The 52962-nt window shown below is 68.7% G+C and carries 63 protein-coding genes (2 of these 63 running past the window's edge); 21 read left to right on the top strand and 42 right to left on the bottom strand.

The window, feature by feature from the left end:
• Positions 1–866 carry the 5' portion of a chaperonin GroEL gene (groL, locus tag ASD59_RS00590; protein ID WP_055826759.1) on the bottom strand. It extends 787 nt beyond the left edge of the window, so the window shows 866 of its 1653 coding nt (coding positions 1–866); its start codon is at positions 864–866; the stop codon falls past the left edge of the window.
• A 51-nt stretch (positions 867–917) separates the two neighbouring features.
• Positions 918–1205 carry a co-chaperone GroES gene (groES, locus tag ASD59_RS00585; RefSeq protein WP_055826756.1) on the bottom strand — a complete coding sequence of 96 codons (288 nt, stop codon included), beginning with the start codon at positions 1203–1205 and terminating at the stop codon, positions 918–920.
• 254 nt (positions 1206–1459) lie between these two features.
• Here groES and ASD59_RS00580 point away from each other — a divergent pair, with 254 nt between their 5' ends.
• Entirely contained in the window at positions 1460–1897 is a 438-nt protein-coding gene (locus tag ASD59_RS00580; protein ID WP_055826754.1) for a hypothetical protein, read from the top strand.
• 78 nt (positions 1898–1975) lie between these two features.
• Here ASD59_RS00580 and pgi read toward each other — a convergent pair whose 3' ends face one another.
• A complete protein-coding gene (gene pgi, locus ASD59_RS00575) occupies positions 1976–3601 on the bottom strand; it encodes a glucose-6-phosphate isomerase (RefSeq protein WP_082559985.1) in 1626 nt (541 codons plus the stop codon).
• A 103-nt stretch (positions 3602–3704) separates the two neighbouring features.
• Between pgi and ASD59_RS00570 the strand changes: the two genes are divergently transcribed.
• Positions 3705–4181, top strand: a complete 477-nt coding sequence (locus ASD59_RS00570) for a hypothetical protein (protein WP_055826751.1) — start codon at positions 3705–3707, stop codon at positions 4179–4181.
• Between the two features lie 31 nt (positions 4182–4212).
• Here the strand turns inward: ASD59_RS00570 and typA are convergent, their stop codons facing one another.
• Both typA and ASD59_RS00560 read right to left on the bottom strand, forming a co-directional pair.
• A complete protein-coding gene (gene typA, locus ASD59_RS00565) occupies positions 4213–6042 on the bottom strand; it encodes a translational GTPase TypA (RefSeq protein WP_055826748.1) in 1830 nt (609 codons plus the stop codon).
• A gap of 183 nt (positions 6043–6225) precedes the next feature.
• A complete protein-coding gene (locus ASD59_RS00560; RefSeq protein WP_055826745.1) occupies positions 6226–8283 on the bottom strand; it encodes an OPT family oligopeptide transporter in 2058 nt (685 codons plus the stop codon).
• Positions 8284–8405: 122 nt separating this feature from the next.
• Here ASD59_RS00560 and ASD59_RS00555 point away from each other — a divergent pair, with 122 nt between their 5' ends.
• On the top strand, positions 8406–8858 hold the full coding sequence (locus ASD59_RS00555; protein WP_055826742.1) for a c-type cytochrome: 453 nt from the start codon (positions 8406–8408) through the stop codon (positions 8856–8858).
• Between the two features lie 7 nt (positions 8859–8865).
• On the opposite strand, the gene ASD59_RS00550 is transcribed toward ASD59_RS00555, so the two are convergent.
• Together ASD59_RS00550 and ASD59_RS00545 are read right to left on the bottom strand one after the other, a co-directional pair.
• Positions 8866–9657 carry an SDR family oxidoreductase gene (locus ASD59_RS00550; protein WP_055826740.1) on the bottom strand — a complete coding sequence of 264 codons (792 nt, stop codon included), beginning with the start codon at positions 9655–9657 and terminating at the stop codon, positions 8866–8868.
• Positions 9657–9956: a 4a-hydroxytetrahydrobiopterin dehydratase gene (locus ASD59_RS00545; RefSeq protein WP_055826737.1), complete on the bottom strand. Its 300-nt coding sequence runs from the start codon at positions 9954–9956 to the stop codon at positions 9657–9659. Before ASD59_RS00545 ends, ASD59_RS00550 begins: the two co-directional genes overlap by 1 nt.
• A 116-nt stretch (positions 9957–10072) precedes the next feature.
• On the opposite strand from ASD59_RS00545, the gene ASD59_RS00540 reads away from it, so the two are divergent.
• The 4 genes from ASD59_RS00540 to ASD59_RS00525 all read left to right on the top strand — a co-directional run bounded on the left by ASD59_RS00540 (position 10073) and on the right by ASD59_RS00525 (position 13716).
• Complete coding sequence (locus ASD59_RS00540; RefSeq protein WP_055826734.1) at positions 10073–10783, top strand: Crp/Fnr family transcriptional regulator; 711 nt, start codon at positions 10073–10075, stop codon at positions 10781–10783.
• Between the two features lie 67 nt (positions 10784–10850).
• Positions 10851–11642, top strand: a complete 792-nt coding sequence (locus ASD59_RS00535) for a class I SAM-dependent methyltransferase (RefSeq protein WP_055826732.1) — start codon at positions 10851–10853, stop codon at positions 11640–11642.
• Complete coding sequence (gene ubiB, locus ASD59_RS00530; RefSeq protein ID WP_055826729.1) at positions 11630–13228, top strand: 2-polyprenylphenol 6-hydroxylase; 1599 nt, start codon at positions 11630–11632, stop codon at positions 13226–13228. Before ASD59_RS00535 ends, ubiB begins: the two co-directional genes overlap by 13 nt.
• A 23-nt stretch (positions 13229–13251) precedes the next feature.
• On the top strand, positions 13252–13716 hold the full coding sequence (locus tag ASD59_RS00525) for a hypothetical protein (RefSeq protein ID WP_055826726.1): 465 nt from the start codon (positions 13252–13254) through the stop codon (positions 13714–13716).
• On the opposite strand, the gene arfB is transcribed toward ASD59_RS00525, so the two are convergent.
• The 8 genes from arfB to ASD59_RS00485 all read right to left on the bottom strand — a co-directional run bounded on the left by arfB (position 13717) and on the right by ASD59_RS00485 (position 20136).
• Entirely contained in the window at positions 13717–14121 is a 405-nt protein-coding gene (gene arfB, locus ASD59_RS00520; RefSeq protein ID WP_156376866.1) for an alternative ribosome rescue aminoacyl-tRNA hydrolase ArfB, read from the bottom strand. It lies immediately after the preceding gene.
• The gene (locus ASD59_RS00515) at positions 14118–14576 is read right to left on the bottom strand and encodes a YaiI/YqxD family protein (RefSeq protein ID WP_055826720.1); all 459 of its coding nucleotides are present in this window, start codon (positions 14574–14576) and stop codon (positions 14118–14120) included. The genes arfB and ASD59_RS00515 overlap by 4 nt, the downstream gene beginning before the upstream one ends.
• A gap of 96 nt (positions 14577–14672) precedes the next feature.
• Positions 14673–16028, bottom strand: coding sequence for an amidohydrolase family protein (locus tag ASD59_RS00510; RefSeq protein ID WP_055826717.1), 1356 nt, complete (start codon positions 16026–16028; stop codon positions 14673–14675).
• Positions 16028–17524, bottom strand: a complete 1497-nt coding sequence (locus ASD59_RS00505; RefSeq protein ID WP_055826709.1) for an amidohydrolase — start codon at positions 17522–17524, stop codon at positions 16028–16030. Before ASD59_RS00505 ends, ASD59_RS00510 begins: the two co-directional genes overlap by 1 nt.
• 83 nt (positions 17525–17607) lie before the next feature.
• A complete protein-coding gene (locus ASD59_RS00500) occupies positions 17608–17886 on the bottom strand; it encodes a DUF167 family protein (RefSeq protein WP_055826706.1) in 279 nt (92 codons plus the stop codon).
• A 33-nt stretch (positions 17887–17919) separates the two neighbouring features.
• Positions 17920–18435: a DUF1993 domain-containing protein gene (locus tag ASD59_RS00495; protein ID WP_055826704.1), complete on the bottom strand. Its 516-nt coding sequence runs from the start codon at positions 18433–18435 to the stop codon at positions 17920–17922.
• Positions 18436–18442: 7 nt separating this feature from the next.
• Complete coding sequence (locus tag ASD59_RS00490) at positions 18443–19372, bottom strand: electron transfer flavoprotein subunit alpha/FixB family protein (protein WP_055826700.1); 930 nt, start codon at positions 19370–19372, stop codon at positions 18443–18445.
• Positions 19372–20136 (bottom strand): electron transfer flavoprotein subunit beta/FixA family protein, encoded by a 765-nt coding sequence (locus tag ASD59_RS00485; RefSeq protein ID WP_055826694.1) that lies wholly within the window; start codon positions 20134–20136, stop codon positions 19372–19374. Before ASD59_RS00485 ends, ASD59_RS00490 begins: the two co-directional genes overlap by 1 nt.
• A gap of 122 nt (positions 20137–20258) precedes the next feature.
• Between ASD59_RS00485 and ASD59_RS00480 the strand changes: the two genes are divergently transcribed.
• A complete protein-coding gene (locus ASD59_RS00480; protein ID WP_055826690.1) occupies positions 20259–20591 on the top strand; it encodes a hypothetical protein in 333 nt (110 codons plus the stop codon).
• Positions 20592–20736: 145 nt separating this feature from the next.
• Here ASD59_RS00480 and ASD59_RS00475 read toward each other — a convergent pair whose 3' ends face one another.
• From ASD59_RS00475 to ahcY, 3 genes are all read right to left on the bottom strand, one after another.
• Positions 20737–21309 carry a cob(I)yrinic acid a,c-diamide adenosyltransferase gene (locus ASD59_RS00475; protein ID WP_055826687.1) on the bottom strand — a complete coding sequence of 191 codons (573 nt, stop codon included), beginning with the start codon at positions 21307–21309 and terminating at the stop codon, positions 20737–20739.
• A 5-nt stretch (positions 21310–21314) separates the two neighbouring features.
• Entirely contained in the window at positions 21315–21521 is a 207-nt protein-coding gene (locus ASD59_RS00470; RefSeq protein ID WP_055826683.1) for a twin transmembrane helix small protein, read from the bottom strand.
• Positions 21522–21632: 111 nt separating this feature from the next.
• A complete protein-coding gene (gene ahcY / locus ASD59_RS00465; protein ID WP_055826678.1) occupies positions 21633–23024 on the bottom strand; it encodes an adenosylhomocysteinase in 1392 nt (463 codons plus the stop codon).
• Positions 23025–23186: 162 nt separating this feature from the next.
• Here ahcY and ASD59_RS00460 point away from each other — a divergent pair, with 162 nt between their 5' ends.
• From ASD59_RS00460 to ASD59_RS00450, 3 genes are read left to right on the top strand one after another with little or no spacing between them, the layout of a single operon-like run.
• On the top strand, positions 23187–24524 hold the full coding sequence (locus ASD59_RS00460) for an amidohydrolase family protein (RefSeq protein ID WP_235561685.1): 1338 nt from the start codon (positions 23187–23189) through the stop codon (positions 24522–24524).
• 42 nt (positions 24525–24566) lie between these two features.
• Complete coding sequence (gene bioB / locus ASD59_RS00455; RefSeq protein WP_055826671.1) at positions 24567–25562, top strand: biotin synthase BioB; 996 nt, start codon at positions 24567–24569, stop codon at positions 25560–25562.
• Positions 25563–25596: 34 nt separating this feature from the next.
• Positions 25597–25971 carry a hypothetical protein gene (locus ASD59_RS00450; RefSeq protein ID WP_055826668.1) on the top strand — a complete coding sequence of 125 codons (375 nt, stop codon included), beginning with the start codon at positions 25597–25599 and terminating at the stop codon, positions 25969–25971.
• Between the two features lie 48 nt (positions 25972–26019).
• On the opposite strand, the gene ASD59_RS00445 is transcribed toward ASD59_RS00450, so the two are convergent.
• A complete protein-coding gene (locus ASD59_RS00445) occupies positions 26020–26994 on the bottom strand; it encodes an ABC transporter ATP-binding protein (RefSeq protein WP_055826665.1) in 975 nt (324 codons plus the stop codon).
• Between the two features lie 101 nt (positions 26995–27095).
• Here ASD59_RS00445 and ASD59_RS00440 point away from each other — a divergent pair, with 101 nt between their 5' ends.
• On the top strand, positions 27096–27335 hold the full coding sequence (locus ASD59_RS00440; RefSeq protein ID WP_055826662.1) for a zinc-finger domain-containing protein: 240 nt from the start codon (positions 27096–27098) through the stop codon (positions 27333–27335).
• Between the two features lie 4 nt (positions 27336–27339).
• On the opposite strand, the gene ASD59_RS00435 is transcribed toward ASD59_RS00440, so the two are convergent.
• The 5 genes from ASD59_RS00435 to ASD59_RS00415 are packed head-to-tail and all read right to left on the bottom strand — an operon-like array spanning position 27340 to position 29951.
• The gene (locus tag ASD59_RS00435) at positions 27340–27993 is read right to left on the bottom strand and encodes a glutathione S-transferase family protein (protein ID WP_055826660.1); all 654 of its coding nucleotides are present in this window, start codon (positions 27991–27993) and stop codon (positions 27340–27342) included.
• A gap of 2 nt (positions 27994–27995) precedes the next feature.
• A complete protein-coding gene (locus ASD59_RS00430) occupies positions 27996–28460 on the bottom strand; it encodes an SRPBCC family protein (protein ID WP_055826656.1) in 465 nt (154 codons plus the stop codon).
• On the bottom strand, positions 28457–29119 hold the full coding sequence (locus ASD59_RS00425; protein WP_055826653.1) for a dihydrofolate reductase family protein: 663 nt from the start codon (positions 29117–29119) through the stop codon (positions 28457–28459). The genes ASD59_RS00430 and ASD59_RS00425 overlap by 4 nt, the downstream gene beginning before the upstream one ends.
• The gene (locus ASD59_RS00420) at positions 29116–29607 is read right to left on the bottom strand and encodes an SRPBCC family protein (protein WP_055826650.1); all 492 of its coding nucleotides are present in this window, start codon (positions 29605–29607) and stop codon (positions 29116–29118) included. Before ASD59_RS00420 ends, ASD59_RS00425 begins: the two co-directional genes overlap by 4 nt.
• A complete protein-coding gene (locus ASD59_RS00415; protein ID WP_055826647.1) occupies positions 29604–29951 on the bottom strand; it encodes an ArsR/SmtB family transcription factor in 348 nt (115 codons plus the stop codon). The genes ASD59_RS00420 and ASD59_RS00415 overlap by 4 nt, the downstream gene beginning before the upstream one ends.
• Before the next feature lie 109 nt (positions 29952–30060).
• Here ASD59_RS00415 and ASD59_RS00410 point away from each other — a divergent pair, with 109 nt between their 5' ends.
• Positions 30061–30438 (top strand): hypothetical protein, encoded by a 378-nt coding sequence (locus ASD59_RS00410; RefSeq protein ID WP_055826644.1) that lies wholly within the window; start codon positions 30061–30063, stop codon positions 30436–30438.
• A gap of 158 nt (positions 30439–30596) precedes the next feature.
• On the opposite strand, the gene ASD59_RS00405 is transcribed toward ASD59_RS00410, so the two are convergent.
• The 3 genes from ASD59_RS00405 to ASD59_RS00395 all read right to left on the bottom strand — a co-directional run bounded on the left by ASD59_RS00405 (position 30597) and on the right by ASD59_RS00395 (position 33420).
• On the bottom strand, positions 30597–31586 hold the full coding sequence (locus ASD59_RS00405; protein WP_055826642.1) for a hypothetical protein: 990 nt from the start codon (positions 31584–31586) through the stop codon (positions 30597–30599).
• A gap of 101 nt (positions 31587–31687) precedes the next feature.
• On the bottom strand, positions 31688–32479 hold the full coding sequence (locus tag ASD59_RS00400; protein WP_055826639.1) for an ABC transporter permease: 792 nt from the start codon (positions 32477–32479) through the stop codon (positions 31688–31690).
• Entirely contained in the window at positions 32476–33420 is a 945-nt protein-coding gene (locus ASD59_RS00395; protein WP_055826630.1) for an ABC transporter ATP-binding protein, read from the bottom strand. The genes ASD59_RS00400 and ASD59_RS00395 overlap by 4 nt, the downstream gene beginning before the upstream one ends.
• A 102-nt stretch (positions 33421–33522) precedes the next feature.
• Between ASD59_RS00395 and ASD59_RS00390 the strand changes: the two genes are divergently transcribed.
• From ASD59_RS00390 to ASD59_RS00380, 3 genes are all read left to right on the top strand, one after another.
• A complete protein-coding gene (locus tag ASD59_RS00390; RefSeq protein WP_200943682.1) occupies positions 33523–34428 on the top strand; it encodes a DUF1206 domain-containing protein in 906 nt (301 codons plus the stop codon).
• Between the two features lie 72 nt (positions 34429–34500).
• Positions 34501–35028 (top strand): lipocalin family protein, encoded by a 528-nt coding sequence (locus ASD59_RS00385; RefSeq protein ID WP_055826626.1) that lies wholly within the window; start codon positions 34501–34503, stop codon positions 35026–35028.
• Positions 35029–35052: 24 nt separating this feature from the next.
• Positions 35053–36405 carry a PQQ-dependent sugar dehydrogenase gene (locus tag ASD59_RS00380; RefSeq protein WP_055826621.1) on the top strand — a complete coding sequence of 451 codons (1353 nt, stop codon included), beginning with the start codon at positions 35053–35055 and terminating at the stop codon, positions 36403–36405.
• Between the two features lie 56 nt (positions 36406–36461).
• Here ASD59_RS00380 and ASD59_RS00375 read toward each other — a convergent pair whose 3' ends face one another.
• Positions 36462–37097, bottom strand: coding sequence for a hypothetical protein (locus ASD59_RS00375; protein WP_156376865.1), 636 nt, complete (start codon positions 37095–37097; stop codon positions 36462–36464).
• Between the two features lie 149 nt (positions 37098–37246).
• Entirely contained in the window at positions 37247–37708 is a 462-nt protein-coding gene (locus ASD59_RS00370) for a hypothetical protein (protein ID WP_055826617.1), read from the bottom strand.
• A gap of 262 nt (positions 37709–37970) precedes the next feature.
• Here ASD59_RS00370 and ASD59_RS00365 point away from each other — a divergent pair, with 262 nt between their 5' ends.
• Positions 37971–39770 carry a long-chain-acyl-CoA synthetase gene (locus ASD59_RS00365; protein WP_055826614.1) on the top strand — a complete coding sequence of 600 codons (1800 nt, stop codon included), beginning with the start codon at positions 37971–37973 and terminating at the stop codon, positions 39768–39770.
• Between the two features lie 78 nt (positions 39771–39848).
• Positions 39849–40718 carry a flagellar motor stator protein MotA gene (motA, locus tag ASD59_RS00360; RefSeq protein WP_055829570.1) on the top strand — a complete coding sequence of 290 codons (870 nt, stop codon included), beginning with the start codon at positions 39849–39851 and terminating at the stop codon, positions 40716–40718.
• A 13-nt stretch (positions 40719–40731) separates the two neighbouring features.
• Here motA and ASD59_RS00355 read toward each other — a convergent pair whose 3' ends face one another.
• From ASD59_RS00355 to ASD59_RS00315, 9 genes are all read right to left on the bottom strand, one after another.
• Positions 40732–41055, bottom strand: a complete 324-nt coding sequence (locus ASD59_RS00355; RefSeq protein WP_156376864.1) for a PilZ domain-containing protein — start codon at positions 41053–41055, stop codon at positions 40732–40734.
• Positions 41052–41837: a kinase gene (locus tag ASD59_RS00350; RefSeq protein WP_055826611.1), complete on the bottom strand. Its 786-nt coding sequence runs from the start codon at positions 41835–41837 to the stop codon at positions 41052–41054. The genes ASD59_RS00355 and ASD59_RS00350 overlap by 4 nt, the downstream gene beginning before the upstream one ends.
• A gap of 29 nt (positions 41838–41866) precedes the next feature.
• Positions 41867–42187 (bottom strand): 2Fe-2S iron-sulfur cluster-binding protein, encoded by a 321-nt coding sequence (locus ASD59_RS00345; RefSeq protein WP_055826608.1) that lies wholly within the window; start codon positions 42185–42187, stop codon positions 41867–41869.
• 41 nt (positions 42188–42228) lie between these two features.
• Positions 42229–43029: a succinate dehydrogenase iron-sulfur subunit gene (locus tag ASD59_RS00340; protein ID WP_055826604.1), complete on the bottom strand. Its 801-nt coding sequence runs from the start codon at positions 43027–43029 to the stop codon at positions 42229–42231.
• Between the two features lie 2 nt (positions 43030–43031).
• The gene (gene sdhA, locus ASD59_RS00335; protein ID WP_055826601.1) at positions 43032–44816 is read right to left on the bottom strand and encodes a succinate dehydrogenase flavoprotein subunit; all 1785 of its coding nucleotides are present in this window, start codon (positions 44814–44816) and stop codon (positions 43032–43034) included.
• A 6-nt stretch (positions 44817–44822) separates the two neighbouring features.
• Positions 44823–45230, bottom strand: coding sequence for a succinate dehydrogenase, hydrophobic membrane anchor protein (sdhD, locus tag ASD59_RS00330; protein WP_082559980.1), 408 nt, complete (start codon positions 45228–45230; stop codon positions 44823–44825).
• A complete protein-coding gene (sdhC, locus tag ASD59_RS00325; protein ID WP_082559979.1) occupies positions 45227–45700 on the bottom strand; it encodes a succinate dehydrogenase, cytochrome b556 subunit in 474 nt (157 codons plus the stop codon). Before sdhC ends, sdhD begins: the two co-directional genes overlap by 4 nt.
• A 118-nt stretch (positions 45701–45818) precedes the next feature.
• On the bottom strand, positions 45819–46256 hold the full coding sequence (locus ASD59_RS00320; protein ID WP_055826598.1) for an HIT domain-containing protein: 438 nt from the start codon (positions 46254–46256) through the stop codon (positions 45819–45821).
• 7 nt (positions 46257–46263) lie between these two features.
• On the bottom strand, positions 46264–47175 hold the full coding sequence (locus ASD59_RS00315) for an SIMPL domain-containing protein (protein WP_055826595.1): 912 nt from the start codon (positions 47173–47175) through the stop codon (positions 46264–46266).
• Between the two features lie 223 nt (positions 47176–47398).
• On the opposite strand from ASD59_RS00315, the gene ASD59_RS00310 reads away from it, so the two are divergent.
• On the top strand, positions 47399–47953 hold the full coding sequence (locus ASD59_RS00310; protein WP_055826588.1) for a peroxiredoxin: 555 nt from the start codon (positions 47399–47401) through the stop codon (positions 47951–47953).
• 97 nt (positions 47954–48050) lie between these two features.
• Entirely contained in the window at positions 48051–48584 is a 534-nt protein-coding gene (locus ASD59_RS00305) for a carboxymuconolactone decarboxylase family protein (protein ID WP_055826585.1), read from the top strand.
• Here ASD59_RS00305 and ASD59_RS00300 read toward each other — a convergent pair.
• Both ASD59_RS00300 and ASD59_RS00295 read right to left on the bottom strand, forming a co-directional pair.
• Positions 48581–49117, bottom strand: a complete 537-nt coding sequence (locus ASD59_RS00300; RefSeq protein ID WP_055826582.1) for a hypothetical protein — start codon at positions 49115–49117, stop codon at positions 48581–48583. The genes ASD59_RS00305 and ASD59_RS00300 overlap by 4 nt on opposite strands.
• A gap of 49 nt (positions 49118–49166) precedes the next feature.
• A complete protein-coding gene (locus tag ASD59_RS00295; RefSeq protein ID WP_055826579.1) occupies positions 49167–50018 on the bottom strand; it encodes a glutamate racemase in 852 nt (283 codons plus the stop codon).
• 123 nt (positions 50019–50141) lie between these two features.
• On the opposite strand from ASD59_RS00295, the gene ASD59_RS00290 reads away from it, so the two are divergent.
• The gene (locus ASD59_RS00290; RefSeq protein ID WP_055826576.1) at positions 50142–52310 is read left to right on the top strand and encodes a M3 family metallopeptidase; all 2169 of its coding nucleotides are present in this window, start codon (positions 50142–50144) and stop codon (positions 52308–52310) included.
• 94 nt (positions 52311–52404) lie between these two features.
• On the opposite strand, the gene ASD59_RS00285 is transcribed toward ASD59_RS00290, so the two are convergent.
• On the bottom strand, positions 52405–52722 hold the full coding sequence (locus tag ASD59_RS00285; RefSeq protein ID WP_055826573.1) for a UrcA family protein: 318 nt from the start codon (positions 52720–52722) through the stop codon (positions 52405–52407).
• A 173-nt stretch (positions 52723–52895) separates the two neighbouring features.
• Positions 52896–52962 carry the final stretch of a UrcA family protein gene (locus ASD59_RS00280; RefSeq protein WP_055826570.1) on the bottom strand. The gene runs 233 nt beyond the window's last position, so the window shows 67 of its 300 coding nt (coding positions 234–300); its start codon lies beyond the right edge, outside the window — the gene reads right to left on this strand; its stop codon occupies positions 52896–52898.

Raw genomic sequence — 52962 nt, 5'->3', positions numbered from 1 at the left:
AGCATGGCCTTGCGGCGGTCGCCGAAGCCCGGGGCCTTGACGGCGGCGACGCGCAGGCCGCCGCGCAGCTTGTTGACCACCAGGGTGGCCAGGGCCTCGCCCTCGATGTCCTCGGCGATGATCAGCAGCGGGCGGCCCGACTGGACCACGGCTTCCAGGATCGGCAGCATCGACTGCAGCGAAGAGAGCTTCTTCTCGTGCAGCATGATGAGGGGTTCTTCAAGTTGAACCTCCATCTTGTCAGCATTCGTGATGAAGTAGGGGCTCAGGTAACCCCGATCAAATTGCATGCCTTCAACAACGTCAAGTTCAGTCTCGGCGGTTTTCGCCTCCTCAACTGTAATGACTCCTTCGTTGCCGACCTTTTCCATGGCCTTGGCGATCATGTCGCCGACTTCCTGGTCGCCGTTGGCCGAAATGGTGCCGACCTGGGCGATTTCGGAGTTGGCGCTGACCTTGCGGCTCGAGGCCTTGATGTCGGCCAGGACAACGGTCACGGCCTTGTCGATGCCGCGCTTCAGATCCATCGGGTTCATGCCGGCGGCCACGGCCTTGAGGCCTTCCTGGACGATCGACTGGGCCAGGACGGTGGCGGTGGTGGTGCCGTCACCCGCCTTGTCATTGGTCTTGGAGGCGACCTCGCGGATCATCTGGGCGCCCATGTTCTCGAAGGCGTCCTCCAGCTCGATCTCCTTGGCCACCGAGACGCCGTCCTTGGTCGAGCGCGGGGCGCCGAAGGACTTCTGGATCACGACATTGCGGCCCTTGGGCCCCAGGGTCACCTTGACCGCATTGGCCAGGACGTTGACGCCGCGCAGCATCTTTTCGCGCGCATCGGTGGAGAACATGACTTGTTTGGCGGCCATCTGGCAGCTCCTTAAAGAGTGTGTGGGAAACAGAAATTCAGACGCGGGTGCTTACGACAGCACGCCCAGCACGTCCGATTCCTTCATAATAATCAAATCGTTACCGTCGATCTTGACTTCCGTGCCCGACCATTTGCCGAACAGGATGCGGTCGCCGGCCTTCAGGTCCATGGGGACATGCTTGCCGTCTTCATCGCGGGCGCCGGGGCCGACGGAGACGACTTCGCCTTCCTGGGGCTTTTCCTTGGCCGAGTCAGGGATGATGATCCCGCCCTTGGTCTTGGATTCTTCTTCCACGCGCTTCACGAGCACGCGGTCGCCGAGCGGACGAAACGCCATCTGATTGTCTCCAACATCTTCGATTGAACCCCGGACGCGGCGCTTTTTGGCAGCCACGACGCCCGAGTGCTAACGCGAGCGGCAAGTAGGAGGGCGGGGCGTCCGCGTCAAGCGCAGCCGCCCTCGAATTCTGGCGGTCTCCTGACCTTCAGATGACTGGAGCCTGAACAACCCGCTCTGACGCGGTACAGGCTCGGACGGTTAGATTGCCCCTCATGCCGATCGATATCGGCGCCTCAGCAAGGAGCAATCCGATGCGCAATCTCATCAACCTGAAGACCGTCGGAGCAGGCGCAGCCGCCGCCCTGGCGATGGGCCTGGCGACGGCGAGCCCTGCCAGCGCCCAATCCTATGGCGATCCCCTGATCGACACCATCGTTCGAGGCGTTCTGGCCGCTTCCGGTCAGGACAGCCGATACGGCTATGGCCAGGGGACCTACCGCGGCCCGGACTGCCAATACTATCGCGACGGCCGCTGCTACCGGAACCTCGGCCATTGGGAACGGGAACACGGCATCAACAGCCGTGATCGTTCCTCCGCCTACGGGGATGGCTACGGCGCCTATGTTGAAGGCCGAACCTATTCGGGCCGGGGCTACTACCGGGACGGCCGCTTCTGGCGGAACCACGGGCAGTGGCGCAGCTATCAGAATCATCGCGATCGCGACTACCGCTACGATCGCCGCTGGTGATACCGGGTTTCGTTCGGCCGCGTGAGTAGGGTCGGACGAGGGCGAGGAAGGCGGGCGCTTCGGCGCCCGCCTTTTTCGTCAGACCATCAGTCGTTTCATCAACTCGGCCGTCGAGGGATCCAGGTCAGGCGACGGCTCGCCGTCGGCGACGTCCTTCAGGATGGCGCTGGCCAGCAGCTTGCCCAGTTCCACGCCCCATTGGTCGAAGCTGTTGATGTCCCAGATCACGCCCTCGACAAAGGTCTTGTGCTCATAGAGGGCCAGCAGGGCGCCGACCGCCTCGGGCGTCAGGGCGTCGAGCAGTATGGTGGTCGACGGGCGATCACCCGGGAAGGTCTTGTGCGGGGCCAGCCGGTCCGCCTCTTCGGCGCTCATCCCTGAAACGATCAGTTCCTCACGGACCTGCGCCTCGGTCTTGCCGACCATCAACGCCTGGGCCTGGGCCAGGGCGTTCGACCATAGCGGCGCATCGCCCTCGCGGGCGTCCACCGCCGCCCGGGACGTATGGCCGACCACGATGAATTCCGCCGGAACGACCTGCGGCCCCTGATGGATCTGCTGGAAGAAGGCGTGCTGGCCGTTGGTCCCCGGTTCGCCGAACACGACGGGGCCCGTCGCGGTGTCCACGGGCGAACCGTCGCGCTTCACGCGCTTGCCGTTCGACTCCATTTCCAGCTGCTGCAGGAAGGCCGGTAGCCGGCGCAGCCCATGGGCATAGGGGGCTACGGTGCGGGCATGGCGGTCAAGACCCTCGACATTGAAGATCTGCGCCAGCGCCAGCAGCACCGGGGCGTTCTTCTCCAGATCGGCCTCGCGGAAATGCTCGTCCATGGCTCGCGCGCCGTCCAGCACCCGCTCGAACACGTCCCAGCCCAGGGCCACCGCCACCGACAAACTGACCGCCGACCACAGTGAATACCGTCCGCCGACCCAGTCGCGGAAACCGAAGGTCCGGCCGCAGCCCCAGGCCTCGGCCTTCTCCGGCGCCGCCGTGACTCCGATCAGGTGCTTGACCATCCGCCGCGGCGACAGGCTCTCGGCCAGCCAGGCCTTGGCGAGGTCGGCGTTGGCCAATGTTTCCTGGGTGGTGAAGGTCTTGGACACCACCACCACCAGTGTGGTTTCGGGGTCCAGGCCGGACAGGGCCTCGCCCATGTCGCGCGGATCGATATTGGCCACGAAGCGCAGGTCGATGGTCGGCTCCAGCGGGCGCAGGGCGTCCCACAGCAGGCGCGGGCCCAGGTCCGAGCCGCCGATGCCGATATGAACGATCGCGTTGAAGGGTTGCTTGGATCCTCCGGCCTCGGCGCCGGTGCCGACATCGACGGCGAACTCGGCCATCGCCCGGCGCGTCTCATCGACCTCGGCGGAGACCGGCTCGCCCAGGGCGTGGAAATCGGCCACCGCGGGGGCGCGCAGGGCCGGGTGCAGCACGGCCCGCCCCTCGGTGTTGTTCACCGGTTCGCCGGCGAACAGGGCGTCGCGACGGCCTTCGACATCGCAGGTCCGGGCCAGATCCAGCGCGGCCTCGAACCCCTCGGCGCTCCACGACTGTTTCGACAGGTCCAGATACAGGCCCGCCGCCTCGACCCCCATGCGCTGCATGCGGCCGGGGTCTGTCGCGAACTGATGCACGATCCGTCCCCCGGCGTCCTTGCGCGCCACGGCGCGAAGCATGTTGAGAGCCTGGGAACGGGCGGTCATCGGCGGGACTCGCGGAGCAGCGGGGTAAACCCTCGTTTACGGGTGTGGCGTAAGCCGGTTCAACGCTGAATCCGTGATTCGGCCCATATTAAAGAGGTTCGCCATGTCCTGCGGCGTCGCCCTAACGGTTTCCCTGCTGCTCGCCGATCCCAATGTGGCGCTGGCCGCGGCCCAGCCGCCCGCGCCGGTTGCGGCCCCTGTTTCCGTAGCCGCCGAGCCCCTGTTCGCCGACATCGTGGCCCGTTCGGGCGCGCTCAAGGGCGTGGTCCAGGGCTGGATCGAGGCCGGCGTGATGGATCAGGCTGATTTCGTCGCCGGCCCGGCCTTCACCGGCTTCAAGGCCCAGGCCGAGGCGCTGGCGGCCAGCGACATGCAGGGTCACCTGATCCTCAAGGAGCGCGGCACCGACGGCGACCTGAAATGCATCCTGCGCGGCATCTCGGAAGACATGCCGAAGAAGATCGCGGCGGTCGAAGCCGCCGCCACGCCCGCCGAACGCCGGGTGGCGCTGGACGAGCTGGCCTATCTTCTGAACGACAACGTCGAGGTCATCACGGCCCCGCCGCAGCCCGAAGTCTGACGCGGCGGCGAGCGAGCGAAAGCCCCGCAGCCTACTCCTCGCGGACGCGTTTCTTGCGGAAGGAGGGGTTCAGCACGGCCTTGCGCAGGCGGATCGACTTGGGCGTGACCTCGACCAGTTCGTCCTCCTCGATATAGGCGATGGCCTGTTCCAGCGAGGGACGGCGCGGCGGGGTCAGGCGCACGGCCTCATCCTTGCCGGCGGCGCGGATGTTGTTCAGCTGCTTGGCCTTCATCGGATTGACGTCGAGGTCGTCCCAGCGGGCGTTCTCGCCGATGATCATGCCCTGGTAGGTCTTCTCGCCGCCGCCGACGAACATGACGCCGCGGTCCTCGAGGTTCCACAGGGCGAAGGCGGCGGTCTCGCCGTCGCCGTTCGAGACCAGAACGCCCTTCAGGCGGCCCTCGATGGCGCCCTTGTGCGGCTCATAGTGGCTGAACACGCGGTTCAGCACGCCCGAACCGCGGGTGTCGGTCAGGAATTCGCCCTGGTAGCCGATCAGCGAACGCGACGGCGACTTCAGCGTCAGGCGGGTCTTGCCGGCGCCCGAGGGGCCCATGTCCTTGAGCTCGGCCTTGCGGGCCGACAGCTTCTCGATGACCACGCCGGTGTATTCGTCGTCCACGTCGATGACGACGTCCTCGATCGGCTCCAGCCGCTCGCCGTTCTCGCCGGTCTGATAGACCACGCGCGGACGGCTGATCGACAGTTCAAAGCCTTCGCGGCGCATGTTCTCGATCAGCACGCCCAGCTGCAGTTCGCCGCGGCCGGCGACCTCGAAGGCGTCCTTGCCGCCGGTCTCGGTGACGCGGATGGCGACATTGGCCTCGGCCTCCTTCAGCAGGCGGTCACGGATGACACGCGACTGGACCTTGTCGCCCTCGCGGCCGGCCAGCGGGCTGTCGTTGACCGAGACGGTCATGGAGATGGTCGGGGGATCGATCGGCTGGGCCGGCAGGGCCTCGGTCACTTCCAGGGCGCACAGGGTGTCGGCCACGGTGGCCTTGGACATGCCGGCGATGGCGACGATGTCGCCCGCCTCGGCCTCGTCGACCGGCTGGCGCTTCAGGCCGCGGAAGGCCAGCACCTTGGTGATCCGGCCCTGTTCGATGGTCTTGCCGTCGCGCGACAGGGCCTTGATCGACATGCCCGGAACGGCCTTGCCGCTCTCGATGCGGCCGGTCAGCAGGCGGCCGAGGAAGGGGTCGCTCTCGATCAGCACGTTCAGGATCTGGAACGGCTTGTCCTTATTCTCGACGACCTTGGGCTCCGGCACGTGCTTGACGATCAGTTCGAACAGGGCGTTCAGATTGTCGCTGGGCTGGTTCAGATCCATCGTCGCCCAGCCGGCCCGGCCGGAGGCGTAGATGTGCGGGAAGTCCAGCTGCTCGTCGGTGGCGCCGATGGCGGCGAACAGGTCGAAGGCGGCGTTGTGAACCTTGTCGGGATCAGCGTGGGGCCGGTCGACCTTGTTGATGCACAGGATCGGCTTGAGGCCCATCTTCAGCGCCTTGGTCAGCACAAATTTGGTCTGGGGCATGACGCCCTCTTCAGCATCGACCAGCAGGACGCAGCCGTCCACCATGCCCAGAATGCGCTCGACCTCGCCGCCGAAGTCGGCGTGGCCGGGGGTGTCGATGATGTTGATGCGGGTGTCGCCCGTCTCGCCGTGCCACAGCACCGAGGTGCATTTGGCCAGGATGGTGATCCCGCGTTCCTTTTCCTGGTCGTTGGAGTCCATCGCCCGCTCGGACTGGGCCTCATTGGCTCGGAACACGCCCGACTGGGCCAGAAGCTGGTCCACCAGCGTGGTCTTGCCGTGGTCGACGTGGGCGATGATGGCGACGTTGCGCAGATTCATTTGACTATCAGACGTGCAAGGCGGCCGGCCCGGTCGAAACGTTGGGGCGGCCGCTGGGTTCAGGCGACGGTGCGGGGAGCGCGCGCCTCTTACAGGGACGCACGCGGAAACGCCAGTGCATGACGAACACGCACCGGCGTAACGGCGGCTCTATGCCTCAGGAAAAGGGCGGCGCGAAGGCGATCAGACCTTCGCCGACTGACTCCGCACCCAGCCGTACAGCATCACCGTCAGCACTCCGAAGGCCGCGATCCCTGCCAGCATGGCCGGCCAGGCCGAGCCTTCGGGCAGCATGGCGAAGGGCGCGTCGTTGCCGGTCGAGACGATCACCCCCGCCGTCATGACCAGGAACAGGCTCTCGCCCACGATCAGGCCGGACGCCAGCAGCACGCCCATGCGGCGGCCGACATCGGCGAACCGGGTGTTCTTGATCGCCTTGTCGTAGATCCAGCCGCAGACCGCGCCGATCACCAGCATGGTGGTCACGGCGGCCGGCAGATAGAAGCCGATCCCCACGGCCAGCGGCGGCAGTTTCATCTTCCCTTTCGTCGCACCGCTGAGCACGGCGTCCAGCACGATGATGACCACGCCGATGACGGCGCCGAGGCCGATCAGGTCCCAGCGCAGGTCGCCGCCGATCACCCCGCGCGCCAGCGCCGAGATCAGCGTCGCCTGAGGAGCCGCCAGCGGTTCGTCGGCGATCCCGACCGGTCCGCCCTCGAAACCGAAGGCCTTGTTCAGCAGGTTCAGGATCAGCGGGATGACGATAGCGCCGGCGATCACGCCGACGATCAGGGCCGTCTGCTGCCGCCATGGCGTGGCGTGGACGAGTTGGCCGGTCTTGAGGTCCTGCAGGTTGTCGTTGGCGATGACGGCCACGGCGAAGACAACCGCCGTGACGATCAGGGCGAAGGCCACCACCGACGGGTCGGCCGGCAGACCGGCCAGCGCCAGCACGCCCAGCATCAACACCGAGGCGATCACCACGGCGAGGATGCCCACGCCCGACACCGGACTGTTCGACGAGCCGATCAGCCCGGCCATGTAGCCGCAGATGGCGGCCACGGCGAAGCCGATGAAGACCACATAGATCAGGCCGCCGCCGACCAGCAGGGCGGTCGAGCCCGCCAGCGTCGGATTGCCCTGGGCGAACCAGGCGAGGATGAAGCCGATCCCGATCAGGCAGGCCACCGACAGGCCGGCGACGATGTTGATCGGGATATCCTGCTCGGTCCGGTCCAGCACCTCGCCGCCCTGGCGGCGGCGATTGGCGGCGAGGGCGGAGGTCAGGCCGCCGATCAGCGGGCCGGCCAGCTTGATCAGGGTCCAGATGGCGGCCACGCCGATGACGCCGGCGCCCATGAAGCGGACTTCCCGACTCCAGACGGTGCCGGCCAGTTCCTCGGCGCCCGCCCCTGCGGGCAGGGTCGTCGCGATCGAGGGGATGCCGTTGGCCGTCAGCCAGGCGATGGTGTCCGGCGAGGTCAGGATCGGCACGGCGATACCCCAGGCGAGGATCAGGCCGAACAGCTGGGCCAGGCCGACGCTCAGGCCGATCAGGTGCCCCGCGCCCAGCAGGGCGAACTGCATGCCGAAGCCGAGGCCCGTGGCTCCGCCGCCCAGGCTCGCCGGCAGCTTGATGAACCGCGCAGCCTCGCCTGCGAACACCCGCCCCGCCACAAGCAGGGCGTAACCGGCCGATACCACGGCGCCGGTGATCACCACCCACAGCCCGGAGGCGTTCTCGCGCACGGCGCTCTCGGTCTGTTCCGCTCCGCGCGAGCCGACCGTCAGGACTTCCGCCGCGGCCACCCCTTCGGGGTAGGGCAGGCCGGCCTCGACCACGAGGGCCCGGCGCAGGGGGATGGAGAAGGTCACGCCCAGCACGCCGCCGAAGACGCAGATCAGCACAGACTCCCAGAACGGGAACTCCAGCCACCAGCCGACCATGACCAGGCCTGGCAGCACGAAGATGATCGAACTCATGGCCCCGCCGACCGAGGCCACGGTCTGGACGGTCATGTTCTCCCAGATGGTCGAGGTCTTGAACATCCGCAGGATGGCCATGGAGATGACCGCCGCCGGGATGGCCGAGGCGAAGGTCAGCCCGACCTTCAGACCCAGATAGGTGTTCGCCGCGGTGAAGATCACCGCCAGGATGCAGCCCAGAACCAGGGCGCGCAGCGTCAGCTCGATACGCTTGACGCCAACTGGGGGCGCGCTCGCGGGTGTGTCGGTCATTGGGGTTCCTCTCCCTCGTTGGCCGGACCTAAGCCGGAAATGCGCCGTCCGTCGAGAGGGCGGCCGGGTCATTGACTCCGCCGGCCCGGCGACGGAGCTTCGCCCTGGCGGGAGAAACGACGATGCGGAAATCGATCACGGCGGCGGTTCTGGGCCTGTTGTGCGTGGGCGGCGCGGCCAACGCCCAGGGCGACGGCGCGGGAAGCGTCATCCAGGGCCGTCAGGGCGCGATGATGTTGTCGGGCGTGGCCATGGGCGCCATGAAATCGGCGATCGACGCCGGGCAGGCCCCGTCGACCCAGCGGTTCGCCACCCGCGCCCTGGCGCGCTGGGCCCACGCCGTGCCCGGCATGTTCCCGGCCGGCAGCGGCGCCGAGGCGGGCGTGCCCACCAAGGCGAAACCCGAGGTCTGGAGCGACCGCGCGGGCTTCGAAGCCAGGGCCGCCGACTACGCGGCCGCGGCCGACCGTCTGGCGGAACTGGCGGCCGGCGAGGACGCCGCGGCCTTCTCGGCCCAATCGGCCGTGGTGCGCCAGAGCTGCAACGCCTGCCACACCGCTTACAAGCTCGACTGAACCCGCCTCACTGGGCCAGCATGCCGCCGTCGATCTTGAACTCGGCGCCGGTGACGAATTTGCTCTCGTCGGCCGCCAGATAGAGGACGCAATACGCCACGTCGTCCGGCTCGCCGATCCGCTTCAGCGGGATGCCGCGGCTGAGGCGTTCGTGCGCCTTGGCCTCGTCGCCGCCGGCCATGGCGATGAACGGGTCGAGGATGGGCGTCTTGATGAAGACCGGATGCACCGAGTTGCAGCGCACGTTCCAGTCGCCCTTGGCGGCCTCCAGGGCGATGGTCTTGGTGTACATCCACACCGCCGCCTTGGTGGCGTTATAGGCGCCCATGCCCGGCGCCGCGGCCAGTCCCGCCACCGACGAGATGTTGACGATCGACGACGGTGCCGAGGCCCGCAGGTGCGGCATGGCGTGCTTGCAGCCCAGCATGATGGACTCGATGTTGACCGCCTGGACGCGCCGCCAATTCTCCAGGGTGTCCGTCTCGACGAATTTGAGGTCACCGCCGATGCCGGCGTTGTTGACCAGGATCGACAGCCCGCCCATGGCCGCCGCCGCCTGATCGATGACCGAGATCCATGCGGCCTCGTCGGTGACGTCGTGGGCGAAGGCGAAGGCCGCGCCCGGGACCTCGGCGTTGATGGCGTCGGCCAGGGCCCGGACGCCCGGCAGATTGACGTCGGTGACGGCGACCTTCGCGCCCTCGCGCGCCAGCATCCAGGCCATGGCCTCGCCCAGACCGCCCGCGGCGCCGGTGATCAGGGCCTGCTTGCCCGCGACCCGTCCCGCCCTGCCCGCCATCACCGGGCTCCCGCCGCGGCCGCGGTCTCGTCGATGAAGCGGGCCATGTCGACGTCCCTGGCCGTGACCCCGCCCGCGTCGTGTGTGGTCAGCAGGATTTCGACGCGGTTGTAGACATTCGACCATTCCGGATGGTGATCGACCTTGTCCGCCTTCAAGGCCACGCGGGTCATGAAGCCGAAGGCGGCGTTGAAATCGGCGAACGTCAGCGTGCGCGCGATCGCGGGCCGGTCTCCGGCGTCCTCGCGCCACAGGGGCAGGCCCTTGAGGGCTTCCGCAACGTCAATCCGGTCCGTCATGCCATCCTCCGCGTCCCCTCCGCCCTATCCCGCCAGAGGGGCTCTCACAAGCAGCGGAACGCACGGCGAAGCTTTGACGTTACCGAGCGTCGCTATTCAGGGAACGGGAGCCTGCCATGGACAATATGTGGATCGCTGCGCTGGAGCCCGCGGATCGCAGGCGGATCGAGCCGCATCTCCATGAACGCCCCTTCGCCCAGGGCCAGATGCTGTATGACGCCGGCGAGGCGGTCGAGGAGGTCTGGTTCCCGATGAGCGGCGTGGTGTCGCTGATGACGATCCTGGACGACGATCGCATGATCGAAACCGCCGCCATCGGCCGCGAGGGGCTGGTCGGCGTGACCTGCGGCCCGCTGAACGCCCGCGCCGCCAGCCGCGCCATCGCCCAGATCGACGGCGTCTCGGCCTGTTGCCCGTCCGACGTCTTCTCCGACGCGCTGGACAAGAGCGAATCCATGCGGACCGCCCTGGCCAGATTCACCGAAGGCCTGTTCGCCCAGGTGCAGCAGACCGCCGCCTGCAACGCCCAGCACCGACTGGACGAACGACTGGCCCGCTGGTTGCTGACCATCCATGATCGCACCGACGGCGACCGGTTCCGCCTGACCCAGGCCGACATCGCCGGCATGCTGGGCGTACGCCGCGCCACGGTGTCCGAGGTCGGGGCCGACCTGGAGGACAAGGGTCTGATCCGTCGCGGCCGCGGCTGGGTCGAGGTTACGGACCGGCCCGCCCTCGAAGGCGCGGCCTGCGGTTGCTACCGTGCGATGCGGGGCCTGATGAAGGACCTCGGCGTACCCCGCCCCCAGCCGGGGGCCGGCGCCTGAACCAGACGCTCTCACCGCGACCACGCGGCCCGGTGACGGCGGCGCGGCGACGCGCTAGACCGCCAGCATGACCGACACGGCCCCACCCTCAAACACGACCTCTTCCGGCAAGACCTCATCCTTCGGCTTTCGCGATGTCGATGCGAAGGAGAAGGTGCAGCTGGTGCGCGGCGTGTTCGACAGCGTGGCCTCGAACTACGACCTGATGAACGACCTGATGAGCGCGGGCGTGCACCGGCTCTGGAAGGATGCGGCGGCGGCGAAGCTGAACCCGCGTCCGGGCGAAACCATCCTCGATGTCGCGGGCGGCACCGGCGACATGGCCCGGCGCTATGCGAAGATGGCCCGGGCGGCCCAGACGCGGCGCGGCGGGGAAGACGCCTCGGTCATCGTGCTGGACTACAACGCCGAGATGATCATGGCGGGCGTGCACAAGGGCGGCGAGCCCGAGATGTCGTGGTCGGTCGGCGACGCCATGGCCCTGCCGCTGCCGGACGCCTCGGTCGACGCCTATTCGATCAGCTTCGGCATCCGCAACGTGGCCGACATCCCGCAGGCGCTGCGCGAGGCGCGGCGGGTGCTGAAGCCCGGCGGCCGGTTCCTGTGCCTGGAGTTTTCGCGGCCGACCGCCTCGGCGATCCGCACGGCCTATGACGCCTGGTCCTTTCACGCCATTCCGCGCATCGGCGGCTGGGTGGCCGGCGACCGCGACAGCTACCAGTATCTGGTCGAGAGCATCCGCCGCTTCCCGGATCAGGCGACGTTCAAATCCATGATCGAGGCCGCCGGGTTCAGCCGCGTGACGGTCGCCAATCTGGCGGGCGGCGTGGCCGCCATCCATCACGGGTGGGCGATCTGACCAGCCGGATCGATCCCGCAACCCCGCCGCCGCCGCCGGCGACCGTGCCGGTGCGCCATCCGGTCGAGGCCTGGCTGCGCCTGCTCGGCTGGGGCTGGGTGCTGATCCGGCACGACGCCCTGGCCCCGCGCGAGATCACGCACCTTCTTCCGGTCTGGGTGCGCTGGCTGGCCCATCTGCTGCACGCCTTCGCCGGCAAGGAAGGCCGCAACGGCCGTCCGGGCCAGCGTCTGGGCAAGGCCTTCGAGCATCTTGGGCCCGTGGCCATCAAACTGGGTCAGGTCCTGGCCACCCGCGCCGACATCTTCGGCGTCGAATTCGCCCGCGATCTGGGCCGCCTCAAGGACGCGCTGGAACCCTTCCCCGTCGATCAGGCGCGGCGCGAGATCGAGCGTTCGCTGGGTCGTTCCGTGGAGAGCCTGTTCACCGATTTCGGTCCTCCGGTCGCCGCGGCGTCGCTGGCCCAGGCGCATCCCGCCTGGCTGGCCGACGGCCGCAAGGTCGCGGTCAAGGTGCTGCGCCCCGGCGTCGAACGCCGCGTGGCGCAGGGGTTGGACTCCATGCGACTGGCCGCCCGCCTGGCCGTCCGTTTCGTCCCGCTGGCGCGCCGGCTGGAACCGTCCGCCTTCGTCGAGACCATCGCCCGGGCCCTGCAGCTCGAGCTGGACATGCGGCTCGAGGCCGCCGCCGCCTCCGAGCTGAAGGACATCATGGACAAGGTCCGCGCGTCCGGCGGGGGCCATATGACCGCGCCCGCCGTGGTCTGGGACGGGGTCGGCAAACGGGTGCTGACGCTCGAATGGGCGACCGGCGTGGCCATGACCGACCCGGCGGCGGCGGAACAGCCGGGACTGGACCGCAATGGTCTGGCCGACAATCTGGTGCGCGCCTTCCTGACCCAGGCGCTGGACTACGGCACCTTCCACGCCGACCTGCACGAGGGCAATCTGTTCTGCCACGCGCCGGCCGAGCTGACCGCCATCGACTTCGGCATCGTCGGCCGGCTGGGGCACGGCGAGCGCCGCTACCTCGCCGAGATTCTCTGGGGTTTCCTGAGCCGCGACTACGACCGCATCAGCCGCGTCCATTTCGAGGCGGGATACGTGCCGCCCGAACATTCGGTCGAGGCCTTCGCCCAGGCCCTGCGCGCCGTCGGCGAGCCCGTGATCGGCAAGGCGGCGTCGCAGGTGTCGATGGGCCGGTTGCTGGGCCAGCTGTTCGAGATAACCGCCCTGTTCGACATGCACCTGCGGCCCGAGCTGATCCTGCTGCAGAAGACCATGGTCTCGGTCGAGGGCGTGGCCCGGCGGCTGAATCCGGACCACGACCTGTGGGAGGCGGCGCGGCCGGTGGTCGAGCAGTGGATCCGCCGCGAACTGGGGCCCCAGGCCCAGGTCCGCGACGCCCTGGAGGAGCTGCGCGCCACGCTGAAGGCCCTGGCCCGGCTGGCGCAGAACCCGCCCCAGCCGCAGACGGTGGTCATCCGCGACACGCGCACGCCGGGCTGGATGATCGTCGGCGTCACCCTCGCCATGGCGGCGTCGGCGGCCGCCCTCGTTCTGTCGCTTTGGCCCGCCATCTTCTGAGTTCAGTTCCGGAGACGACCCCCATGAAGCCGCTTTTGATCGCCGCCGTCCTTCTGCTCGTCCCCGCCGCGGCCCAGGCCCAGGTCGCCGCAGCCGCCATTCCGAACAGTTTCGATCGTCCGGCGACGCAGCCCCGGCAGGCCGCGCCCGCCGCCGCCCCGGCAGCCGCCGCCGCGCCCGCGATGGCGACCACGCCCGCCAATCCCAAATCCGAAGAGGTCCTGCGCGAGATCATCGCGGGCGGTCAGGCCGGCGCCCTTCCCTATGCGCTGATGACCGACGACCTCGCCGCCAAGGTGCGCGAGCAGGAGGCCGCGGTGCTGCCGGTCCTGCAGGGCCTCGGCGCGATCCAGGCGCTGGACTTCGTGGGCAACCGCGAGGGCGCCGATCTGTTCGCCGTCACCTTCGCCACCGCCGCGACCCAGTGGATCATCGGCTTCGACGAGAGCGGCAAGGTCGCCGCCCTGCTGTTCCGCCCGGCGACCTGATCAGTCGTCGGCGCCGGGCCGTCCGCGCCCGCTCTTGATGGTCGACCGCTTCGCCTTGCCCTCCAGCCGCCGTTCCTTCGAGGCGCGGGTCGGTTTGGTCGGTACGCGATACACCGGCGCGATCGAGGCCTTGTCGACCAGACCCTGCAGCCGCTCGATGGCGTCGGCCCGGTTGCGTTCCTGGGTGCGATAGCGGACGGCGGTGATCAGGATCACCCCGTCCAGCGTCAGCCGGCTGCCCGCCAGCTTCATCAGCCGCGCCCGCACCGGCTCGGTCAGCGAGGGGGAGTTGCGGGCGTCGAACCGCATCTGCACCGCGGTCGAGACCTTGTTGACGTTCTGCCCGCCCGGCCCGCCGGCGCGGAAGAAGCGGAACTCCAGCTCGCTCTCCGGGATGACCATCAACGGACTACCCGCTTCGCCCGCACCACGGCCTGATCCAGCGCCTGCAGGAAGGCCGAGCGATCCTTGGGTCCGAACGGCGGCGGACCCGAGGTCGCCACCCCCATCGAACGCAGATGCTCGCCCACCATCCGCCCGGCCAGGGCCGAGCCGATGGAGTCCGGCGTGAACGGCTGACCGTTCGACTTCAACGCCTGCGCCCCGGCCTTCAGACAGCGGTCGGCCAGCGGAATGTCGGCCGTGATGACGATGTCGCCCGGCCCGGCCCGCTCGGCGATCCAGTCGTCGGCGATGTCGGGGCCCGCGTCGACCACGATCTGCTCGATCCACTTTTCGCGCGGCGTGTTGATCCAGCTGTTGGACACCACGAACACATGCAGGCCGTATCGCGCCGCCACGCGATAGACCTCGTCCTTCACCGGACAGGCGTCGGCGTCGATGAAGATGCGGGGGGTCATGAAGGTTCTAGGGGCTAGGTTCTAGGGGCTAGGTAGGCAGCAGGGCGAACTGCTCCAAGCATACTTCCCTAGAACCTAGAACCTAAAACCTGGTCCCTACCGGCCGTAGGCCGGCGGCATCGCCCCTTCGCCGCCCGTCGCATAGCGGTCGCGCAGCAGGAACTGGCGGCTGGTCGGGGCCTGTTCGGCGCCGCCGATGAAGATGGTCTCGGCGATGCTCAACGGCTCCAGCGGATCGCCGGACCAGACCACCACATCGGCCGCCGCGCCCGCGCGCAGCTCGCCGAACTGGCCGGCCATGCCGAAGATCCTGGCCGGATTGACCGTGATCGCCTCGATCGCCGCCTCGTACGGCAGGCCATGCGAAACCGCGTTGCCGGCGTTGTAGCGGGTCTCGCGGGCGCGGTGGATCGAGCCCTCGTTGCCCTTGATGGCGATGACCACCCCGGCGGCGTCCAGCACGGCCGCGTTCTGCATCCGCACGGCCCGGGTCTCGAGATTGCCGGGCAGGTTCGCGATCGGGTTGAGCAGCACGGGCGCGCCCGCCGCCACGATCTGGTCGGCGACCAGCCAGCCCTCCTCGGCGCCGTCGAGGATGACCTTCACCCCCTCCTCGCGCGCCAGCCGCAACACCTGCTGGATGTCGGCCGCGCGGTGCACGGTGACGATCAGCGGCAGGGTCCCGTTGGCGACCGGGATCAGGGCCTCCAGATCGGCCCGCGACAGGCTGAGGTCGCGCAGGCCGGCCCGGTCATAGGCGGCCTTGTTGCGCGCATAGAGACGCACCTCGGCGAGGGTTTCCTTGAACTGGGTGAACTCGGCCCCGCGCGCGCCGCCCGAGACGCCGGCGCCAGCCTCGCCGAACGGGGCGACCATGGCCACGCGCGGCTTGACGAGGATGTCGGTCCCCTGCGCCAGATGGATGATCGCCGCCTGACCCGCGAACAGGCTGGGCGCCTGCAGGCCGGCCGGGCCGACGCCCGCGAAGTCCGCATCGCCGTCGTCCCGGTGATTGCCGCCGGCGCCGCCCGGATGGCCGGGCACGACGATGGCGCGGGTGATCCCGCCCAGACGGGCGACCGGCAGGGTGAAGGACCAGGGGTCGAGGCCGTAGCTGACGTCGAACGAGGCGCTGATGGTGTTGGCGCCGTTGGTCTGGTCGTCCGACCCGCCGACCGACGAGATTTCCGAGGCCCCGAGGCCGCTGTCCACGGCGACGAAGCCGGGGGCGACCACCTTGCCGCGGGCGTCGATGACGCGCGCGCCCGACGGCGCGGCGCCGGTCCCGACCGAGACCACCCGGCCGTTCTGGATCACCACCGTCCCGTTCTCGATGACGGAGGACCCCGTGAGCACCCGCCCGCCGGTGATGGCGGTCAGGGACTGGGCGAGGGCCGGGGTGGTCAGGGCGCCGGCGCAGACGGCGCCGAGGATGAGGTTCCTGAGGCGCATCAGCGGGCTCCCTGCGGGACGTTGGCGGCGGACAGGCCGAAGCCGGGCTGGCCCAGCTCATAGTCGGACAGCGGCTGATAGGCCGGGTTCATGCGGTCGAAGCTCAGGCCGCCGTCGATGAAGACCTGGTCGGCGCGGGCGTAGACGCTGAACGGATTGGCGCTCCAGATCACGACGTCGGCGCGCTTGCCGGCCTCCAGCGATCCGGTCTGGTCGGCGATGCCCAGGGACCGGGCCGGGTTCAGGGTGATCCAGCTGATCGCCCGCTCCTCGGAGATGTTCATCCCCATGCGGCGGCCGGCGGCGAGGCCGGCGGCCGCCTCCTGGTTCAGGCGCTGGGTCAGCTCGGCGTCGTCCGAGTGGATGACGGCGCACGATCCCTGCGGCGCGTCGACCAGGGCGGCGTTGGCCTCGACCGCGTCGAGGGCCTCCATCTTGAAGCCCCACCAGCCGGTCCACATGTCGGCGCAGATGCCCTCGCGGGCCAGCAGCGGCGCGACCTTGTAGGCCTCGATGGCGTGGTGGAAGGCGGTGATGCGGTAGCCGAACTCCTTGGCGATATCGATCATCACCGCCATCTCGTCGGCGCGGTAGCAGTGGTTCTGCACCAGCACCGAGCCGTCCAGCACCCCCGCCAGGGTCTCGAGCTGAAGGTTGCGGGTCGGCGGCGAGCCCTCGCCGTCGTCACGCCACTTGTCCCACTTGGCCTTGTATTCGCGGGCCGCGATGAAGGCGGCGCGATAGCCGGCGACATTGCCCATGCCGGTGGCGGGCGAGGTGTTGCGGCCGCCGTAGACACGCGACGGGTTCTCGCCGCAGGCCATCTTCAGCCCGTAGGGCGCGCCCGGCATCTTCATGCCCTGCATGGTCACCGACGGCACATTACGCACCGTCACGCCGCGGCCGCCGAACAGGTTCGCCGAGCCGGGCAGGATCTGGAGCGTGGTCACCCCGCCGGCGCGGGCGGCGTTGAAGCCGGGATCCTGGGGCCACAGCGAATGCTCGGCCCAGACCTGGGCGGTGTTCGGATTGGTCGCCTCGTTGCCATCGCTCATGCCCTGCACGCCCGGCGAGGGATAGACGCCGAGGTGCGAGTGCACGTCGATGATGCCCGGCGTCACGAACCGCCCGCGCGCATCGACGACGCGGTGTCCGCCGGGGACCGGGGTCGAGGCGTCGCCGACCGCGGCCACCTTGCCGTCGGTGACGATGACCACGCCGTTCTCGATCTTGCGGCCCGCGCCGTCGAAGACCGTGCCGCCGACGATGGCCATGTTCTCGCGCGGCAGGCCGCGATAGGTCGAGGGGAAGGGATCGGGGTTGGCCGCATGGTCCAGCCCCCGCGCCAGAGGCTCGCGCGCCTCCTCGTCGGACGACCCGTTGGCGTCGGACGCGTCGTCGCCCCCGGTGGTGGCGCAGGCCGACAGGGCCAGAGAGCCCGCGAGCACGCAGGCGAGAACGGCGAGGCTGGAACCCCGCAAGGCGTGAAGTCTCATCGAACGCTCCCCTGATGCGCCCGCTGGCGCATGTCGGGGCGGATTACAAAAGGCTCCGGCGCGTCCCGTCAAAGCCGGAAACATTACAAACCGGTAAGGCGGGCGCGGATCTCGTCGTTGGACAGGCCCGCGATGTCGATCATCTTGGTTCGGGACTGTCCCCCGCGCTGCAGGCTCACCGCGGATTTCGGTACAGCCAGGGCCTTGGCCAACAGTCTGGCAAGGGCCTCATTGGCCTCCCCCTCGACCGGCCGGGCGCGCACCCGGACCTTGAGGACGGGCCGGCCGTCGGCGTCCACGTCCCAGCCATCGATGCGGTCGGCGGACGCGCCGGGTGTCAGGCGGACGGCGAGATTGGCCATGGCGGAGGAAGACCGGATGGGCGGTGGGCTCAGCTAGCCGAGCCCCGCAGGGAACATGTCCACCTTGCCCAGCGGCACGCCGTTGGCGCGGAGGATCGCGTAGACCATCGCCAGATGGAAGTTGATGTTGGTGGCCGCGAACACCGTCAACCATTTGGCCGCCGGGAAGGTGGGCGCCATGCCCGGCATGATTTCAAAGGTCAGGGGCACGTCGTCACGGCCGTCGAACTGCTCCGGCGTGAGGCTCGCCAGAAAGGACTGGGCCGCCTCGAGACCGGCGTCGAAGCCAGCCACATCCAGATCGGGAGCCATCCCCTCCGGCGGCTCAAGCCCGGCAGCCCGCGCCGACCAGGTCCGGCTGAAATTGGCCACCACCATCAGCTGGAAGCCCAACGGGTGCATGTCCTCCGCGAGGCGCCAACCCAGCATCTCCTGCTCGGTGACGCCGGTGCTGGCGGCATGGGCGGCGCCCTTGGCGAGCAGATGCCTGGCGGCTCCGACCGACCGGGAGAAGAGATCGACGAATGTGTAGAGGTTGGTGGCTGCCACGGGAGTCCTAGCCCAGCGCAGCCATCAACTCCGGCACCACGACCTTGTAGTCGCCGACGATCCCGTAGTCCGCGACCTGGAAGATCGGGGCGTCGGCGTCCTTGTTGATGGCGACGATGATCTTGGAGTCCTTCATCCCGGCCAGATGCTGGATGGCGCCCGAGATGCCGATGGCGATGTAGAGGGCCGGGGCCACCACCTTGCCGGTCTGGCCGACCTGGTAGTCGTTCGGCGCATAGCCGGCGTCCACGGCGGCGCGCGAGGCGCCCACGGCGGCGCCCAGCTTGTCGGCCAGCGGGTCCATGACGGCGTGGAACTCCTCGGCCGAACCGAGGGCCCGGCCGCCCGAGACGACGATCTTCGCCGCGCCCAGTTCCGGGCGGTCGGACTTGACCATCTCCTCGCTGACGAAGGCGGCCTTGCCGGCGTCCGCGCCCGCGACGGTCTCGACCGAAGCCGAGCCGCCTTCAGCGGCGGCGTCGAAGCTGGTCGGCCGCACGGTGATGACCTTCTTCGCGTCGCCCGACTGGATCGTCTCCAGCGCATTGCCGGCGTAGATGGGGCGCACGAAGGTGTCGTTCGACACGACCTCGATGATGTCCGAGATCGGCGCGACATCCAGCTTCGCCGCAATCCGGGGCATGAAATTCTTGCCGTCGGTGGTGGCCGGCGAGAGGATGGCGTCATAGCCGCCGGCCAGACCGGTCACGGTCGCCTCGACCGCCTCGGCCAACTGGTGGCCCAGGCCGGCGCTTTCGGCCAGCAGGACCTTGCGCACGCCGGCGATCTTCGCGGCGGCGTCGGCGGCGGCCTTCGAACCCTGACCGATGACCAGAACGTCCACATCGCCCGACAGCTTCAGGGCGGCGGTCACGGTCTTGTGGGTGGTGTCGCGGACGGTGTCGCCGTCGCGGTCGGCGATAACGAGAACGGCCATTACAGGACCCCCGCGGTCTTGAGTTTCGCAACCAGTTCGGCGGCGTCGGCCACCTTGATCCCGGCCGAGCGCTGCGGCGGGGCCGTGACCTTGACCACCTTCAGGCGCGGCGCCGTGTCGACGCCGTAGTCGGCGACCGCCTTGACCGCGATCTCCTTCTTCTTGGCCTTCATGATGTTGGGCAGGGAGGCGTAGCGCGGCGTGTTCAGCCGCAGGTCGACCGACACCACCGCCGGCAGGCTCGCCGCCAGGGTCTGCAGTCCGCCGTCGACTTCGCGCGTCACCGTCGCCTTGCCGTCGGCCAGAACGATCTTGCCGGCGAAGGTGGCCTGGGGCCAGTCCAGCAGGGCGGCCAGCATCTGGCCGACCGCATTGTTGTCGCCGTCGATCGACTGCTTGCCCAGCAGGACCAGATCCGGCTTCTCCTCGTCGACCACGGCCTTCAGCAGCTTGGCCACCGCCAGCGGCTCCAGATCGGCGTCCGACTGAATCAGCAGGCCGCGATCCGCGCCCATGGCCAGGGCCGTGCGGATGGTCTCCTGGGCCTGGGTGACGCCGATGGAGACGACCACGATCTCGCTGACCGTACCGGCCGCGTGATGCTCCTTGCCCTCCTTCATGCGCACGGCCTCCTCGACGGCGATCTCGTCGAACGGATTCATGCTCATCTTGACGTTGGCCAGATCAACGCCGGTCTGGTCCGCCTTGACGCGAGCCTTGACGTTGTAGTCGATCACCCGTTTGACGGGGACGAGAACCTTCATTGTGCTATCCACGAAAGCGCCGGAATGTTGCGTCAGGGAATGGTACGCCGCATCCGGCCTGTCAACGTAACGCCGCGTCAACGGAGCCGATCCTCCGTCCCGCCCAGCCTCGGAACGCCTCCATGCATCGCCTCCTGACCATGAAACGGCTCAGCGTCCTGTTCCTGTCGATCTTCGCCGTGCTGCTGGCTGGCATGTTCGCCTATGAGAACCTGGTCATCGCGCCGGGCGACCGCTGCGAGGAAGGCGGCAAGTGGTGGGATCCGCGGGGCCGGGTCTGCGCCCAGCCCGTCTCCATCGCCGAGATCACGGGCCGCCCCAACCCCGGCGAGCGCGCGGCGGCCTCGGCCGAGAAGAATCGCGAACTGGTGGCGATCGAGGACTCCCTGGCCGCCCAGCAGAAGGCCCGGGACGCGGACGCCGACCGCCAGCGCGCCGCCCTGGCCGCGCAATAGGCGGCATCCGAAGACCTGCGTCCGGATCTGACGCATCCGCATGCTTCACTGACCGCGACCCTTCAGCTGCGGTCTTTGACAATCGAATACGGCCAGCCGGTGAACGGACTATCTGGACGATCTGGACGGTGTTTTTTTTGACCGTCTAGCGGGTCGCCCCGGGCTTCCACTTCACATCGTCCGCCCCGTTGGCATTGGCCCGGCGGGCGGCGACGAACAGATGGTCCGACAGCCGGTTGAGATAGCGGATCGACGCCGGCGTCGCCGCCTCGCCTGCTTCCATCAGACGCACCGCCTCGCGCTCGGCCCGGCGCGCCACGGTGCGGGCCAGATGCAGATGCGCCGACAGCGGCGATCCGCCCGGCAGGATGAAGCTGTCCAGTTCCTTCAGGCTCTCGTTCATCCAGTCGATCTCGGCCTCAAGCCGCTCGACCTGGCTGTCGAGGATGCGCAGGGCCTCCCATTTGGGCGGCGGGTCCAGCGGCGTGGCCAGGTCGGCGCCGAGGTCGAACAGTTCGTTCTGGATGCGGCCCAGCATGGCGTCGATGCGGTCGTGCTGGCCCGAATGCTGCCGCGCCACGCCGATGACGGCGTTCAGCTCGTCCACGGCCCCATAGGCCTCGACCCGCGGGTTGCTCTTGGACACCTTCGCGCCCGAGGCCAGCCGCGTCTCGCCGCCGTCTCCCGTCTTCGTATAGATGCGGTTCAGGACGACCATGGCGCCTAGGCCCCGTGCGTGGATTTCCACCACATCCCGATGACCAGCAGCACGATCGCCAGCGCCTGCAGCGCGACTCTCAGCCGCATCAGCTTGTTGGAATGCGACCGTGCGAAGTCGCCGCCCCGGTACAGGGAATAGATGCCGAACCCGAGGGTCACGGCCACCGCCGCGATCGCCAGCAGGATCAGGATGTTCAGTACGTCGCCCATGCCGGCAATCTAGAGCCCGCCGCCGTCCGAAGCCAGCGCCCGGGGCGGCCCGCAACGAAAAGGGCCCGCGGCCAGTTGGCGCGGGCCCCTCGGGTCTCTCGGCCCTTCGGCCTAGTAGCGGTAGTGGTCCGGCTTGAACGGGCCTTCGGTCGGGACCGAGATGTAGTCGGCCTGTTCCTTCGAAAGCGTCGTCAGCTTCGCGCCCAGCTTGCCCAGGTGCAGCATGGCGACCTTCTCGTCCAGGTGCTTGGGCAGGGTGTAGACTTGGTTCTCGTAGGATTTGGCGTTGGTCCACAGCTCGATCTGGGCCAGCGTCTGGTTGGTGAAGGACGCCGACATCACGAACGAGGGGTGACCCGTGGCGTTGCCCAGGTTCACCAGACGGCCTTCCGACAGCAGGATGATCTTCTTGCCGTCCGGGAACTCGACGTGGTGGACCTGCGGCTTGATCTCGTCCCACTTGAAATTCTTCAGGCCCGCGACCTGAATCTCGGAATCGAAGTGGCCGATGTTGCAGACGATGGCGTTGTTCTTCATCGCCCGCATGTGCTCGACGGTCAGGACGTCCTTGTTTCCCGTGGCGGTGACGAAAATGTCGGCTTCGCCGGCCACGTCCTCGACGGTCACGACCTCATAGCCTTCCATGGCGGCCTGCAGGGCGCAGATCGGATCGACCTCGGTGACCTTCACCCGGGCGCCGCCCTGGCGCAGCGAGGCGGCCGAGCCCTTGCCCACGTCGCCATAGCCGCAGACCACGGCGACCTTGCCCGACAGCATCACGTCGGTGCCGCGGCGGATCGCGTCGACCAGCGATTCACGGCAGCCGTACAGGTTGTCGAACTTGGACTTGGTGACGCTGTCGTTGACGTTGATGGCGGGGAACGGCAGGTCGCCCTTCTTGGCCATTTCGTACAGGCGGTGGACGCCGGTGGTGGTCTCTTCCGACACGCCGCCGATGGCGTCGCGGATCGCCGAATAGAAGCCCGGCTTCTCGGCGATGTAGCGCTTCATCACCTTGAAGAGGGCTTCCTCCTCCTCGTTCTGCGGGTTGGCCAGCAGCGACAGGTCCTTCTCGGCCTTGGGCCCGAGCACGCACAGCAGGGTGGCGTCGCCGCCGTCGTCGAGGATCAGGTTCGGATAGCCGCCGTCGGCCCATTCGAAGATCTTGTGGGCATAGTCCCAGTACTCTTCCAGGGTCTCGCCCTTGGTGGCGAACACCGGGGTGCCGTTGGCGGCGATGGCGGCCGCGGCGTGGTCCTGGGTCGAGAAGATGTTGCACGAGGCCCAGCGGACCTCGGCGCCAAGGGCCTCCAGCGTCTGGATCAGCACGGCGGTCTGGATGGTCATGTGCAGGCTGCCGGCGATGCGCGCGCCCTTGAGGATCTGCTGGCCGCCGAACTCTTCACGCAGGGCCATCAGGCCCGGCATTTCGGTTTCGGCGATGGCGATTTCCTTGTTGCCGAACGGGGCAAGCGAGATGTCGCGGACGATGTAGTCGGTCATGGAGCGGGCTTTCCGGGAGATTGTTCGGGCGGCCTATAGACCGGTCCCGGCTCCGGAGCAAGAAACACATAAGGATATCTTTATGTGTTTACCGATGAAGGCTGCTCTGGCGCAACGGCGTCGACTGCGCTCAACATGGCGGCGGATCAGGAGAGGGTGACGATGAACAGACCGATGGCGAGCCTCGGCGGCGTGGCGATTCTGGCCCTGACGGCGGCGGCGGCGAACGCCCAGCCCGCGCCTGCCGTGTCCGAACCGGGACCGGTCACCCTGGTCCAGGCCGGCCGTCTGCTGGACCGGCCGGGTCAGGCCCCGCGCGGCCCCTCGACCGTGGTGGTGCGCGACGGGCTGGTCGTCGAGATCCGCGACGGCTTCGTCGACGCCTCGACCTTTCCCGGCGCCACCGTCATCGACCAGCGCGACCGCTTCGTCCTGCCCGGCCTGATCGACAGCCACGTGCATCTGGTGTCCGACCTCGGCGGCCAGGCGGGCTTTTTGTCGGGCATCACCGAGAACCTGCCGACCCACGCCTATCGCGCCGCCGAGAACGCCGAGAAGACGTTGATGGCCGGCTTCACGACCGTGCGGAACCTCGGGGATGACGGCGGCGTGACCCTGGCGCTGCGCGATGCGACGGCGGCCCATCGCCTGCCCGGACCGCGCATTGTCGATGCGGGGAACAGCATCTCGACGACCTCGGGGCACATGGACGGCCGTCTGGGTTTCAACGACGACCTCCGCGATGATATTCCGCACGACAATGTCTGCAACGGCCCGGAAAGCTGCCGCGAGGCGGTGCGCATCCAGGTCGGGCGCGGCGCCAACGTCATCAAGATCGCCACCACTGGCGGCGTGAACAGCCGCATCGGCGCCGGCGTCGGAGCCCAGATGTTCGAGGACGAGGCCCGCGCCCTTGTCGACACGGCGCATCTGTACGGCCTCAAGGTCGCGGTCCACGCCCACGGCGCCGACGGCATCAACCTGGCGCTGCGGATGGGAGCCGACTCGATCGAGCACGGCACCGTCTTCGACGACGAGACGATCCGCCTGTTCCGCCAGTCCGGCGCCTACTATGTCCCGACCCTGTCCACCGTGAACGGCTATATCGAGCGGCTGGCCGCTGATCCGAACGCCTATTCGCCCGAGGTCCTGCCCAAGATCCGCTGGCGCATTTCGATCACCGGCCAGTCCCTCCAGCGGGCTGTTCCCGCCGGGGTCAGGATCGCCTTCGGCACCGACGCCGGCGTGTCGAAGCATGGCCGCAACGCCGACGAATTCGCCCTGATGGTCCAGCACGGCATGACGCCGATGAGCGCGATCCAGGCCGCCACGGTCAACGCGGCGGACCTGCTGGGCCTGTCATCCGAGATCGGCTCGCTGGAGCCGGGCAAGCGGGCGGACCTCGTCGCCGTCGACGGCGATCCTCTGACGGACGTGACCGTTCTGACCTCGATGGACTTCGTCATGCGCGACGGCCGGGTCTACCGCGACGAGGACTAGGCGGGCTTGGCGGAACGGAATGGGGGAGCTAAGCACGGCTTCATGACCGCCAGCCCCTCGACGCCCCGCCACGACTGGACCCTGACCGAGGTCGAGGCGCTGTTCGCCCGCCCCTTCATGGACCTGGTGTATGACGCCGCCACGGTGCACCGCGCATGGTTCGATCCGTCGGAGGTGCAGAAGAGCCAGCTGCTGTCCGTCAAGACGGGCGGCTGCGCCGAGAACTGCGGCTACTGCTCGCAGTCGGCCAGTTTCGACACGGGGCTGAAGGCGGAAAAGCTGATGGACGCGACCGCCGTCCTTGCCGAGGCCATGGCGGCGAAGGCCGGCGGGGCCAGCCGGTTCTGCATGGGCGCGGCGTGGCGCGAACTGAAGGACCGCGACACGCCGAAACTGGCGACCATGATCGCAGGGGTGAAGGCGCTGGGCCTCGAGACCTGCGCGACGCTGGGCATGCTGACCGCCGACCAGGCGCGGCAGCTGAAGGCGGCGGGTCTCGATTTCTACAATCACAACCTGGATACGGGGCCGGAGTACTACGCCCAGGTGGTCACCACCCGGACTTATCAGGACCGGCTGGACACGTTGCGGCATGTGCGCGACGCCGGCATGAACACCTGCTGCGGCGGCATTGTCGGGATGGGCGAGACGCGGCGGGACCGGGCCAGCCTGCTGCATGCGCTGGCGACCCTGCCCGAACATCCCGACAGCCTGCCGGTCAACGCCCTGGTGCCGGTCACCGGCACGCCTCTGGGCGAGCGGATGCTGGCCGAGGGCCAGATCGATCCGATCGAATTCGTCCGCACCGTCGCCGTCGCCCGTCTGGTCTGCCCCAAGGCCATGGTGCGCCTGTCGGCCGGCCGCGAGACCATGAGCGCCGAGATGCAGGCCCTGTGCTTCCTCGCCGGCGCCAACTCCATCTTCGTCGGCGGCAAGCTGCTGACCACGCCCAATCCGGAACAGGACGAGGACGCGGCCCTGTTCGCCCTGCTGGACCTGAAGGCCATGGAAGCCCGGACGATCGAGGCGGCGGCGTAACCACGCCTTAAGCGCTCCGTGCCAGGGTCGGCGCATGGATCGCCGCGACCTCCTCGGACTGAAGACAACGACGCTCAGGACCAGCGAAGGCGCGGGCGCGCCCCAGGCCAGCTATCTGCGCCTGCCGACCATCACCGCCAACGTCATGCGCCCCGGCGGCCGGCGCGGCGTGATGACGGTCGAGACCGGGATCGACACCCCCGACGCCGCCCTGCGCGCCCGCGTGGCCCAGTCCGCGCCGCGGCTTCGCGCCGCCTACGCCGCGGTGGTGCAACAGTCGGCCGGCGCCCTGCTGCCCGGCGCGCCGCCCGACGTCGAACGTCTGGTCGCCCAGCTTCAGGCGGCGACCAATACGACCATGGGCCGGGCCGGCGCGCGCCTGCTCATCGGCACGGTGATGGTGGTCTGAGGGTCGCGCGTCGGCCGATACAATTGACCCGCGACAACCGCGACACGCTCAATCGTTCGTCGGACTGACCTGGTTCGCATCGCCATAGGTCAGCGCCAGGAAGACGTCCTCCAGGTCCGGGTCCTCGGTCACGATGTCGGCGATGGTCACGCCCGCGGCGCGCACCGCCGCCAGCACCTGTTCGACCGACGACTGGCCCTTCTTGTAGCTGATGGCGAAGGCGCCGTTGGGCCGGGCCACGACCTCGAACCCCCTGACCGCGGGCAGACCGTCCAGGGCTCCTTCGGGCGTCACCACGACGTTGCGGGTGTCCAGCCGGCGGAGCAGCTGCGGCGTCGGCTCGCAGGCCACGACCTCGCCGCGGTTCATGATGGCGATGGTGTCGCAGAGTTCCTGCGCCTCCTCCAGATAGTGGGTAGTCAGCAGCACGGTGACGCCCTCGGCGTTGATGCGCCGGACGTAATCCCACAGCTGACGGCGCAGTTCGACGTCGACACCCGCCGTCGGCTCGTCGAGGATCAGGATCGGCGGATTGTGGACCAGGGCCTTGGCCACCATCAACCGGCGCTTCATGCCGCCGGACAGGGCGCGGACATAGGCGTGAGCCTTGTCCGACAGGCCGAGCGCGGCCAGCAGTTCGTCGGACCGGCGCTCACTGGCCGGCACGCCATAGAAGCCGGCCTGGACCTCCAGCGCCTCGCGCGGGGTGAAGAAGACGTCGGCGACGATCTCCTGCGGCACCACGCCCAGGGCGGCGCGGGCGTCGCGCGGTTGCCGGTCGATGTCGCGGTCCCAGATCGAGACCGTGCCGCCGGTCTTGTTCACCACCCCGGCGAGGATGTTGATCAGGGTCGACTTGCCGGCCCCGTTGGGACCCAGCAGGCCGAACATCGACCCCCGCGGAATGACCAGATCGACGCCGCGCAGGGCCGTCTTCGGGGGCGCCTTCCCGGCGCCGGCGTAGGTCTTCTCCAGCCCGTGGATCTCGACGGCGTTGACGGGCAGGGCGACAGGCTCGGTCATGCAGGCGCTTTCAGGTATCGGAATGGCCCCGTTTGACGATATGGAGCGCGGGCGCATACCTATGCGCGCGCACCTGCCCCGCCAAGACCAGAGCTGAACGAATGCCGCCGCGCCATCCCGAAGCGATCATCCCGCCGCCCGAGGCCATCGTCGTCCCGACCAAGCGCGTGGCCTGCGACGGCGGCGGCGGAGCCCTCGGCCATCCCCTCGTCTACATGGACATGGGCGGCGAGGATTTCGTCGAATGCGCCTATTGCGACCGCCGCTTCGTACTCGACGCCCATCCGCGCCCCGAGAACGAATATTTCAGCCCCGCCGCGCGGCCGCCCGAGGCGCACTGATCCGCTAGTCTTCCGCAGGCGGCGCCGGCATCAGGTCGCCGAAGGGGGCGGCGTCCTCCAGCGCCCGAACGAACGAGGGCCGCGCCATCAGCCGCCTGTGCCACGCCCTCAGGCGCGGCCGATCGCCGAACGGGACCAGCCGCCGCGCATAGGTCAGGATGGGGGCGGCCCCGCAGTCGGCCAGGGTGAAGGCCTCGCCCGCGCCCCAGGTGCGCCCGTCCGACAGCCGCTGCTCCAGCCAATCCCACGCAGAGGTCAGAACACCCTCGTCCTGGGCGTCGCCATACGGATCCTCGTTCCCTGCGGGCCGGAATTTGCGCGGAATGATGCGGTTCATCGGCCCGCCGGCGTAGGTGTCCACGATCCGGTCGATCAGCCGCGCCTCCAGCGCCGCCTCCGGGTCGGTGGGGATCAGCCGCCCGCCGCCCGCCCTCTGGTCCAGATATTTGATGACGATGCTGGATTCGACGAGGCGGCGGTCGCCGTCGACGAGGACGGGCATCTTGCCGAAGGGCGAGACGGCGCGGAACGCGGCCATGCCCGCCTCGTCGGCCGCATCGACCAGCCGCAGATCGAATGGCAGGTCCAGCTCGTACAGCGCCACGGAGGCCTTCTGGCCGTAGGCGGCGTAGGGATGGGACCAGAGTTGCAGCGCCATGGTCAGGCCTCCTTGCCTTGGGACGCCAGCCAGGCGCCGAGTTGATCCAGGCCGGCGGCCGTGCCTTCCTCCCGCTCGGCCCAGCCGTCCTCGCCGAAATAGACGCCCTGCTCGTTGAAGGTCAGGAGCGTCCCTTCGCCGTCCGGCGTGAACTCCACGGTTCCCAGCGAGGCCGAGATCTTGCGCCCGCCCACGGACATGACGAAGGCGAAGACGAACCGGCTGTCCGGGACGATGTCCAGGTACCGACCGTCGAACAGATGCTCGACGCCGTCCAGGCCGCCGCCGCGGCTCATCTCACGGCCGCCGACATGGAAGTCCAGCTGCTCGATCACCGGCGCGCTGACCGCTTCACAGCCCATCCAGCGCTGCTTGATCTCCCGGTCCGCGAAGGCGGCGAAGACCCGTGTTGGCCGGGCGTCATAACGGCGGGTGACGGTGAAGGCGCCGAAGAAGAGTTCGCTCAAGGCCGATCCTCCCCGATGCGGGTGAGGATGAGATGGGTCGCCCTTTCGCCGGAGGTGCTGGAGGCGACCTGGTAGCCGAGGGCCGGCAGATCCAGACCCTGCCACAGCGGCTCGCCCCGGCCCAGAACCACGGGAGACATGGCCACATGCATCCGGTCGACCAGCCGGGCCCTCAGATACCGCCGGATCGTTTCCGCGCCGCCGCCAATGCGGACGTCCTTGCCGCCCGCCAGGGCCCGCGCCTTCTCCAGCGCCGCCTCGATCCCTCCGGTCTCGAAATGAAAGACCGTGCCGCCCTCCATCTCGATCGGGTCGCGGGGGTGATGGGTCAGAACGAGGACGGGCACATGATAGGGCGGCTCGGCGCCCCACCAGCCCTTCCAGCCGTCGTCCGGCCAGTCGCCCCGGCTCGGCGCGAACATGTTGCGCCCCATGATCCAGGCGCCCATCCCTTCCATGCTGCGGCGCGCGAAGTCGTTGTCCACGCCCTCCTCGCCCGCGGACTGGCCGAAGAGGGTGCGGAAGGTTTCGGTCGGATAGAACCAGTGATGCAGATTTTCTCCGCCCACGCCGAGGGGATGGTCGAGGCTCTGGTCGGGGCCGGCGCCGAACCCGTCGACCGAGACGCTGAAGGCGTCGACGCGCACCTTGCCGCTCATCGGTGGCCCTCCAGCTCGCGCCCCAGGGCTTCCAGCATTTCGGCGCAGCCCCGTTCGCGTTCGGTGATGTCGTCGGCCCCGTCGAGGAAGGCCCCCTGTTCCGTGTAGATCAGGCGCGTCCCCGAACCGTCCGGGACCAGTTCGGTCGTCGCCAGGGACGCGGAGGCGCGCTGCTTCCCGTCGCCGGCCATGCGACCCATGACATAGGACAGGATGATCCGCCGGTCCGGGACGATGTCCAGATAGTCGGTGTCGTTGAACCAGGTGTCGTTGCCCTCGTCGCCGAAGCGGAAGCGGCCGGTGAAACCGCCGCCGACGCGAAAATCCTGCGTCCATTCGTGAATGGTCCAGCCCTCGCCATCGGCGAACCAGCGGCGGAAGGCGACGGGGTCCGCGTGGGCGCGGAACACCCGCGCCGGCGAGGCGTCGTAGCGGCGCTCGACCGTGAAGGTCCCGTGCGCGACGGAGGGGCGGGCGGCGGCGGTCATTTCGGAAACTCCTCTTCGTCCCGGGTTTCGTCCAGAAAGACGCCGAGCCGGTCGAGACTGCGTTCGACCGACTGGCGGCGTTCGTTGATCCAGCGCTCGGCCGCGCCGAGGATCCGGGCGTCGACGCGGCAGGTCCGGACGCGCCCCGTCTTCTCCGAGGCCACCAGGCCCGACGCCTCGAGGATCTTCAGATGTTGCACCACCGCCGACATCGACATCGGCAAGGGCGCCGCCAGTTCGCTGACCGTGGCCGGACCGCGGGACAGACGCTCGACCATGGCCCGGCGGGTCGGGTCGGAGAGCGCCTGGAAGGCCGTGTCGAGGGGCGACTGATACTGAAGCATTCACTTAAGTATCAAATCCGGCAGCCTGGGGCAATCCCGTCCGGACAGGGCTAACGGGGCGTTAATCGACGCGGCGCAGGCTGGACCGCAGACCATTTCCGGAGGGCCGATGTCCACCATCCAGACCGGCGCCTATCGCCGCCAGCGCGATCATTTCGAGCCCCAGGACGCCGATCCCGCGGAACAGCGGCGGGTGCGCGGCCTGCTGGAGCAGATCGACTATTCCGCCTTCGTCGCCAATCGCGAGATCATCGGCCAGATGCTGCCGCGGGTCGACGCGCCGACCTTTCAGAAGCTGGCCATCATGACTGCAACGGCGCGGGGCAAATGGGTGGCGGAGAGCCTGCGCCAGTCCGAATCCGGCGCGCCCTCGACTCCGGACCAGATCGCCCGCCTGACCTCGGCCCGCACGGCCTATGAGGAGCTGGCCGAGGCCTATGAGGGCCTGCGCCGGATGGTCGAGCGCGGCTATATCGCCATCCGCTAGGCTTCGGCCCAGGCCGAAAAAGACGGTCTCATGCGTCTCATGCGTCTTTTCAGCCGGGAGGCGGCGCTCCCTGCGTTGGATTGTCAAAGACCGGCCCCGCAGGGTTCCGTCATGGAAGCATGCGTCTGCGTCAGATTCGGACGCAGGCGCGGTCCGGCCTAGCCGATCGGCTGGGGCCGCGTCGCGATCGGGGCGTCGGGATCGGCCGGCGGCCGCTCGGCCTCAGTCGGCGGCGGCCCAGCGGGCTGGACCGGGGCGATCTCGACCAGCGGCGCCGTGGCGATGGCCGGCGGCGGGGCGGCAGGCGCCGAAACCGGAGGCGTCCGGACGGGGGTCGCGGCGGCCGGACGCGGCGGGGTCGACGCGGCGGCGGGACGCGCGTCCGGTCGCGTCGTGACGGCCGAAGCGCGGACCGCGGCAGGTTCCGTGGCCGGGGCGGGGGCGGGGGCGGCTGAAGCCGGCGTCGCTTCGGGCGCGGACGCGGGCGCGACCGGACGCGCGGCCGCAGTGTCGGCCGGAGCCGCGAGGGCGGGCGTCTCCGCCGGAGGGGCGGGCGCGACGGCCGGGGAACGGGTCAGCATCCAGCCGCCCACGGCGACGACGGCGATCGCAGCGGCGGCGAGACCGCCGTACAGGGCCGTGCGGCCCGGGGCCTTTCCGCGGGCGCTGGCCGCCTGGAGAGCCGAGCCCGCCGCCGGCTCGATGGCGACAGGGCGCGGCGTCACGGGCGCCGCGGCGGCCTCAGGGACCGGCCGAGGCCCGGCTGGGGCCGACCGGGCCGGCGGCAGCGGCCTGACGGCGAGGTCAGGGGCGGGCGGAGTCTTGACGGGCGCTTCGACCGCCGCCGCCGCGACCGGTTCGGCTGGCGCAGCCGCGGGCGCGGCCGCTTCAGCCCGGGCGACGGGCGCGACCGGTTCCTGCGCCGGCCGGGGCGCCGCACGCGGGATCATGGATCCGCTGAAGATGCCCGGAGCCCCGGGGCGCGGCGCCGGTTGGGGCGCGCGCGGCGGCTCGGGGAGCGGCGGCAGGCGGTCGCCCTTCGGCAGCGGCCCGGCGCGGAACACGGTCGCGGGCGGCCGCCCCCAGACCACGGGACGGCGGAACGGCTCGGGCGTTCCGTTCAGGGGTTTGTCGGGCTCGGTGGACATTCGGGCTCCCGCGCCCCGTCGGGCGCGCTTCAACAACGCGGAGGCCCCGGTTTCGAGGCAGGGGCAAGGTGTCCGCCGATCTGGCCCGTTTCGTGACGGTCCTAGGTCTTGAGGCGATAGCCGGTCCTGAACATCCAGCCCACGACCGCGAGACAGACCAGCAGGAAGCCCAGGGTGGCGGCGAGACTGACCCCGATGCCGACGTCGCCCGAACCGTAGAAGGTCCAGCGGAAGCCCGAGATCAGATAGACCACCGGGTTGAACAGGGTGATCGTGCGCCACACCGGCGGCAGCATGTCGATCGAATAGAAGGACCCGCCGAGGAAGGTCAGGGGCGTCACCACCAGCATGGGGATCATCTGCAGCTGTTCGAAGCCGTCGGCCCAGATGCCGATGATGAAGCCGAACAGGCTGAAGGTGGTCGAGATCAGGATCAGGAAGGCCAGCATCTCGACCGGATGCAGGATCCGCAGCGGCACGAACAGGGCGGCCGTGGCCAGGATCACCAGTCCCAGCACCGCCGACTTGGTCGCCGCCGCCCCGACATAGGCGATGACGATCTCCAGCGGCGACACCGGCGCCGACAGCAGCTCGTAGATGGTGCCGGTGAATTTCGGGAAATAGATGCCGAAGCTGGCGTTGAAGATCGACTGGGTGAACAGGCTCAGCATGATCAGGCCGGGCACGATGAAGGCGCCGTAGGGCACGCCGTCGATCTCGGTCATGCGGCTGCCGATGGCCGAGCCGAAGACCACGAAATACAGGGCCGTGGTGATCACGGGGGTGACCAGCGACTGCCAGACGGTGCGCAGGGCCCGCGCCATCTCGAAACGGTAGATGGCCCAGACGCCGTAGCCGTTGAAGGCCAGGGCCCTGGAGGATTGACGGGTCATGCGGCGGCTCCGGTCGTCTTGTCGCTGTGGACCAGACTGACGAAGATGTCCTCCAGCGAGCTCTGGCTGGTGTGCAGGTCCTTGAAGGCGATGCCCAGGTCCGACAGCCGGCGCAGCAGCGACGGCACCCCGGTCTTCTCGAGGTTGGAGTCGAAGACGTATTCCAGCTCGTTCCCGTCGGCCTTCAGCGTCGGCGACCATTCGGCCAGCTCGGGCGGCAGGGCGGCAAGCGGTTCCTGCAGGTTCAGCGTCAGGGTCTTCCTGCCCAGCTTCTTCATCAGGGCCGAGGTCTCCTCGACCAGGATCAGTTCGCCCTTGAGGATCACGCCCACCCGGTCGGCCATCTCCTCGGCCTCCTCGATATAGTGGGTGGTCAGGATGATGGTGACGCCCCTGTCCCTCAGCCCGCGCACCAGGGCCCACATGTCACGGCGCAGCTCCACGTCCACGCCCGCCGTCGGCTCGTCGAGGAACAGGATATCGGGCTCGTGGCTGAGCGCCTTGGCGATCATCACCCGGCGCTTCATGCCCCCGGACAGGGTCCTGAGCTTGTCGTTGCGCTTGTCCCAGAGGCTGAGGTCGCGCAGCACCTGTTCGATGAAGGCGGGGTTCGGCGCCTTGCCGAACAGGCCGCGGCTGAACGTGACCGTGGCCAGCACCGTCTCGAAGGCGTCGGTGGTCAGTTCCTGCGGCACCAGGCCGATCTTCGACCGCGCCGCCCGATAGTCGGCCTGGATGTCGTGGCCGTCGGCCATCACCGTCCCGGTCGACGGGGTGACGATGCCGCAGACGATCGAGATCAGGGTCGTCTTGCCGGCGCCGTTGGGACCCAGCAGGGCGAAGATCTCGCCCTTGCTGATGGTCAGATCGATGGGTTTGAGGGCCTGCAGCCCGGACTTGTAGGTCTTGGTCAGACCCTGGATCGAGATCACCGGTTGCATGCACGCCCTCCGAACCGGTCCGCAGATATGCGTCCGTTGGCCGCACCTCAAGACCGGCATGCTCGAGCGGAGCCATATTCGGCGCCGCGAGTTACCGTCGCCGTGCCCAGCCCCCTCGCCTCCCTTCGATCCCGTCTGGCCCGCGCGGGCGATTTCGGGCGCCGCAAGTCTCCGGTCCTGCGCCGCGTCCCGCCCCTGCAAGACCTGCTCGAACTGGCGGCGCGGATCGGCTACGGCGCGCGCGGCTTCGTCTATCTGTCCGTCGGCCTGCTGATCCTGCTGGCGGCGGCGGACCTGATCGGGGATGCGGTCGGAACCAAGGGCGCCATCGCCTGGATGGCGGAGCGGCCGTTCGGCCGTCTCTGGCTGCTGCTGGTGGGACTGGGCCTGTCGGCCTTCGTCATGTGGCGGATGCTGCAGGCCGTGTTCGACGCCGACCACGAAGGCACGGGCCGACACGGTCTGATGACCCGGATGAGCCAGGCCTTCAGCGGCCTGAGCTATGGCTTCCTGGCGTTCAACGCCTTTGCCATGCTGATCCACAAGCCGGACGATCCGGCCGCCGCCGACGAGGCCAGAAGCCAGGAACAGGCGGCCACGGTGCTGGCCCTGCCGTGGGGCAACTGGTTGCTGGCGGGTGCGGGTCTCGTCCTGCTGGGCATCGGAATAGCCAATGTCAGCCGGGCATGGCGCGAGGACTTCACCGAATACCTGGCCTGCTCGCCTAAGACGTGCCGCCGCGTCGCGCCGCTCGCCCGCGCCGGCGTCATCGCGCGCGGTCTGGCCTATGTTCCTCTTGCGATCCTCGTGATTCTGGCCGGGCTCCGGTCAAAGGCCTCGGACGTCACCACCTTCGGCTCCGCGCTGGATGCGGTCGAGCGCCAGCCCGGCGGTCCGTGGATTCTGGCCCTGGCCGCGCTGGGCTTCGTCGCCTTCGGGGCCTTTTCCTTCATCGAGGCGCGTTTCCGTCGCATCCGCCCGCCGAAGGATTTGAATCCCCTGACCTGAATGGCCGCGCCGGGCGTCCCCGCCGGAACCTGCGCCGTATCTGCCTTGCTGATCAACCGCAGGAGCCCCGTCATGCGTCTCGCCGCCCTCGCCGTGTCGCTGTCCCTTTCCGCCTGCGTCACCGCCCCGGCCCCGGACCAGGTGCGCGCCCCCCAACCGGCGAAGGCCGTAGACCTGGAACGGTTCTATTCCGGCCGCTGGCTGGAGATCGCACGCCTGCCGATGGGCCTGACCGACGGCTGCGTCGCGGGCGCGACCAACTATGTGCTGGTCAGTCCCTCGCGGGTCGATGTGCGCGACACCTGCCAGGTCGGTACGCCGCAAGGGCGGGAGAAGGCGATCGGCGCGCGCGGCGAAATTCTGGACCCCGGGACGAACGCCAGACTGCGCGTGCGGTATTTCGGCGGCTTGGTCACTTGGGACTACTGGGTGCTGGATCATGCGGACGACTACAGCTGGTTCATCTCGGCCGATCCGAGCTTCGACAAGCTGTGGATCTACACCCGTCGGGTCCCCGACGACGCCGAACGTCAACGGCTGGTCGCTCGCGCCGGGGCTTTGGGTTACGATGTCCGTCGTCTGGAATTCCCCGCCTTCTGACCCGTCTGATCAGGGAAGCCGCTCATGTCCCGCCTGCCCGTCCTCGCCGTCTCGGCCGCCGTCCTGACCCTCGCCGCCTGCGGAGGCAATGAGGCGCTGGATCCCTCGGCCGGCTTCGGCCCCGATCCCACCCTGCCCGCGCCGCACAGGGCGCTGTTCCCCACGGTGAACGTCGCCGACGCCGTCGGCTGGCCGACCGGCCGGACGCCGGTCGCCGCGCCCGGCTTCCGCGTCCAGCCCTTCGCCAGCGGCCTTGATCACCCCCGCTGGCTGTACCGTCTGCCGAACGGCGACATCCTCGTCGCCGAGTCCAACGCGCCGCCCAAGCCCGAGAACATCGACGCCCCGGCCGGCGGCGGCTTGCGCGCCTGGGTCCAGGGCCTGTTCATGAAGAAGGCCGGCGCCAAGGCGCCCAGCGCCAACCGGATCACCCTGCTGCGCGACGCGAACGGCGACGGAACGGCCGAAACCAGGACCGCCTTTCTCGAGAACCTGACCTCGCCGTTCGGCATGGCCCTGGTCGGCGACACCCTCTACGTCGCCAACGCCGACGCCGTGGTGGCCTTCCCCTACCAGGCGGGACAGACGCAGATCACCGCCGCGCCGCGCAGGATCCTCGATCTGCCGGCCCAGAGAAATCACCACTGGACCAAGAGCCTGGTCGCCAGCGCGGACGGATCGCGCCTGTATGTCGGCGTCGGCTCCAACTCCAATATCGGCGAGAACGGCCTGGACGAGGAAGAGGGCCGGGCCGCGATCTGGGAGATCGATCCCGTCGCCGGAACCGGCCGCATCTACGCCTCCGGCCTGCGCAATCCGGTCGGCCTGGCGTGGCAGCCGGACAGCGGCAAGCTGTGGGTCTCGGTCAATGAGCGCGACGAGCTCGGCAACGATCTGGTCCCCGACTACATGACCTCGGTCACGCCCGGCGCCTTCTATGGCTGGCCGTGGAGCTATTACGGGCAGATCGTCGACACCCGGGTCGAGCCGGCCAATCCCGCCATGGTGGCCCGCGCCCTGAAGCCGGATTATGCGCTGGGATCGCACACCGCCTCGCTGGGCCTGACGTTCGGCGAGGGGTCGCTGTTTCCGGCCCGGTATCGCGGCGGGGCCTTCGTCGGACAGCACGGATCGTGGAACCGCAAGCCCCGCAACGGCTATCGCGTGATCTTCGTGCCGTTCGCGAACGGCGCGCCCGCGGGACCGCCGCAGGACATCCTGACCGGCTTCCTCAACGACCAGGACCAGGCCATGGGCCGGCCCGTGGGCGTGCAGTTCGACCGTCTGGGCGCCCTGCTGGTGGCCGACGACGTCGGCAATGTGATCTGGCGGGTGTCGCCCGCCGGCGGCGCGCCGGTCGCCGCGGCCGCCCCCTGAACGAAGAAGGCCCCGGCGGTCTCCCGCCGGGGCCTTCGATCTCATCGTCGCCGGGATCAGCCGATGGGCTGGACCACGATCACCGGAGCCGGCGGCTGGGCCGGCGCAGGCGCGGGCGTGGCCGTCGCGGTCGGCGCGGGCGAGGTCGGCGCGGTATTCAGCGTGGACGTCGAGGACGCGGCCGTAGCGGGGGTCGCCGCACGGGCGACCGGGGCCACAGCGGCGCGCGGAGTCGCCGGCGTCGTCGTCCGCCGCGCCGGGGCCGAAGCGGCGGCCCGGCGAACCGGCGTCGCTTCACGCAGCACGGGAGCCGGGGCCGGGGCCCGAACCACCGGAGCCGGAGTCGAGGCGCTGGCGGCGGGACTCGCCGCCGGGACGAGCGGAGTCGCGGACACGACAGTAGCCGTCGCGGCGGGTTCGGCCAGCGGCGGGGCGGTCTCCTCGCCGTTCATCAGCATCATGGCGCCGAGGCCGCCCAGGACCAGCACGCCCACGGGCGCCAGGATCATCCAGGTCTGGACCTTTCCGCCCCCGCGGCGGGCAGCCTTGCCGCGACGGGCGTAGACGGGAACGAAGGGCTCTTCATTCGCGCCGTCGAGGCGTGGACTGCGCTCCATCAGGTCGCCGAACGGCTTCACTTCATTGCGTTCACCGTACGGTTTCAGCGGGTCGGCAGGGTAAGTCACGGACATGATCTGTTCCTCCAAATCGATAGGAAAGAAACAGTCCTGCGAGATCACGGTTCCGCGATTTAAGCCTGGCCGTGAAGAAACACCGTTGTCGCCACAGTTGGGGCGACAACGGTGCATGTTTACGTCGACGCTTTACTTGTCTGTTCGCGTCAGAAGTTTGTGAGTTCTGAAATCGACAGGACCGCGGGCTGGGGGTCGCCGCTCGAATAGGTCCCGACCCAGATTTCATACCGGCCGGCCAGCGACCCCAGCGTGATCAACGGATTGTTGTCCTCGCCCGTATCGTCGTCGCAATACCATTCGCCGTTGGGGCCGTTCACGACCAGGGTGGTGTCGGCCTTGGACAGGACCGAGATCTTCAGGTTCAACGAGCCCTTGCCGCCCCAGGTCAGGCGGAAGTCCGGGGCGCTGGTGATATAGCCCGAGCAGCCGCTGCCGGCGGCCGTGGCGCTGACGTTGCCGCCGGCGCGCAGGCTGACGAGATGCGGATCGGGCGTGAAGCCCGGCGCCAGGGTGATGTCCCCATAATTGGGGTTGGCGTTGTAGTCCTGGGCCGTGGCGGCGCCCGTGAAGACCAGGGCGCAAGCCGTGGCGGCGATCAGAAGTCGCATGGATATGGTCCCCCTCGGGGCCTTCCGCGACCCGACGCCGCCAACCCCCGTTCGCCGATTAAGCCCCCGCGCGCCGCGTTCTTCAAGCTGCCCCGTCCCGATTCCGCACGGTGACGCTGCGTCACCGCCGCTTCGGCGCCACGTCTTCCCGCAAAGCGGCGCCCGACCCCCCTCTATGGGCGGTCAGATTCCCCTGCCGGTTGACCGCGGCGAGCGGCTTGTTCATCACCAGATGGGCGACTGACGAGGAGTGGACACGGCGATGGGTCTGGTGGCGAGCATCAAGCGCAACATGCGTTTCGCCAGGGGACTGCGACGCCTGCTGAACCGCATCAAGCCCATCACCCTGGATAGCGCCGACCTGGTCTGCGACGACTGGGAAGAGGCCGTCGACAAATTCCCCGAACATGCCGCGATCGAGGACGACCGCCGCACCCTGACCTATCGCGAGCTGGACGCCATGGCGAACCGGTTCGGCCACTGGGCCCAGAGCCGACGGCTCAAGCGCGGCGACACCATCGCGCTGGTGATGCTGAACCGGGCCGAATACATCGCCGCCTGGCTGGGTTTCGCCAAGGTCGGCGTGGCCACCGCCCTGATCAACACCAATCTGACCGGCCATGCCCTGGCCCACTGCCTGGCGATCTCCAACGCGTCCCAGGTCGTCACCGACGAGGACTGCTGGAAGCGGGTCGAGGACGCGCGCGGTCTGTCGGGCCGCAACCTGATGCTCTGGGTGCTGGGCCTGAAGGACGAGGACGAGGCCGACGAACGGCGCGGTCTCGACAAGCCGGTGCGCAGCGGCTCGTCGGTGCGGCCGGCGCGCTCCGCCCGATCCGGCCTGACCAACCGCGACACGGCGATGTTCATCTACACCTCGGGCACCACCGGCATGCCCAAGGCGGCCCGGATCACCCACGCCCGCGCCCGCACCTATATGCGCGCCTTCGCCGGGGCGACCGCCGCGACCGACAAGGATGTCACCTTCAACGTCCTGCCGCTGTACCACTCGACCGGCGGCTTGGTCGGGGTCGGCCCCGCCCTGCTGAACGGCGGTCGGCTGGTGCTGCGCAAGCGGTTCTCGGCCACGACCTTCTGGCCGGACGTCAAGGCCTCCGGCGCGACCCTGTTCGTCTATATCGGCGAGCTGTGCCGCTATCTGGTCAACTGTCCGGAGAACCCCGACGAGCGGTCGCACAAGCTGCGGCTGGCCTTCGGCAACGGCCTGAGGCCCGACGTCTGGAACGATTTCCAGAAGCGGTTCGCCATTCCGGACATCCTGGAATTCTACGGCTCGACCGAGGGCAATGTCTCGGTGTTCAATTTCGACGGCAAGCCGGGCGCCATTGGCCGGGTGCCGGGCTTCCTCAAGAAGCAGATCAATTTCCGCCTCGTCCGCTTCGACATGGAGACCGAGGAGCCGTTTCGCGGTCCGGACGGCCTGTGCCAGCTGGCCAGGGCGGGCGAGGTCGGCGAGGCCCTGGGCATGATCGGCGACGACATCCGTCACGCCTTCTCGGGCTATGCCGACAAGGCGGCCTCCGAAAAGAAGATCCTGCGCGACGTCTTCGTGCGCGGCGACCGCTGGTTCCGCACCGGCGACCTGATGAAACAGGACAGCGAAGGCTACGTCTATTTCATCGACCGCATCGGCGACACCTACCGCTGGAAGGGCGAGAACGTCTCGACCGCCGAGGTCGAGCAGCGGCTGGCCGACGCGCCCGGCGTCAAGGAAGTCATCGCCTACGGAGTCCCGATCCCCGGACAGGACGGCAAGGCCGGGATGGTCGCTCTGGTAATCGACGGCAAATTCTCCGCGCAGGACTTCGCAGCCTGGGTCGACCAGGAGCTGCCGGCTTACGCGCGGCCGGTCTTTGTGCGGCTGATCAAGTCGGCGGACACAACGGGCACCTTCAAATACAAGAAGACCGATCTGGTGGCCGATGGTTTCGACCCCGACAAGGTCGACGGCGCCCTGTATGTGCGCGGCGGCAAGAACGGCTACGCGAAACTCAGCGAAGCGGCGCGCGCGGCGATCCTGAACGGCGAGACGCGACTTTAGGGTTAGCGGTCTGCAACCGCCTCTTAATCATTAACGGCGATGGTCGGCGTCTCTCGCGCGCAGGACGAATCGCCCTCCATGTTCCAGATTATCGGCATCGTGCTGTTGTTCGGCCTCGTGTTCGGCAGCTACATCATCTCGGGCGGCAAGTTCGCGGTGATCCTGCACGCCCTGCCGCATGAGATGATGGCCATCGGCGGCGCCGGCCTGGCCGCCTTCCTGATCTCGAACAGCACCACGACGATGAAGGCCACCATGGGCGGCCTCGGCAAGGCCTTCGCGGGCCCGAAGTGGAAGAAGCAGGACTACAAGGACCTGTTGTCGCTGCTGTTCCAGCTGACCAAGACGATGAAGTCGAAGGGCGTCATCGCCCTCGAAAGCCACATCGAGAAGCCGGCCGAGAGCACTATCTTCCAGAAATATCCCAAGGTGCTGAAGGACCATTTCGCCACGGACTTCATCTGCGACACCCTGCGCATGATGACCATGAACCTCGAGGATCCCCACCAGATCGAGGACGCCATGGACAAGCAGCTGGAGAAACATCACCACGAGGCGCTCAACGCGCCCCACGCCCTGACCGCCCTCGCCGACGCCCTGCCCGCCCTGGGCATCGTCGCCGCCGTGCTGGGCGTGATCAAGACCATGGGATCGATCACGGAGCCGCCGGAAATTCTCGGCGGCATGATCGGCGGGGCCCTGGTCGGCACCTTCCTCGGCGTCTTCCTGGCCTATGGCCTCGTCGGCCCCATCGCCTCGCGGCTGAAGGCGATCATCGACGAGGAATCGGCCTTCTATAAGATCATCCAGTCGGTGCTGGTCGCCCACCTGCACGGCAATGCGGCCCAGATCTCGGTCGAGATCGGTCGCGGCGACATCCCGTCCTCGGCCCAGCCGTCCTTCCTGGAAATGGAAGAATCCCTCTCGGGAGCGCCCGCGGTCACCTGACCCGGGATTCGTCCTACCCCCCGGCCCGTCGGAAGGCGTCGCGCGCGGCGGCGAAGCGCGAGGGCACCAGCCCCCGCAGCGACATCTGGCCGGACTGTTTCAGACCCGCCTCCACACCCTTGCTCCAGACCACCGCGGCTTCGACGGCCACGCCCCGTGCTAGGTCGACGACGATGATCACCGGCGGCAGGGCGAAGCTGCGGTCCAGACGGATGCGCAGGCCCGAGGCCGACTGGTCCTCGATCACGCAGGGCAGTTCGAGCCCCGGCGCGACGACCAGCCCCCGCTTCCTGGCGGCGTCTCGCGCTTCGCGGCGGCGATCCGATGGCAGGGTCATGAGGGTATAAAGCCAGGCCGGCGGTCGTGATCAAGGGCGACCACGACATCGGCCCGGACGCCGCCGTCCAGCATGCGCCGCGTGACGCGTTCGAAATACTGGATGAAGTCCGCCAGACGGCGGCGCTCCTCGTCGGGAAGGTCGGCGGGGAAGACTTTCAGCAGGTCGGCTTCCTGCTGGCAGCGCCAGTCCAGCACGACATCGAATCCCGGCGCCTTCAAAAACACGATGGCGTCGAACCGGGCTGCGAGTTCGGCATAGGAACCGGCCACGAAGCCGTTGACGGCCCGGCGCCATGCGCCGTCCGGGTCGCGGTCGCGCTCCAGCGCGTTGATCGGGGCGGCGATGTCGGCCTCGTCCTCCGGCAGCGCGCCCAGGCACCACGCATCGATCAGGATCGCACGGGGCCTTCCGATGAAGATTCGCCAGTCCCGGATGGGCCGGCGGTCGTCCTCGCGCTTGTCGAAGTCGGGGATCAGAACCTTGTCGTCGGGCCGGGCCGTGCTCAGGGCCTTGATCAGGCGGTCCAGCAACCGAAGATCGTGCGTTCCCGGCGGCCCGCGCGTCAGGAACAGCGGGTGCACCTCCTCCGCCATCGCCTCACGCCGCGCGCGCGTCAGATAGACGTCGTCGATCGAGATCTGCACTCCGCCGAAGGTTTCAGCGGCGGCGCGGGCCAGGGTCGTCTTGCCCGACCCCTGCGCCCCGACCACGGCGATCAGGGGAGGTCCGACGGCGTTTCGGGATCCGGTCGCGATCAGACGGCCGATCAGGTCGACCATCCGGGGATCAGCCTGACCCACGCCGGGGCTCAGTGCTGGTTTTCGGGCAGGCGGACGATCAGGCCGTCGAGATCGTCCGAAACCCGGATCTGGCAGGACAGGCGGCTGTTCGGCTGGACGTTCTCGGCGAAGTCCAGCATCGACTCCTCCATGGCCGAGGCGCGCCCGGTCTCGGCGGCGAAGGCCTCGTCGACATAGACGTGGCAGGTGGCGCAGGCGCAGGCCCCGCCGCAGTCGGCGTCGATGCCGGGGACGTTGTTGCGGATCGCCCCCTCCATGACGGACAGGCCGGTCTTGACCTCCACGACATGCTCGCGGCCGTCGTGCTCGATGTAGGTGATCTTAGCCATCAGGCCTCAAGTAGCGACAGCGACAGGGCAAGCAAGGCCCATCAGGCCGCTTCCGTCGTCTTGCGGCTCGGCGACACCATCAGTTGCTTGGTCTTGGCGATGGCCTCGGCCGGGTTCAGCCCCTTGGGACAGACCTGGGCGCAGTTCATGATGGTGTGGCAGCGGTAGAGCTTGAACGGGTCCTCGAGGTCGTCGAGCCGCTTGTCCGTCGCGTCGTCGCGGCTGTCGGCGATCCAGCGGTAGGACTGCAGCAGGGCCGCCGGTCCCAGATACTCCGTCTGGTTCCACCAGTAGCTGGGGCAGGAGGTCGAGCAGCAGGCGCACAGGATGCATTCGTACAGGCCGTCCAGCTTGGCCCGGTCCTCGGGCAGCTGGATGCGCTCGGTCTCCGGGTCCGGCTCGTCCGACTGCAGATACGGCTGGATCGAGTCGTACTGGGCGTAGAACAGGGTCAGGTCGGTGACCAGATCCTTGACCACCGGCTGGTGCGGCAGGGGGGCGATCGAGATGGTCGAGGAGGAGCACTCCTCCCAGCCCTTGGTGCAGGCCAGGGTGTTGCGCCCGTCGATGTTCATCGAGCAGGAGCCGCAGATGCCCTCGCGGCACGAGCGCCGGAAGGTCAGGGTCGGGTCGATCTCGTTCTTGATGTGGATCAGGGCGTCCAGCAGCATCGGGCCGTGATCGTCGGCCGAGATCTCGAACGTGTCCCAGCGCGGGTCGGCGTCGACCTCGGGGTCGTAGCGATAGACCTTGTAGGTCTTGACGTTCTGCGCGCCGGCCGGGGCCTTGTGGACCTTGCCGCGCGTGGGCTTGGAGCCCTTGGGGAGGGTGAGTTGAACCATCTCTAGTAAACCCGCGCCTTCGGCTCGATGTAGGCGATGTCGTCGGACATCGTGTAATTGTGCACCGGGCGGTAGTCGATCTTCACCGTCTCGCCCGGGACCTTCCAGGCGAGGGTGTGCTTCATCCACTCGGCGTCGTTGCGGTCCGGATAGTCTTCGCGGGCGTGGGCGCCGCGGCTCTCGGTGCGGTTCAGGGCGCCCTCGATGGTGACCAGGGCCTGGTCGACGAGGTTGTCGTACTCCATCGTCTCGACCAGGTCGGTGTTCCAGATCAGGCCGCGGTCGGTGGTCTTGATGTCGTCGCCGGCGGCGTGGATGGCGCGCAGCTTGGCGACCCCCTCCTCCAGCGTCTTGCCGGTGCGGAAGACGGCGGCGTCGGACTGCATGGCGCGCTGCATGTCGATGCGCAGCTTCGACGTCGGGGTCGAGCCGTTGGCATGACGGAAGCGGTCGAGGCGCGCGATGTGGCCGTCCGTGACCGAGGCCGGGGCGTCCGGCACCTTCGACGCCTTGTCCACCACCTCGCCGCAGCGCAGGCCGGCGGCGCGGCCGAAGACGACCAGGTCGGTCAGGCTGTTGGAGCCGAGGCGGTTTGCCCCGTGCACCGAGACGCAGGCCGCCTCGCCCACCGCCATCAGGCCGGGCACGACGCTGTCGGCGTTATCGCCGACCTTGGTCAGGACCTCGCCGTGATAGTTCGTGGGGATGCCGCCCATGTTGTAGTGGACCGTCGGCAGGACGGGGATCGGCTGTTTCGTCACGTCGACGCCGGCGAAGATCTTGGCGCTCTCGGAAATGCCCGGCAGCCGCTCGTGCAGCACGGCCGGGTCGAGGTGGTCGAGGTGCAGGTGGATGTGGTCCTTGTTCGGGCCCACGCCGCGGCCTTCGCGGATCTCGATGGTCATGGAGCGGCTGACCATGTCGCGCGGGGCCAGGTCCTTCACGGTCGGCGCATAGCGCTCCATGAAACGCTCGCCCTCGGAATTGGTCAGGTAGCCGCCCTCGCCGCGCGCGCCCTCGGTGATCAGGCAGCCGGCGCCGTAGATGCCGGTCGGGTGGAACTGGACGAACTCCATGTCCTGCAGCGGCAGGCCGGCGCGCAGCACCATGGCGTTGCCGTCGCCGGTGCAGGTGTGGGCCGAGGTGGCCGAGAAATAGGCGCGGCCGTAGCCGCCGGTGGCGAGGATCACCAGCTTGGCGCGGAAGCGGTGCATCGTGCCGTCGTCGAGCTTCAGCGCCGTGACGCCGGTGCAGGCGCCGTCCTGCATGATCAGGTCGAGGGCGAAATATTCGACGAAGAACTCGACCTCGCGGCGGACCGACTGGCCGTACAGGGTGTGCAGGATGGCGTGGCCGGTGCGGTCGGCGGCGGCGCAGGTACGCTGCACCGGGCCCTCGCCGAAGTTGCGGGTCATGCCGCCGAAGGCGCGCTGGTAGATCTTGCCTTCGTCGGTGCGCGAGAAGGGCACGCCCCAGTGCTCGAGCTCGTAGACGGCCTTGGGCGCGTTGCGGACCAGGTATTCGATGGCGTCCTGGTCGCCCAGCCAGTCCGACCCCTTGACGGTGTCGTACATGTGCCACTGCCACGAATCCTCGCCCATGTTGCCGAGCGAGGCGGAGATGCCGCCCTGGGCCGCGACGGTGTGGGAGCGGGTCGGGAAGACCTTGGTGACGCAGGCGACCTTCAGTCCCTGCTGGGCGGCGCCGAGGGCGGCGCGGAGGCCCGAGCCGCCCGCGCCGACGACGACGACGTCATAGGCATGGTCGACGAATTCATAAGCAGCCATCAGCCGTCAGATCCCGAAACCGGCGGGCAGGGGCGCGGAGCCCAGGGCCAGCCGTACGATAAAGAAGACGCCCGCCGCCGCGATCACGAGGCAGAGCAGGCCGATCAGGCCCAGCAGCGCGCCGCGCGAGCCGGGCTTGTGGATGTAGTCGTCGACGATGACCTTCAGGCCCATGTTCATGTGCCAGAGGCTGACCAGCAGGGTCACGGCCAGCAGCACGGCGTTGACCGGCGAGGCGAACCAGTCGCGCGCGCCGTCATAGCCGCCGCCCGACAGGGTGAAGCCGCTCCACAGACCCCATAGGGTCAGGGGAACCAGGATCAGGGACGACAGCCGTTCGGCGGTCCATTCGCCGGCGCCGTGGCGCTCGGAGACCTTGACGCCCTTCACGAAGGCCTTGGTTTCGCGGCTCACAGCGAGACCCTCCCGGAGGCGAACAGGAAGACCCAGAAGGCGACCGCTCCAACGACGCCGACGATGATCGAGGCCCAGGACAGGGCGTCGGCCGATTTCGGCGACAGGCCGATGACGGCGTCCCAGATCAGGTGACGGACGCCGCCCGTCAGATGCAGGAACAGGGCCAGGGTCAGACCGAACCAGACCAGCAGGCCCAGCGGCGATCCCATCCAGCCGGTGAAAGTCGCATAGGCGTCGGGGCCGAAGGCGAGGGCCATCAGCCACAGGGCGATCAGCACCGACCCGACCGACAGGGCGCCGCCCGTCATCCGGTTGAGGATCGAGGCGAACATGGTCACGTGCCAGCGCCAGATCTGGAGATGGGGCGACAGGGGGCGGACGCGGCCGTTGGGCTGGACCACGAAACGGCCGGTCTGGTCGTCCGTCGGGTCGTTGGAGGCGTCGCCCGGCAGGGGAGAGGTCGACATATTGCGAATGGTTCTCAGAAACCTGAGCGAATTCAGCCGCTCGAAATCGGTGCTCTGGCTTTAAGCAGCGAGGCGGCGGGGGTCAACGAAGCGTGAGTGCAAGGATTGACGCAGCGCGTCATTTCACGGGCGGGCGGGCCCGCAGACGAATGCGGGACACCGCCGCTTGCAGCCCGTTGGCGCCGTATGGCCGGGCCGCACCCCGACCCCAGACGGGGTCGGGCCACAGACCGTCGTCGGAGCGGCGGCCGACGACGTGAACATGCAGTTGCGTCGTGACGTTGCCGAGGGCGGCCACATTGAGCTTCTCCACCGGCTGACCGGCCGCCTCGCCCAGCAACCGCGCCAGATCGCCGGCCCGGACGATCTCGTCCATCAGCTCGGCGCGTTCGGTCGCCGTCAGGTCCTCCAGCTCATGCAGACCGGTGCGGCGCGGGATCAGGATCAGCCAGGGAAAGCGGGCGTCGTCCTGCAGCCGCACCTCGCACAGCGGCCAGTCGCAGACCACGACGGAGCCGGCATTGAACGCAGGATCGGCTTTGAAGGCGTCGGCCATGATCCGGTCAGTTCAGCCCGTAGACGACGCAGGCCCGGTCGGTCAGTTCGCGCAGCGGCGGCTGCAGCGCGAGCCGGGCCGCCTCGATCTGGGCTTCAGACGGCGCTGATCCCGGCGGCGGAGGCGGTGGCGGGGGCGGCGCGGGCGGCGCAAAGCCGCGCTCGATGCGCGAGCCGGTGACGGCGACTTCGTCTACATTGGTGGCCAGGCCCGAACCCGAAGAATAGGACGGCCAGCCCGCCAGCACGTCGGTCTCGCAGGCCCGGCCGGTGGGGTCGATCACCCGCACGCCGCCGAGGGCGGCGCCGGCGTTCGCGGCGGCGTCCCGCGCCCGCCGCGCGGCATCCTTGACCGCCTCGCCCTGCAGCCAGGTCTTGGTGGCGTTTTCCGGCTCGAGGTTGAAGGAGACGGCGCTCGCCGAGGTCGGCTGGGCGGCGATCACGGTCGCATAGACCCGCTCCAGCACCGAGACGTCCCGGATGGTGACGGTGACATTGGCGTTGGCCTGGTAGCGTTCGATCTGATCCGCCCGGGCGTTGTCTCGCAGCACCCCGTTCTCGTCCCGATACTGGTCGTACAGGGGCCGCGTCGTCAGGCTGGTCTCGACCCGGATCTTGTCCACGCCATAGGCGGCCAAGGCCTGGCTGAGCGCGCGGACCTGATCGGCGGCCTTGCGCGAGGCGTCGGCGGCGGAGCGGTCGATCGACAGGAAGGCGGCGCCAAAGCTTGCCCGATTGGCGGCGATCTCGGTGCGGACATGGCCCACCGAGGCGATGACGGGATCCCGCATCCACCAGGGCGCGGGCACATAGCGCTCGCCGATCGTCGCCGGCGGCGTCTGGGCCGACGCGAGGCCCGGCGCGGCGGTTGCGGGAAGAGCAGCGGCGGCGATCAACAGGGCGGCGGTCAGGCGACGCATGCGTGTCTCTTCCTCTGATGTGCCGGCCGACCTTGCCGGTCAGGACCGCCTTCGTAAAGCGGCGATGGCGGCGCCCAAGCCTATGCTCTGTATAGGCAAAATCTATGGATCAATATCAGGTCCACTCATTGACTTTGTGCACCGCACAAGCCATTTCGCGGTTGCAGCGCCGCTCCCCCGGCGCTCCGGATTCCTTCCATCAAGCGACTTCAGGAGAACAGCCATGCTGGGCGTTGGTCAGACACTGCCGGACTTCAAGATCATCGGCGTCAAGCCGGGCTTCAACAGCCACGAGGAAAACGGCGTCTCGGCCTTCGAGGCCGTCACCCAGGACAGCTTCGAGGGCAAGTGGAAGGTGATCTTCTTCTATCCGAAGGACTTCACCTTCGTGTGCCCGACCGAGATCGCCGAGTTCGCCTCGCTGGCGCGTGACTTCGACGACCGCGACACCGTGGTTCTGGGCGGCTCGACCGACAACGAATTCGTCAAACTGGCCTGGCGCCGCGACCACGCCGACCTGTCGAAGCTGCCGATCTGGCAGTTCGCCGACAACGGCGGCAAATTCGCCCGCGACCTGGGCGTCCTGGACGAGGCCGAGGGCGTCGCCCTGCGCGCCACCTTCGTGGTCGACCCGCACAACGTCGTGCAGCACGTCTACGTCACCAACCTGAACGTGGGCCGCGCCCCGGCCGACACCCTGCGGGTCGTCGACGCCCTGCAGACCGATGAGCTGTGCGCCTGCAACCGCCCGGTGGGCGGCGAGACGCTCGCTGCGTAGGTTCCAGGGGCTAGGGGCCAGGGAAACCGAGCCTCTAGCCCCTGCTGCCTTGCCTCTACCGAGAACCTGGCCCCTAGAATCTAGCCCCCAGAGTCCCATGTCCCTCGACGCCCTCCGCGACCTCATCCCGGCCTACGCCAAGGACATATCCCTGAACCTCGGCTCCCTGGCCTCCGAGACGGTGCTCAACGACCAGCAGAAATGGGGCTGTTTCCTCGCCTCGGCCCATGCGGTCGGCGTCGCTCCGGTGGTCCGGGCGATCGAGGCCCAGGCGGCGACCATCCTGTCGCCGGAGGCGATGAACGCGGCCAAGGCGGCCGCCGCCATCATGGGCATGAACAACGTCTACTACCGTTCGCTGCACCTGATGAAGAACCACGAATACACAACCATCCCCGCCCGGCTGCGAATGAACGTCCTCGCCAATCCGGGCGTCGACAAGATGGATTTCGAACTGTGGTCGACGGCGGTCTCGGCTATCAATGGCTGCGGCTCCTGTCTCGACGCCCATGAGGGCGCGCTGCGCAAGCACGGCGTGCCGGCGACCCAGGTGCAGGCGGCGCTGCGCATCGGCGCGGTGGTCCACGCCGCCAGCCGGATCGCGGCCTCGGAAGCGGCTCTGGCCGCCTAGGAGCCGGACGCCGCCGGCGCTTCGCCATATTCCAGATAGTGAAGCCAGCGCTGGTAGCCGGCGGCCATCACCGCGTCGACGCCGTCGGCCATCGCCCCGATGCCCGGCCCTTCCACGACCATGGTCCAGGTCGGGGTCCAGCCGCGGTCGGCGCCCGGCCAGGTGACCGTGAGTTCGGCTTTCGTCGTCTTGCCGCGCAGGGGGCCGAAGGGGGCGTTGAAGACGAACCGGTCAGGCTCGGCCGAGACGGTGCGTCCATGATCGAAGTCGGTCCCGTCGGCCAGCTTTTCGCACCAGCATCCGCCGGGCGTGAGGTCGAGGCTGAGGTTGGCGGCCGAGCCGCTGTAGGTGTGGGCGGAGTCCCACCATTTCGGCAGGTCCTGAAGCGCGGGCGCGATATCACCGGGCGCGATCTCCGCGCCGACGGCGTAGCGCAGGGTGAAACTGTCGGCGGTGCGCGCCACGACCTCGGCGGCGGCCGGCGCGGCGGACAGGGCCGCGATGGCGGCGGCCATGATCAGGGGTTTGAGCATCGGAAATCCTCCCGCCGCCAACGGGCGACGATCGGCGGCTTTCGTCAAGTCAGGCGGGGGTGAAGGTCAGGGGCGCGCCCCAGAACTGGCCGACCAGGTCCGACTGCGGACCGGCCTTGCCGCTGGTGAGGAAGTCCCGCCGGCCCGAGCCGCCCAGGTCGTATTCCGGATGGCGGTCGAAATAGCGCGCCAGGGCGTCGGCCACGGCGGTCGGCTGGTGGATCAACGGCGTGCCGGGCGGAAGCGCCGCGGCGAACAGGTCGGCGACGATCTCATAGTGGGTGCAGCCCAGGATGGCCTGGTCGGGATGGCGGCCGATGCGGCGGCGCAGGGCGTCCACGTGGTCCTCGACCACCACCTTCAGCTCTTCGGCCGGGGCGCCCAGTTCGATCAGGCCGGCCAGGCCGGGGCAGGGCTCGGAGAAGACGGCCAGATCCTCTCTCCGCTTGTCGATCTCGATCTCATAGACCCGGCTCATGGCCGTGGCGGCGGTGCAGAAGACCCCGGTGATGTCGATGGCCTCGATCTTCTCCCCGCGCCGTTCGGCCTCATAGGTCCAGGGCAGGCCCGTGGCCGCCTCGATGGTCGGGACGATGATGCCGAGCACATTGATTGCGCGACCGTGACGCGCGCGCGCCTCGGGCACCCAGCTCTGCTGCAGCCGGCGCAGGGCGATGGCGCTGGCGGTGTTGCAGGCGAGGACGATGATATTGGCCCCCGCCTCGAACAACCGTTCGCAGCCCGCGCGGGTCAGCTCGACGATCTCCTCGCCGCCGCGCCCGCCATAGGGGGCGTTGGCCTGGTCGGCCAGATAGACGAAATCCCGGTCGGGGAACCGCCGCGTCAGTTCGCGGTGGACCGTCAGGCCGCCCACGCCGGAGTCGAATACGCCAATCGCCATGGCGCGGGCTTTAGACTTGCCGCCCGCCCCCGTCCACCGAGTAAGATTACGGCCCGTTCATGTGACAGTCAGCGGCGCGAGCGCCTAGGGTCATGGCAACGAACGCCACGCACGGAGTTTCTCATGCACAGACGTCACCTTCTCATCGCCGGGGGCAGCATGCTCGCCCTCTCGGCCTGCGCCTCGAACGGAATGCCCATGGGCGGAGCAAACCCGACCGCGACCCTCGCCGCTGACGCCGCCGTCGCGCGCGCCGTCCTGCCGGTCCAGACCCCGCGCGCAGAACTGCTGCAGCCATGGACCGGACCGTTCGGTGGCGTGCCGCCGTGGGACCGGGTGACGGCGCCCAAGCTGCGCGCCGCCCTGCTGGAAGGCATCGACCTGCAGCGCGCCGAGATCGAGGCGATCGCCAATAATCCCGAGCCCGCGACCTTCGCCAACACCATGGTCGCCATGCAGATGGCCGGCGAGCCGCTGGACCGGGCCGGTTCGATCTATGGCGTTATGACCTCGAATATCGGGTCCGACGACTACAACGCGGTCGACACCGAGGTGTCGCCCCTGCTTTCGGCCGCCGGCGACGAGATCACCTTCAACGAAAAGCTGTTCGCCCGCATCAAGACCGTGGCCGACAACGCCCGCGCCATGGGCCTGACCGCCGAGCAGACGCGCATCGCCGAACGCAGCCGCGACGCCTTCGTGCGCAACGGCGCCGCCCTGAACGCCGCCGGCAAGGCGGAGCTGGGCCGGATCAACACCGCCCTGGCGAACGCCTTCACCGCCTTCAGCCAGAAGGTCGTGGCCGACGAGAACACCTGGACTGTCATCCCGACCGAGGCCGGGGTCGCCGGCCTGCCCGCCTCGAACAAGGCCGCCGCGGCCGCCGCGGCGCGCAGCCGGAATGTCCAGGGCTGGGCCATCGTCAACACCCGCTCCAGCGTCGATCCCTTCCTCAGCTTCGCCGATGACCGTGGCCTGCGCGAAGTGGTCTGGCGCAAATTCGTCAATCGCGGCGACAACGGCGGCGCCAACGACACCAATGCGATCATCGCCGAGATCGTGAAGCTGCGTCAGGATCGCGCCCGTCTGCTGGGCTTCGGCAATCACGCCGAATGGCGGATGCAGGACACGATGGCGAAGACGCCGCGCGCGGCCATGGATCTGATGAATCGCGTCTGGGCCCCGGCCAAGGCGCGGGTGGCCGAGGAGGTCGCCGACATGCGCGCCATCGCCGGCCACGACATCGAGCCGTGGGACTACCTCTACTATGCGGAGAAGGTCCGGAAGCAGAAGTACGACCTCGACCAGAACGAGCTGAAACCCTATTTCGAGCTCAACAACGTCCGCGCCGGCTCGTTCGAGATGGCGCGCCGCCTGTACGGCTTCACCTTCGACAAACTGCCCGCGGGCGCCGTGCCGGTCTTCCATCCGGACGTGACCGTCTATGAGGTCAAGGACGCCGGCCGGCCCATCGGCCTGTATTACGCCGACGACTATTCCCGCGCCGGCAAGCGCTCGGGGGCCTGGATGACGACCTACCGGTCGCATTCGACCTATGACGGGGACAAGAACACCCTCGGCTCGAACAACAACAACTTCACCAAGGCCGAGGGGGGCGAGCCGATCCTGATCTCGCTGGACGACGCCGAGACCCTGTTCCACGAATTCGGCCATACCCTGCACGCCTATGCGTCGAAGGTGACCTATCCGGCCCTCGGCGGCACGCCGCGCGACTACGTCGAATATCCGTCGCAGGTGCATGAGCACTGGGTGCTGAGCCGGCCGATCCTCGACGGCTTCATGAAACACTACCAGACCGGCGAACCCATGCCGCAGGCGCTGGTCGACAAGGTCCAGGCGGCCCAGACCTTCAACCAGGGCTACGCCACGGTCAGCTATCTGTCCTCGGCCCTCGTCGACATGGACCTGCACACGCAGACTACCCCGCCCACCGACATCGACGCCTTCGAGCGCGAGAGCCTGGCCCGCTACGGCATGCCGAAGGAGATCGTGATGCGGCACCGCCTGCCGCAGTTCAATCACCTGTTCACGTCGGACGCCTATTCCGCCGGGTATTATTCCTACCTCTGGTCCGAGGTCATGGACGCCGACACCTGGGCCTATTTCGAGGAGTCGGGCGACGTCTTCAACCCGGACATCGCGTCCCGCTACAAGGCCATCATCCTGGCCGAGGGCAACACCACCGACCGCGCCGAGGCCTATCGCCGCTTCCGCGGCCGCGACCCGGACGTGACGGCGCTGCTCAAGGTGCGGGGCTTCCCGGTCTCCTAGGGAGCCCTATCGCCCTTCGGGCTGCTTGAGGGCGGCGCGCGGGTGCAAGACGAGAGAGGCCGGCGAGCGATCGCCGGCCTCTTTTGTCTGCGGGTCACGCCGGCCAGGCGCGGGCGACCATGGCCAGGATGCGGTCGCCACGGCGGGCGCGGACGTAGTCATCCTGACGCGCGGCCGGCAGGCTTCGCACCGCTTCCTGCTGCACGCGGCGGACGCAGTTGTCGTTGACGAGGGCGCGCGGACCGATGGCGCACGCCTCGCGGGCCGCGGCCGCGGCGCGGGCGTCGAAGGCGCCGGCGCCGGCGGCGGTCGACAGATTGAGGTCGCCGAACGGCACGCGAACGGTCTGGGCGGCCGCGGGAGCGGCGTAAAGCAGGCCGGCGGCGGCGAGGGCGAGGGCGGTCTTGATCATCTGAAAATCCTCCTGTCGCGGGCAGTGCGACGACAAGGCAGATGAGGGGCTCATGTGACGACCGCCATACCGGAACTGCTACAATTACTAGATCACAGCCCGAGTACTGCTCAGCCAGCCAAAAGTTTGGCTTATGTCAACAGGACCGCCCCAAGGAGCGGCCCCGCTGGCTTTCAGACGACGATGGGCAGGCGGCTCAGTGCGTATTCGACCTGCGCCCGCCCCGGGAGCAGTCGCACC

This window comes from Brevundimonas sp. Root608 (genome assembly GCF_001427825.1).
GTDB lineage: Bacteria > Pseudomonadota > Alphaproteobacteria > Caulobacterales > Caulobacteraceae > Brevundimonas.
This window is presented reverse-complemented; position numbering and strand designations above follow the sequence as displayed.

What these genes read in the sequence shown, in the direction of transcription:
- groES (WP_055826756.1), bottom strand. Translation starts at nt 1,205, where the DNA reads ATGGCGTTTCGTCCGCTCGGCGACCGCGTGCTCGTGAAGCGCGTGGAA.
- ASD59_RS00580 (WP_055826754.1), top strand. Translation starts at nt 1,460, where the DNA reads ATGCGCAATCTCATCAACCTGAAGACCGTCGGAGCAGGCGCAGCCGCC.
- pgi (WP_082559985.1), bottom strand. Translation starts at nt 3,601, where the DNA reads ATGACCGCCCGTTCCCAGGCTCTCAACATGCTTCGCGCCGTGGCGCGC.
- ASD59_RS00570 (WP_055826751.1), top strand. Translation starts at nt 3,705, where the DNA reads ATGTCCTGCGGCGTCGCCCTAACGGTTTCCCTGCTGCTCGCCGATCCC.
- typA (WP_055826748.1), bottom strand. Translation starts at nt 6,042, where the DNA reads ATGAATCTGCGCAACGTCGCCATCATCGCCCACGTCGACCACGGCAAG.
- ASD59_RS00560 (WP_055826745.1), bottom strand. Translation starts at nt 8,283, where the DNA reads ATGACCGACACACCCGCGAGCGCGCCCCCAGTTGGCGTCAAGCGTATC.
- ASD59_RS00555 (WP_055826742.1), top strand. Translation starts at nt 8,406, where the DNA reads ATGCGGAAATCGATCACGGCGGCGGTTCTGGGCCTGTTGTGCGTGGGC.
- ASD59_RS00550 (WP_055826740.1), bottom strand. Translation starts at nt 9,657, where the DNA reads ATGGCGGGCAGGGCGGGACGGGTCGCGGGCAAGCAGGCCCTGATCACC.
- ASD59_RS00545 (WP_055826737.1), bottom strand. Translation starts at nt 9,956, where the DNA reads ATGACGGACCGGATTGACGTTGCGGAAGCCCTCAAGGGCCTGCCCCTG.
- ASD59_RS00540 (WP_055826734.1), top strand. Translation starts at nt 10,073, where the DNA reads ATGGACAATATGTGGATCGCTGCGCTGGAGCCCGCGGATCGCAGGCGG.
- ASD59_RS00535 (WP_055826732.1), top strand. Translation starts at nt 10,851, where the DNA reads ATGACCGACACGGCCCCACCCTCAAACACGACCTCTTCCGGCAAGACC.
- ASD59_RS00525 (WP_055826726.1), top strand. Translation starts at nt 13,252, where the DNA reads ATGAAGCCGCTTTTGATCGCCGCCGTCCTTCTGCTCGTCCCCGCCGCG.
- ASD59_RS00515 (WP_055826720.1), bottom strand. Translation starts at nt 14,576, where the DNA reads ATGACCCCCCGCATCTTCATCGACGCCGACGCCTGTCCGGTGAAGGAC.
- ASD59_RS00510 (WP_055826717.1), bottom strand. Translation starts at nt 16,028, where the DNA reads ATGCGCCTCAGGAACCTCATCCTCGGCGCCGTCTGCGCCGGCGCCCTG.
- ASD59_RS00505 (WP_055826709.1), bottom strand. Translation starts at nt 17,524, where the DNA reads ATGAGACTTCACGCCTTGCGGGGTTCCAGCCTCGCCGTTCTCGCCTGC.
- ASD59_RS00500 (WP_055826706.1), bottom strand. Translation starts at nt 17,886, where the DNA reads ATGGCCAATCTCGCCGTCCGCCTGACACCCGGCGCGTCCGCCGACCGC.
- ASD59_RS00490 (WP_055826700.1), bottom strand. Translation starts at nt 19,372, where the DNA reads ATGGCCGTTCTCGTTATCGCCGACCGCGACGGCGACACCGTCCGCGAC.
- ASD59_RS00485 (WP_055826694.1), bottom strand. Translation starts at nt 20,136, where the DNA reads ATGAAGGTTCTCGTCCCCGTCAAACGGGTGATCGACTACAACGTCAAG.
- ASD59_RS00480 (WP_055826690.1), top strand. Translation starts at nt 20,259, where the DNA reads ATGCATCGCCTCCTGACCATGAAACGGCTCAGCGTCCTGTTCCTGTCG.
- ASD59_RS00475 (WP_055826687.1), bottom strand. Translation starts at nt 21,309, where the DNA reads ATGGTCGTCCTGAACCGCATCTATACGAAGACGGGAGACGGCGGCGAG.
- ASD59_RS00470 (WP_055826683.1), bottom strand. Translation starts at nt 21,521, where the DNA reads ATGGGCGACGTACTGAACATCCTGATCCTGCTGGCGATCGCGGCGGTG.
- ahcY (WP_055826678.1), bottom strand. Translation starts at nt 23,024, where the DNA reads ATGACCGACTACATCGTCCGCGACATCTCGCTTGCCCCGTTCGGCAAC.
- ASD59_RS00460 (WP_235561685.1), top strand. Translation starts at nt 23,187, where the DNA reads ATGAACAGACCGATGGCGAGCCTCGGCGGCGTGGCGATTCTGGCCCTG.
- bioB (WP_055826671.1), top strand. Translation starts at nt 24,567, where the DNA reads ATGACCGCCAGCCCCTCGACGCCCCGCCACGACTGGACCCTGACCGAG.
- ASD59_RS00450 (WP_055826668.1), top strand. Translation starts at nt 25,597, where the DNA reads ATGGATCGCCGCGACCTCCTCGGACTGAAGACAACGACGCTCAGGACC.
- ASD59_RS00445 (WP_055826665.1), bottom strand. Translation starts at nt 26,994, where the DNA reads ATGACCGAGCCTGTCGCCCTGCCCGTCAACGCCGTCGAGATCCACGGG.
- ASD59_RS00440 (WP_055826662.1), top strand. Translation starts at nt 27,096, where the DNA reads ATGCCGCCGCGCCATCCCGAAGCGATCATCCCGCCGCCCGAGGCCATC.
- ASD59_RS00435 (WP_055826660.1), bottom strand. Translation starts at nt 27,993, where the DNA reads ATGGCGCTGCAACTCTGGTCCCATCCCTACGCCGCCTACGGCCAGAAG.
- ASD59_RS00425 (WP_055826653.1), bottom strand. Translation starts at nt 29,119, where the DNA reads ATGAGCGGCAAGGTGCGCGTCGACGCCTTCAGCGTCTCGGTCGACGGG.
- ASD59_RS00420 (WP_055826650.1), bottom strand. Translation starts at nt 29,607, where the DNA reads ATGACCGCCGCCGCCCGCCCCTCCGTCGCGCACGGGACCTTCACGGTC.
- ASD59_RS00415 (WP_055826647.1), bottom strand. Translation starts at nt 29,951, where the DNA reads ATGCTTCAGTATCAGTCGCCCCTCGACACGGCCTTCCAGGCGCTCTCC.
- ASD59_RS00410 (WP_055826644.1), top strand. Translation starts at nt 30,061, where the DNA reads ATGTCCACCATCCAGACCGGCGCCTATCGCCGCCAGCGCGATCATTTC.
- ASD59_RS00405 (WP_055826642.1), bottom strand. Translation starts at nt 31,586, where the DNA reads ATGTCCACCGAGCCCGACAAACCCCTGAACGGAACGCCCGAGCCGTTC.
- ASD59_RS00400 (WP_055826639.1), bottom strand. Translation starts at nt 32,479, where the DNA reads ATGACCCGTCAATCCTCCAGGGCCCTGGCCTTCAACGGCTACGGCGTC.
- ASD59_RS00395 (WP_055826630.1), bottom strand. Translation starts at nt 33,420, where the DNA reads ATGCAACCGGTGATCTCGATCCAGGGTCTGACCAAGACCTACAAGTCC.
- ASD59_RS00385 (WP_055826626.1), top strand. Translation starts at nt 34,501, where the DNA reads ATGCGTCTCGCCGCCCTCGCCGTGTCGCTGTCCCTTTCCGCCTGCGTC.
- ASD59_RS00380 (WP_055826621.1), top strand. Translation starts at nt 35,053, where the DNA reads ATGTCCCGCCTGCCCGTCCTCGCCGTCTCGGCCGCCGTCCTGACCCTC.
- ASD59_RS00375 (WP_156376865.1), bottom strand. Translation starts at nt 37,097, where the DNA reads ATGTCCGTGACTTACCCTGCCGACCCGCTGAAACCGTACGGTGAACGC.
- ASD59_RS00370 (WP_055826617.1), bottom strand. Translation starts at nt 37,708, where the DNA reads ATGCGACTTCTGATCGCCGCCACGGCTTGCGCCCTGGTCTTCACGGGC.
- ASD59_RS00365 (WP_055826614.1), top strand. Translation starts at nt 37,971, where the DNA reads ATGGGTCTGGTGGCGAGCATCAAGCGCAACATGCGTTTCGCCAGGGGA.
- motA (WP_055829570.1), top strand. Translation starts at nt 39,849, where the DNA reads ATGTTCCAGATTATCGGCATCGTGCTGTTGTTCGGCCTCGTGTTCGGC.
- ASD59_RS00355 (WP_156376864.1), bottom strand. Translation starts at nt 41,055, where the DNA reads ATGACCCTGCCATCGGATCGCCGCCGCGAAGCGCGAGACGCCGCCAGG.
- ASD59_RS00350 (WP_055826611.1), bottom strand. Translation starts at nt 41,837, where the DNA reads ATGGTCGACCTGATCGGCCGTCTGATCGCGACCGGATCCCGAAACGCC.
- ASD59_RS00345 (WP_055826608.1), bottom strand. Translation starts at nt 42,187, where the DNA reads ATGGCTAAGATCACCTACATCGAGCACGACGGCCGCGAGCATGTCGTG.
- ASD59_RS00340 (WP_055826604.1), bottom strand. Translation starts at nt 43,029, where the DNA reads ATGGTTCAACTCACCCTCCCCAAGGGCTCCAAGCCCACGCGCGGCAAG.
- sdhA (WP_055826601.1), bottom strand. Translation starts at nt 44,816, where the DNA reads ATGGCTGCTTATGAATTCGTCGACCATGCCTATGACGTCGTCGTCGTC.
- sdhC (WP_082559979.1), bottom strand. Translation starts at nt 45,700, where the DNA reads ATGTCGACCTCTCCCCTGCCGGGCGACGCCTCCAACGACCCGACGGAC.
- ASD59_RS00320 (WP_055826598.1), bottom strand. Translation starts at nt 46,256, where the DNA reads ATGGCCGACGCCTTCAAAGCCGATCCTGCGTTCAATGCCGGCTCCGTC.
- ASD59_RS00315 (WP_055826595.1), bottom strand. Translation starts at nt 47,175, where the DNA reads ATGCGTCGCCTGACCGCCGCCCTGTTGATCGCCGCCGCTGCTCTTCCC.
- ASD59_RS00310 (WP_055826588.1), top strand. Translation starts at nt 47,399, where the DNA reads ATGCTGGGCGTTGGTCAGACACTGCCGGACTTCAAGATCATCGGCGTC.
- ASD59_RS00305 (WP_055826585.1), top strand. Translation starts at nt 48,051, where the DNA reads ATGTCCCTCGACGCCCTCCGCGACCTCATCCCGGCCTACGCCAAGGAC.
- ASD59_RS00300 (WP_055826582.1), bottom strand. Translation starts at nt 49,117, where the DNA reads ATGCTCAAACCCCTGATCATGGCCGCCGCCATCGCGGCCCTGTCCGCC.
- ASD59_RS00295 (WP_055826579.1), bottom strand. Translation starts at nt 50,018, where the DNA reads ATGGCGATTGGCGTATTCGACTCCGGCGTGGGCGGCCTGACGGTCCAC.
- ASD59_RS00290 (WP_055826576.1), top strand. Translation starts at nt 50,142, where the DNA reads ATGCACAGACGTCACCTTCTCATCGCCGGGGGCAGCATGCTCGCCCTC.
- ASD59_RS00285 (WP_055826573.1), bottom strand. Translation starts at nt 52,722, where the DNA reads ATGATCAAGACCGCCCTCGCCCTCGCCGCCGCCGGCCTGCTTTACGCC.